Source organism: Telluria antibiotica, from assembly GCF_011682055.1.
Lineage (GTDB): Bacteria > Pseudomonadota > Gammaproteobacteria > Burkholderiales > Burkholderiaceae_D > Telluria > Telluria antibiotica.
The window spans coordinates 56,351-114,021 of the sequence record NZ_JAAQOM010000016.1; the positions used below are offsets into that span (position 1 = coordinate 56,351).

General features: G+C 66.1%; 49 protein-coding genes and 1 pseudogene (2 of these 50 running past the window's edge). 20 read left to right on the forward strand and 30 right to left on the reverse strand.

Features of this window, described 5'->3' with window-relative positions; all coding sequences use genetic code 11:
• Window positions 1–65 carry the 3' end of a M1 family aminopeptidase gene (locus HAV22_RS23675; RefSeq protein ID WP_166862429.1) on the forward strand. The gene continues 3,517 nt to the left of window position 1, outside the view, so only the last 65 of its 3,582 coding nucleotides appear in the window; its start codon lies beyond the left edge, outside the window; the stop codon is at window positions 63–65.
• A gap of 46 nt (window positions 66–111) precedes the next feature.
• Complete coding sequence (locus HAV22_RS23680; RefSeq protein WP_166862431.1) at window positions 112–318, forward strand: addiction module protein; 207 nt, start codon at window positions 112–114, stop codon at window positions 316–318.
• An 83-nt stretch (window positions 319–401) separates the two neighbouring features.
• Here the strand turns inward: HAV22_RS23680 and HAV22_RS23685 are convergent, their stop codons facing one another.
• The 5 genes from HAV22_RS23685 to HAV22_RS23705 all read right to left on the reverse strand — a co-directional run bounded on the left by HAV22_RS23685 (window position 402) and on the right by HAV22_RS23705 (window position 8,174).
• Window positions 402–2,087: a methyl-accepting chemotaxis protein gene (locus tag HAV22_RS23685; protein WP_166862433.1), complete on the reverse strand. Its 1,686-nt coding sequence runs from the start codon at window positions 2,085–2,087 to the stop codon at window positions 402–404.
• Window positions 2,088–2,294: 207 nt separating this feature from the next.
• Window positions 2,295–4,979, reverse strand: coding sequence for a DNA topoisomerase III (locus HAV22_RS23690; protein WP_166862435.1), 2,685 nt, complete (start codon window positions 4,977–4,979; stop codon window positions 2,295–2,297).
• Between the two features lie 297 nt (window positions 4,980–5,276).
• Complete coding sequence (locus HAV22_RS23695; RefSeq protein ID WP_166862437.1) at window positions 5,277–5,741, reverse strand: Smg family protein; 465 nt, start codon at window positions 5,739–5,741, stop codon at window positions 5,277–5,279.
• A gap of 122 nt (window positions 5,742–5,863) precedes the next feature.
• Window positions 5,864–7,054, reverse strand: a complete 1,191-nt coding sequence (gene dprA / locus HAV22_RS23700; protein WP_166862439.1) for a DNA-processing protein DprA — start codon at window positions 7,052–7,054, stop codon at window positions 5,864–5,866.
• A gap of 7 nt (window positions 7,055–7,061) precedes the next feature.
• A complete protein-coding gene (locus tag HAV22_RS23705; protein WP_166862441.1) occupies window positions 7,062–8,174 on the reverse strand; it encodes a LysM peptidoglycan-binding domain-containing protein in 1,113 nt (370 codons plus the stop codon).
• A gap of 250 nt (window positions 8,175–8,424) precedes the next feature.
• Here HAV22_RS23705 and def point away from each other — a divergent pair, with 250 nt between their 5' ends.
• Together def and fmt are read left to right on the forward strand one after the other, a co-directional pair.
• Complete coding sequence (gene def, locus HAV22_RS23710) at window positions 8,425–8,952, forward strand: peptide deformylase (protein ID WP_166862444.1); 528 nt, start codon at window positions 8,425–8,427, stop codon at window positions 8,950–8,952.
• Entirely contained in the window at window positions 8,952–9,899 is a 948-nt protein-coding gene (gene fmt / locus HAV22_RS23715; protein ID WP_166862615.1) for a methionyl-tRNA formyltransferase, read from the forward strand. The genes def and fmt overlap by 1 nt, the downstream gene beginning before the upstream one ends.
• A gap of 169 nt (window positions 9,900–10,068) precedes the next feature.
• On the opposite strand, the gene HAV22_RS23720 is transcribed toward fmt, so the two are convergent.
• Window positions 10,069–10,302 (reverse strand): BrnA antitoxin family protein, encoded by a 234-nt coding sequence (locus HAV22_RS23720; protein WP_166862446.1) that lies wholly within the window; start codon window positions 10,300–10,302, stop codon window positions 10,069–10,071.
• Window positions 10,303–10,660: 358 nt separating this feature from the next.
• Between HAV22_RS23720 and metH the strand changes: the two genes are divergently transcribed.
• Window positions 10,661–14,416 (forward strand): methionine synthase, encoded by a 3,756-nt coding sequence (gene metH, locus HAV22_RS23725; RefSeq protein WP_166862617.1) that lies wholly within the window; start codon window positions 10,661–10,663, stop codon window positions 14,414–14,416.
• A 179-nt stretch (window positions 14,417–14,595) separates the two neighbouring features.
• Here metH and HAV22_RS23730 read toward each other — a convergent pair whose 3' ends face one another.
• From HAV22_RS23730 to rsmB, 10 genes are all read right to left on the reverse strand, one after another.
• Window positions 14,596–15,870 (reverse strand): ABC transporter permease, encoded by a 1,275-nt coding sequence (locus tag HAV22_RS23730; protein ID WP_166862448.1) that lies wholly within the window; start codon window positions 15,868–15,870, stop codon window positions 14,596–14,598.
• Window positions 15,871–15,878: 8 nt separating this feature from the next.
• Entirely contained in the window at window positions 15,879–16,820 is a 942-nt protein-coding gene (locus HAV22_RS23735; RefSeq protein ID WP_166862450.1) for an ABC transporter ATP-binding protein, read from the reverse strand.
• Window positions 16,821–16,881: 61 nt separating this feature from the next.
• Window positions 16,882–18,162: an EAL and HDOD domain-containing protein gene (locus HAV22_RS23740; RefSeq protein WP_166862452.1), complete on the reverse strand. Its 1,281-nt coding sequence runs from the start codon at window positions 18,160–18,162 to the stop codon at window positions 16,882–16,884.
• A gap of 89 nt (window positions 18,163–18,251) precedes the next feature.
• Window positions 18,252–19,019, reverse strand: coding sequence for a class II glutamine amidotransferase (locus HAV22_RS23745; RefSeq protein ID WP_166862454.1), 768 nt, complete (start codon window positions 19,017–19,019; stop codon window positions 18,252–18,254).
• A gap of 120 nt (window positions 19,020–19,139) precedes the next feature.
• Complete coding sequence (locus HAV22_RS23750) at window positions 19,140–19,397, reverse strand: BTH_I0359 family protein (RefSeq protein ID WP_036235350.1); 258 nt, start codon at window positions 19,395–19,397, stop codon at window positions 19,140–19,142.
• Window positions 19,398–19,570: 173 nt separating this feature from the next.
• On the reverse strand, window positions 19,571–19,969 hold the full coding sequence (locus tag HAV22_RS23755) for a P-loop NTPase family protein (protein WP_166862456.1): 399 nt from the start codon (window positions 19,967–19,969) through the stop codon (window positions 19,571–19,573).
• Window positions 19,959–20,702 (reverse strand): response regulator, encoded by a 744-nt coding sequence (locus HAV22_RS23760; RefSeq protein ID WP_166862458.1) that lies wholly within the window; start codon window positions 20,700–20,702, stop codon window positions 19,959–19,961. The genes HAV22_RS23755 and HAV22_RS23760 overlap by 11 nt, the downstream gene beginning before the upstream one ends.
• Before the next feature lie 106 nt (window positions 20,703–20,808).
• Entirely contained in the window at window positions 20,809–23,097 is a 2,289-nt protein-coding gene (locus tag HAV22_RS23765) for a sensor histidine kinase (RefSeq protein WP_166862461.1), read from the reverse strand.
• 3 nt (window positions 23,098–23,100) lie between these two features.
• A complete protein-coding gene (locus HAV22_RS23770) occupies window positions 23,101–23,625 on the reverse strand; it encodes a DUF4390 domain-containing protein (RefSeq protein ID WP_166862463.1) in 525 nt (174 codons plus the stop codon).
• A 72-nt stretch (window positions 23,626–23,697) separates the two neighbouring features.
• Window positions 23,698–25,335: a 16S rRNA (cytosine(967)-C(5))-methyltransferase RsmB gene (rsmB, locus tag HAV22_RS23775; RefSeq protein ID WP_166862465.1), complete on the reverse strand. Its 1,638-nt coding sequence runs from the start codon at window positions 25,333–25,335 to the stop codon at window positions 23,698–23,700.
• Window positions 25,336–25,518: 183 nt separating this feature from the next.
• On the opposite strand from rsmB, the gene argS reads away from it, so the two are divergent.
• From argS to HAV22_RS23820, 9 genes are all read left to right on the forward strand, one after another.
• Window positions 25,519–27,231 (forward strand): arginine--tRNA ligase, encoded by a 1,713-nt coding sequence (argS, locus tag HAV22_RS23780; protein WP_166862467.1) that lies wholly within the window; start codon window positions 25,519–25,521, stop codon window positions 27,229–27,231.
• 26 nt (window positions 27,232–27,257) lie between these two features.
• The gene (locus HAV22_RS23785; protein WP_166862469.1) at window positions 27,258–27,968 is read left to right on the forward strand and encodes an SPOR domain-containing protein; all 711 of its coding nucleotides are present in this window, start codon (window positions 27,258–27,260) and stop codon (window positions 27,966–27,968) included.
• A 14-nt stretch (window positions 27,969–27,982) separates the two neighbouring features.
• The gene (locus HAV22_RS23790; protein ID WP_166862471.1) at window positions 27,983–28,660 is read left to right on the forward strand and encodes a thiol:disulfide interchange protein DsbA/DsbL; all 678 of its coding nucleotides are present in this window, start codon (window positions 27,983–27,985) and stop codon (window positions 28,658–28,660) included.
• Entirely contained in the window at window positions 28,657–29,451 is a 795-nt protein-coding gene (locus HAV22_RS23795) for an SDR family oxidoreductase (protein ID WP_166862473.1), read from the forward strand. Before HAV22_RS23790 ends, HAV22_RS23795 begins: the two co-directional genes overlap by 4 nt.
• Window positions 29,448–30,212 carry a biotin--[acetyl-CoA-carboxylase] ligase gene (locus tag HAV22_RS23800; RefSeq protein ID WP_371869721.1) on the forward strand — a complete coding sequence of 255 codons (765 nt, stop codon included), beginning with the start codon at window positions 29,448–29,450 and terminating at the stop codon, window positions 30,210–30,212. Before HAV22_RS23795 ends, HAV22_RS23800 begins: the two co-directional genes overlap by 4 nt.
• A gap of 15 nt (window positions 30,213–30,227) precedes the next feature.
• Window positions 30,228–30,992 (forward strand): type III pantothenate kinase, encoded by a 765-nt coding sequence (locus tag HAV22_RS23805; protein WP_166862475.1) that lies wholly within the window; start codon window positions 30,228–30,230, stop codon window positions 30,990–30,992.
• Window positions 30,993–31,002: 10 nt separating this feature from the next.
• Window positions 31,003–31,773, forward strand: coding sequence for an SPOR domain-containing protein (locus HAV22_RS23810; protein ID WP_166862477.1), 771 nt, complete (start codon window positions 31,003–31,005; stop codon window positions 31,771–31,773).
• Window positions 31,774–31,776: 3 nt separating this feature from the next.
• Window positions 31,777–32,145 carry a nuclear transport factor 2 family protein gene (locus tag HAV22_RS23815; RefSeq protein ID WP_166862479.1) on the forward strand — a complete coding sequence of 123 codons (369 nt, stop codon included), beginning with the start codon at window positions 31,777–31,779 and terminating at the stop codon, window positions 32,143–32,145.
• A 127-nt stretch (window positions 32,146–32,272) separates the two neighbouring features.
• Window positions 32,273–32,905, forward strand: a complete 633-nt coding sequence (locus HAV22_RS23820) for a hypothetical protein (RefSeq protein WP_166862481.1) — start codon at window positions 32,273–32,275, stop codon at window positions 32,903–32,905.
• 72 nt (window positions 32,906–32,977) lie between these two features.
• On the opposite strand, the gene lpxD is transcribed toward HAV22_RS23820, so the two are convergent.
• From lpxD to HAV22_RS23860, 8 genes are all read right to left on the reverse strand, one after another.
• A complete protein-coding gene (gene lpxD, locus HAV22_RS23825; RefSeq protein ID WP_166862483.1) occupies window positions 32,978–34,039 on the reverse strand; it encodes a UDP-3-O-(3-hydroxymyristoyl)glucosamine N-acyltransferase in 1,062 nt (353 codons plus the stop codon).
• A 191-nt stretch (window positions 34,040–34,230) separates the two neighbouring features.
• Window positions 34,231–37,293, reverse strand: a complete 3,063-nt coding sequence (locus HAV22_RS23830; RefSeq protein WP_166862485.1) for a TonB-dependent receptor — start codon at window positions 37,291–37,293, stop codon at window positions 34,231–34,233.
• A gap of 526 nt (window positions 37,294–37,819) precedes the next feature.
• Window positions 37,820–38,812, reverse strand: a complete 993-nt coding sequence (locus HAV22_RS23835) for a septal ring lytic transglycosylase RlpA family protein (protein ID WP_229421390.1) — start codon at window positions 38,810–38,812, stop codon at window positions 37,820–37,822.
• 52 nt (window positions 38,813–38,864) lie between these two features.
• The gene (rodA, locus tag HAV22_RS23840) at window positions 38,865–39,980 is read right to left on the reverse strand and encodes a rod shape-determining protein RodA (protein ID WP_166862489.1); all 1,116 of its coding nucleotides are present in this window, start codon (window positions 39,978–39,980) and stop codon (window positions 38,865–38,867) included.
• Between the two features lie 3 nt (window positions 39,981–39,983).
• Window positions 39,984–41,963, reverse strand: coding sequence for a penicillin-binding protein 2 (gene mrdA, locus HAV22_RS23845; protein ID WP_166862492.1), 1,980 nt, complete (start codon window positions 41,961–41,963; stop codon window positions 39,984–39,986).
• 30 nt (window positions 41,964–41,993) lie between these two features.
• Window positions 41,994–42,515, reverse strand: coding sequence for a rod shape-determining protein MreD (mreD, locus tag HAV22_RS23850; RefSeq protein WP_166862494.1), 522 nt, complete (start codon window positions 42,513–42,515; stop codon window positions 41,994–41,996).
• Window positions 42,515–43,741, reverse strand: coding sequence for a rod shape-determining protein MreC (mreC, locus tag HAV22_RS23855; RefSeq protein ID WP_166862496.1), 1,227 nt, complete (start codon window positions 43,739–43,741; stop codon window positions 42,515–42,517). Before mreC ends, mreD begins: the two co-directional genes overlap by 1 nt.
• A 158-nt stretch (window positions 43,742–43,899) precedes the next feature.
• A complete protein-coding gene (locus HAV22_RS23860; RefSeq protein WP_036235315.1) occupies window positions 43,900–44,943 on the reverse strand; it encodes a rod shape-determining protein in 1,044 nt (347 codons plus the stop codon).
• Between the two features lie 307 nt (window positions 44,944–45,250).
• Here HAV22_RS23860 and gatC point away from each other — a divergent pair, with 307 nt between their 5' ends.
• The 3 genes from gatC (at window position 45,251) to gatB (ending at window position 48,675) form a co-directional block, all read left to right on the forward strand.
• Complete coding sequence (gene gatC, locus HAV22_RS23865) at window positions 45,251–45,550, forward strand: Asp-tRNA(Asn)/Glu-tRNA(Gln) amidotransferase subunit GatC (protein WP_166862498.1); 300 nt, start codon at window positions 45,251–45,253, stop codon at window positions 45,548–45,550.
• Window positions 45,551–45,575: 25 nt separating this feature from the next.
• Window positions 45,576–47,051 (forward strand): Asp-tRNA(Asn)/Glu-tRNA(Gln) amidotransferase subunit GatA, encoded by a 1,476-nt coding sequence (gene gatA / locus HAV22_RS23870; protein ID WP_166862621.1) that lies wholly within the window; start codon window positions 45,576–45,578, stop codon window positions 47,049–47,051.
• A 130-nt stretch (window positions 47,052–47,181) separates the two neighbouring features.
• A complete protein-coding gene (gatB, locus tag HAV22_RS23875; protein WP_267874844.1) occupies window positions 47,182–48,675 on the forward strand; it encodes an Asp-tRNA(Asn)/Glu-tRNA(Gln) amidotransferase subunit GatB in 1,494 nt (497 codons plus the stop codon).
• A gap of 82 nt (window positions 48,676–48,757) precedes the next feature.
• Here gatB and HAV22_RS23880 read toward each other — a convergent pair whose 3' ends face one another.
• The 4 genes from HAV22_RS23880 to HAV22_RS23895 are packed head-to-tail and all read right to left on the reverse strand — an operon-like array spanning window position 48,758 to window position 52,656.
• Entirely contained in the window at window positions 48,758–49,978 is a 1,221-nt protein-coding gene (locus HAV22_RS23880; protein ID WP_166862502.1) for an ABC transporter permease, read from the reverse strand.
• Window positions 49,975–50,655, reverse strand: coding sequence for an ABC transporter ATP-binding protein (locus HAV22_RS23885; protein ID WP_371869722.1), 681 nt, complete (start codon window positions 50,653–50,655; stop codon window positions 49,975–49,977). Before HAV22_RS23885 ends, HAV22_RS23880 begins: the two co-directional genes overlap by 4 nt.
• Entirely contained in the window at window positions 50,652–51,866 is a 1,215-nt protein-coding gene (locus HAV22_RS23890; RefSeq protein ID WP_166862504.1) for an efflux RND transporter periplasmic adaptor subunit, read from the reverse strand. Before HAV22_RS23890 ends, HAV22_RS23885 begins: the two co-directional genes overlap by 4 nt.
• 4 nt (window positions 51,867–51,870) lie before the next feature.
• Window positions 51,871–52,656 carry a Yip1 family protein gene (locus tag HAV22_RS23895; protein WP_166862506.1) on the reverse strand — a complete coding sequence of 262 codons (786 nt, stop codon included), beginning with the start codon at window positions 52,654–52,656 and terminating at the stop codon, window positions 51,871–51,873.
• Between the two features lie 288 nt (window positions 52,657–52,944).
• Here HAV22_RS23895 and HAV22_RS23900 point away from each other — a divergent pair, with 288 nt between their 5' ends.
• Window positions 52,945–53,553 (forward strand): tetratricopeptide repeat protein, encoded by a 609-nt coding sequence (locus tag HAV22_RS23900; protein WP_166862508.1) that lies wholly within the window; start codon window positions 52,945–52,947, stop codon window positions 53,551–53,553.
• 16 nt (window positions 53,554–53,569) lie between these two features.
• On the forward strand, window positions 53,570–54,124 hold the full coding sequence (locus tag HAV22_RS23905; protein WP_166862510.1) for a hypothetical protein: 555 nt from the start codon (window positions 53,570–53,572) through the stop codon (window positions 54,122–54,124).
• Between the two features lie 329 nt (window positions 54,125–54,453).
• Here HAV22_RS23905 and HAV22_RS23910 read toward each other — a convergent pair.
• Both HAV22_RS23910 and HAV22_RS23915 read right to left on the reverse strand, forming a co-directional pair.
• Window positions 54,454–55,850 (reverse strand): annotated as a pseudogene (locus tag HAV22_RS23910) (IS1182 family transposase); the annotation flags it as partial.
• Between the two features lie 512 nt (window positions 55,851–56,362).
• Window positions 56,363–56,947, reverse strand: a complete 585-nt coding sequence (locus tag HAV22_RS23915; protein ID WP_166862512.1) for a TetR/AcrR family transcriptional regulator — start codon at window positions 56,945–56,947, stop codon at window positions 56,363–56,365.
• A 106-nt stretch (window positions 56,948–57,053) separates the two neighbouring features.
• On the opposite strand from HAV22_RS23915, the gene HAV22_RS23920 reads away from it, so the two are divergent.
• Window positions 57,054–57,671 carry the 5' portion of a glutathione S-transferase family protein gene (locus tag HAV22_RS23920; RefSeq protein ID WP_166862515.1) on the forward strand. Its footprint extends 33 nt past the window's final position, so 618 of the gene's 651 nt are visible here — the first part of the coding sequence; its start codon is at window positions 57,054–57,056; its stop codon lies off the right edge, out of view.

Here is a 57,671-nt window from a genome sequence, read left to right on the forward strand (position 1 = left end):
ACCCCGACAACAAACTGATCGACAAGAAGCCAACAGACAATATGCTCCCTGTCGACACGCACTGAACTTCACGTTATGATCTGGTCACAATACTCTGCTAGGAGAGACTCCATGTCCACTGTCGCCGAACTGGCCGCCCAGATCCAGCAACTGTCCCCCGAGGACAGGCACGAGCTGATGCGCCTGCTACTGGTCGACAGCGACGACCGTGACCAGGACGCCGACGAAGCGTGGCAGAAGGAGATCGTGCGCCGCGTGAAGGCGATCCGCAGCGGCGAAGCCGCCATCCGGGCCCTCCAGGACGAGTGGCGCGAATAACGCCGGCGCCGGGCGCCACACAAAAAAACCGCGACACCAGATGGGTCGCGGTTTTTTTATGGGAGCTTGCCGGGTGGAACGCTTCAGAACGTTTCCCATTCCTCCGCCACCACAGGCCGCTGCCGTGCCGCGGCGGCCTTGACCTTCCGCACGGGCTGCGCCGCCAGCGCCGGCCGCGCCGGTGCCGCAACGGCCGGATGCGTCGCAGCGGCCTGCACCGCCTGCCCCGTCTGGAACGTGCCGACGAGCGCGGCCAGCTGGCGCGCCTGGTCCTGCATGGCGTCGGCCGCGGCCGCCGCTTCCTCGACCAGCGCGGCGTTTTGCTGCGTGACCTGGTCCATCTGCGTGATGGACTGGTTGACCTGGTCGATGCCGGCGCGCTGCTCTTCGCTGGCGGCGGCGATCTCGCCGATCAGGTCCGTCACACGGCGCACGCTGCTCACGACGTCGTCCATCGTGCTGCCCGCCTGGTCGACGAGGCGCGAGCCCGCCTCGACCTTTTCCACGGAATCGCCGATGAGTTCCTTGATTTCCTTGGCGGCCGCGGCCGAGCGCTGCGCCAGGTTGCGCACCTCGCCCGCGACGACGGCAAAACCGCGGCCCTGTTCGCCCGCCCGCGCCGCTTCCACGGCGGCGTTCAGCGCAAGGATGTTGGTCTGGAAGGCAATGCCGTCGATCACGGTGATGATGTCGGCGATCTTGCGCGACGACTCGTTGATGGAACCCATCGTGCGGACGACCTGCGCGACCACGTCGCCTCCCCGCTCCGCCGTCTCGGACGCGCTGGTCGCCAGTTGACTGGCCTGGCGCGCATTGTCCGCGTTCTGCTTGACGGTCGACGTGAGTTCCTCCATCGACGATGCCGTTTCCTCCAGCGAACCGGCCTGCTGCTCGGTGCGCGACGACAGGTCCTGGTTGCCCGAGTTGATTTCCGCGGATGCGGTGGCGATGGTGTCCGTGCCGGCGCGCACGCGGGTCACGATGTCCAGCAAGGCGCCGTTCATGTCCTTCAGCGCGGCCATCAACTCGCCCGTCTCGTCCTTCGACCGCACTTCCACACGTGCCGTCAGGTCGCCCTGGGCCACCCGCCTGGCAACGCGCACCGCGTAACCGAGCGGCAAGGTGATGTTACGGGCCAGCACCAGTGCCAGGACGATCGCGAGCACGACGGCCCCGATGCCGCCGCCGATCAGCGTCAGCGCCATCGACGACACGAGCGCCGCCATCGTCTGGCCCCGCTCGCTCATCAAGCCCGCTTCCTCGGCCTTCATGTCGGCCACGAGCTTGCGCATCGCATCCATCGACGCCTTGCCTTTGCCGGCCTGCTCGGCCGTCACGATGGCCGCCATGTCCGCATCCGCCGTCGCGCGGCGCAGCTTGATGGCGGGGTCGGCCGCCACGTCCAGCCATTTCTGTTCTTCCTCGGCCAAGTGCTGCAGGCGCTCCTGCTGGCGCGGATTGTCCGACGTCAGCTTGCGCGCTGCGTCGATGTGCGTGCGGAACGCGTCCTTGCCCGTATTGTACGGTTCCAGCGACGCCTCCTTGCCGGTGAGCGCGAAGCCGCGCTGGCCCGTTTCCATGTTCACCAGGCTCAGCAGCGCGGCATCGACCTCGCCGAGTACCCGGTAGGTGTGGATGTTCATGTCGTTGGCGTTGCGTAGGCGCATAAAATTCCCGTACGACAGGCTGACCAGCAGCACGAGGAGGGCTACGACGGCGCCAAAGCCGAGGTACAGGCGGGTACCAATTTTCAGGTCGGATAGTCTCATGGGGTCAATATTGTGGAGGTTTGACTGTATTCGATCGTGGATATATCGCTCAGGACAATTGCTGAACAGAAATATACACGAAAAAAGACACAGTGTTTTGCCAGATCAATATTTTCGTCATTTCGATGCGACATCCCCGTTTTTTCCTCCGTTCAGGACGAAAAAAAGCCGCGGACCGCCGCGGCTTTGATGGAACTGCCGATCCGGTTATTCGCCGGCGGCCGCCTTTTTCGCCGTCGTGGCGCGCTTGGCCGGCGCCTTGCGGGCCGCGGCCGCCTTGGCGGGTGCCTTGGCCTTGGCCGCAGGTTTCGCGGCAGCCGTCTTGGTCGCCGCAGCCTTGCGCGCGGCCGGCTTGGCGGCCGGCGCTTCCGCACCGCCCTCGGCCTCGTCGGCCTGGTCCTTCGCCTTCGCGCCCGGCTTAGCCTTGCGCTCCTCGAACTCGAAGCTGATCTTGCCGTCCTTGCCGCGCACGAGGAAGGCCTTGAACGACCGGCGCGTACGCTGCGAGACGAAGCCCGGCAGCAGGTCGGTCTTGCCCTCGTTCAGCAGCTTGGCCATCTGGTCGGGCAGGATTTCCTGCTGCAGGATGATGCGGCTGCTGCGGAAGTCGCACGTCTTCGGCTTGGCGACCGTGTGCTCGCAGACGTAGGCCAGCCCCATCTCGTAGACGTTGCCGTTGCATTTCGGGCACGGGCCGAGCGGCGTCTGGCCCGTGAAGTCGACGCCCTCGCCGTCCTCGCCGTCGTCCTGGTCCTGGCCGAAGTCGAACTCCAGCTTGAAGTTCTTGATGTCCTCGTCGCGCACGATGCGCAGGATGGCGGCGAACGGCCGGCCCATCTTCGAGCGGAAGCCCTGCAGCGGGCCGATCGTGCGCTTCTCCAGCAATTCCTCGACTTCCTCGATCTCGAACTGGCGGCCGCCCGGCACCTTGCTCATCGAGAAGTCGCACTTGGTACAGGCGAAGCGCCGGTAGTTTTCCTTGACGACGCTGCCGCAGTTCGGACACGGCGTGCGCAGCGTCGCGTACTCGCCCGGGATCGTGTCGTTGTTGTATTCCTTGGCGCGCTTGACGATGATCTCGGTCATCTCGGCGATCTCGCGCATGAACTCCTCGCGCGAAATCTGGCCTTTTTCCATTTGCGACAGCTTGTGTTCCCACTCGCCCGTCAGTTCCGGCGCCGTCAATTCGTTCACGCCGAGGCCGCGCAGCAGGGTCATCAGCTGGAATGCCTTGGCGGTCGGGATCAGCTCGCGCCCTTCGCGCAGCAGGTATTTTTCCGTCAGCAAGCCTTCGATGATCGCGGCGCGCGTGGCCGGCGTGCCGAGGCCCTTGCCGGCCATGGCGTCGCGCAGCTCGTCGGAATCCACGAGCTTGCCCGCGCCTTCCATTGCCGACAGCAACGTGGCTTCGTTGTAGCGCGCGGGCGGCTTGGTGACGAGGCCGTTGGCCGTGACCTTCTCCGTCTGTACCTGCTCACCCTTCGTGACCGGCACGAGGCTGGCGCCATCCTTGTCGTCCCCGGTCGTGTCCTTGCCGTACACGGCGAGCCAGCCGGGGTTCGTCATGACCTTGCCCTCGGTCTTGAACTGGTGGCCTTCCACTTCCGTAAAACGCGTGGTGACGAGGAACTCGGCGGCCGGGAAGAACACGGCCATGAAGCGGCGCGTGACGAGGTCGTACAGTTTCTGTTCCGGCTCGGACAGGTTCTTCGGCACGACACCCGTCGGGATGATCGCGAAGTGGTCCGAGATCTTGCTGTTGTCGAAGATGCGCTTGTTCGGCTTGACCCAGCCCTTGTCCAGGATCTGCTTGGCGAACGGCAGGTAGTTCGAATTACCCTTCAACACTTCCAGCGTCGACTGGACCGTGCTCAGGTAGTCTTCCGGCAGCGCGCGCGAATCCGTACGGGGATAGGTCAGCACCTTGTGCTTTTCGTACAGCGCCTGCGCGAGGCCCAGCGTGTTCTTGGCCGAGAAGCCGAAGCGGCCGTTGGCTTCGCGCTGCAGCGACGTCAGGTCGAACAGCGCGGGCGCCATCGACGTCGTCGGTTTCGATTCCTCGGTAACCTTGCCCTGCTTACCCGTGCAGGCGGCGACGATGGCGTCCGCATCGGCCTTGGCCCACATGCGCTCGGCGCGTCGTTCCGGATCGGTGTCGTCCTTCTTGAACTTCGTGTCGAGCCAGCGGCCTTCGTACACGCCGGCCGCGCAGCGGAATTCCGCGCGCACTTCCCAGTAGTCGCGCGGCACGAATTTCTTGATCTTCTCTTCGCGCTCGACGACGATCGACAAGGTGGGCGTCTGCACGCGGCCGACGGTCGTCAGGTAGAAACCGCCTTCCTTCGAGTTGAACGCGGTCATCGCGCGGGTGCCGTTGATGCCGATCAGCCAGTCCGCTTCCGAGCGGCAACGGGCGGCATCGGCCAGCGGCAACATTTCCTTGTCGCTGCGCAGGTGGGCGAAGCCGTCGCGGATCGCGTTCGGCGTCATCGACTGCAGCCACAGGCGCTTGACGGTCTGCTTCGCCTTCGCATTCTGGGCGATCAGGCGGAAGATCAGCTCACCTTCGCGGCCCGCGTCGCATGCGTTGATCAGGGTGTCGACATCCTTGCGCTTGATCAGCTTGTTCAGCACCTTGAGGCGCGACTCCGTCTTCGCGATCGGATTCAGCGCGAAGTACGGCGGGATCATCGGCAGGTGGGTGAAACTCCATTTGCCGCGCTTGACGTCGTATTCCTCGGGCACCGCGATCTCGAGCAGGTGGCCGACGGCGGACGACAGGACGTACTCGTCGGATTCGAAATACTCATCGTGCTTCGTAAAGCCGCCGAGCGCCTTGGCGATGTCGTTCGCCACGGAGGGTTTTTCGGCAATGATGAGGGCTTTGGTCATATGGTTTCTCGTACTTGTTCTTGGCTAGGCTCGCGCATCATACATGAGCCCCAGGCTTGGGCGGCGTGATATATCCGCCGCTTGTGAGCTTATCGTGAGCTTATTGTTAGCTTATTGGTAACGGATTGGCAGTAGCGGCCAATGATAAGCGGGTTGTCGCGCAATCCGCAAGTAGACTCTCTCTGCGTGATCGTTGATGCAACTATGCATTTCCGGACAGAAACACCGTTTGAATATTACTCTAAAACAATAAAAAACGGGGCCGCAGCCCCGTTCGTGATGTATTTTTGCACCGTTTCAGTGCAAAAGGCGCGGCGCGGCATCTTCTTCGTCCGACCCGAAGAGGTCGTCGAACATCAGCGCGTCCGGCTCCTTGCCCTGGCTCCACAGGAGCATCAGGACGATGATCTTGAGCTTGCCCAACGTGACGGGCGCTTCGTCCAGCGCGAGCGCGCGTTCGATGACGATCTCGCGCTGGGACGCGGTCAACAGGCCGGCCAGCTCGAGGAACTGGATGAAGCCGACGGCCGCGGTGCCGAGCGTGTCGACTTCCTGGGCGATGTAGAAGCGCGTGCCGCTCGATTCGAGGGCGGGATTGGTGGTGCCGGCCATTTCCGTCAAGCCATTTAGCCAGTCCAACGCCTCGGAAATTTCGACATCGTCGAAACCGACGGCAGACAGCTTGCGTGCCAAGGCAGCCGGCTCGGGGCAGGCATCGGGACGGTAATACGTCTCGTAGAGGTAGACTAGGATGTCGAACATGGTGACGCTACTGTAGCAGCTAAGCTCCTTGCGGCACAAGAGCGTCACGAACTCCACTGACTCTCGGAAACATCATCGTTGTTTATCGGCCTTATCGGGTTCGCCAGCATATTTGCCCCTAATTATCGCTTGAATATTCTCTGCACGAGCCCGCCCGGCAGCCGTTCGACGCGCCCCGCCAGCTCCAGCACGAGCAGCTGCGCACTGAGTTCTCCTGGGGGACAGCCGAGCCGGGCCAGCAATGCGTCCATGTCGACGGGGTCGTGACCGAGGACATCGAGCAGCGCGGCCTCCGCCGGCGTGCCGACACCCGCCGTGGGACTGTTATCGTTATTCATATCCGTTAAGGAAATAACTGATGCGGGTAAGAACGCCGCCGGGACGCCCAGCAGCGGGGACGACGCGAGCGCTTCCAGCACGTCGTGCGCCGTGTCGACGAGCTTCGCGCCTTCGCGGATCAGGACGTGGCAGCCCTTGGCCAGCGCCGCGTGGATCGAGCCGGGGATCGCGAACACGTCGCGGCCCTGCTCGGCCGCCTGGCGCGCCGTGATCAGTGAGCCGGACTGCGCGGCCGCCTCGACGACGAGCACGCCGGCCGCGAGGCCGCTGATGATCCGGTTGCGCCGGGGGAAATTGCCCGGGACGGGTGGCGTGCCGATGGGATATTCGCTGACGATGCAGCCCTCCGCGGCGATGCGTTCGCCCAGGGCGCGGTTGCGGGCGGGATAGACGACGTCCGGCCCCGTGCCGACGACGGCGACGGTGCCGCCGGCGCGGCGCAGCGCGCCCTCGTGCGCCGCCGCGTCGATGCCTAGCGCGAGCCCGGACACGATGCAGAGCCCGGCCGCGGACAGGCTTTGCGCGAACGCTTGCGCATTCATCCTGCCCTGCACGCTGGCATTGCGGCTGCCGACGATGGCGAGGCCAGGTCTGGCCAGCAGCGTCGCACGGCCTCTAATATAGAGGAGCAGCGGCGGATCGGGGATGTGGGACAGCAGTTCGGGATAGCCGGGCTCGCCCAGCGCGACGACGCCGTTGCCGGGTTGGTCGAGCCAGGCCAGGGTGGCGTCCAGCAGGCGGCGCGTCGTGTCGGCGGGCGGCTGCAGCAGCGCGCGCGCCTGGGCCGGACTCACGTGGGCGGCCAGTGCGGCGAAGTCGGCGGCGAACACGGCGTCCGGGCTGCCGAAGACGCCGAGCAGCGCCGCCGCCGTGCGCGGGCCGATGCCGGCGCAGCGCTCCAGCCGCAGCCAGGCGGCCAGCCGCGCCGGGAACGATGGGAGTGCAGGTACCGCGGTGAGGGCCGTGTCCTGCACGGTGGAGTTACTCCGGTGATCGTGCGACGTCGCCGATCTGCACCGGCCCCGTCGTCCGCATGACCAGGCCGTACGCGACGTGGTCGAAAACCCGGAAGATGAACAGGTCGCCGTATTGCTCGTCCGGGAGCTTGAGTTTGGCCTTGCCGAACCCGAGGAAGCCTTTGCTTTCCGGGTCCGTCACGGTCTGCCCCAGATGATAAAGCTGCAGCACGGACCCGACATCGAGTCCGTCAAGCGTGCCCCGGTTGACAGTCACGACCTGGTTCTGCGAAGCGAAATTCGATTCCGTCGGCAGCGCCATCACGCGCGCCGCCACCGGCCGCGCGGGCGCATGGGGTACGTAGTTGCGCACGGGTGCCGGCGGCACGGGCAGCAGCCGGTCGCCGACGCCCATTTCCTTGTCGGAACGCGTGACGACGAACGTGTGGACGTCCGTGCCCGGCGCTGCCGCCTTCACGAGGCGGGCCGTGCCGACGTACGTGGCTTCGTGCGCGACGACCTGGTTCGTATCCGGATCACGCAGCTCCTTGCCCGGACGGAAGACCTGGAAGCTCGCCACATCGCCGAGCGCGCCGCGCACGTAGATGCGGTCGCCCTCGCCCAGGTACAGCCGGTCTTCGGCCGCCGCCACGATGCGCGGCGCGGCCGCCAGCGCCTGCGGCTCGACGACGAGCGGCTGGGTCAGGAACGGTTCGATCACGCCCGACGGGATGGCGGGCACGGCATTGTTGGTGTCCATGCCCTCCGTGCGCACCTGGGGCGACAGGCGCACGAGGGGCGGCTGGCCCGCATCGGCGCCCGTGCCCGGCTTGTTCAAGGTGAGGCGGCCATGGGCGCGGTCGAAATACACGATCTGCCCCGGATAGATCCAGTGCGGATTGCGGATCTCGTCGCGATTCATGCCCCACACCTGGGGCCAGCACCACGGATGTTCCAAGAAGGTGCCGGAAATGTCCCACAAGGTATCGCCCTTGACGACGACGTGCTGGTCCGGGGCGTTCGGCCGGAACGCGCAGTCGATGGCGGCCTGGACAGGCATGGCGAGGATGGCGAACACGCCGGCGGCGGCGGCGCGGATGACGAGCGACCGAGCGGCGCCTGTGCTAAAATTTTTCATTGGAGAGTCCTAAAGTGCCTATCGGCACGGGTGCTACGCCGCCTCGGCCGGCAACACAGCAGGAAACAGACGGCTCTTCGACCGCGTAGCGGATCTTGAAGTGTCGCAAGAGTTGCCTTACTGAATCAAATTCTGCCGAGAAATCCCTGAACTAGCAAGACAAACCGCACCCGGCAGCGGGGGCGGCGTGTTGCGTTTATGTCCGCGCAACCCAATATACCGATTATTGACCGACTTTGAACACATCGCCATGGCCTTACTGAACATCCTCCGCTACCCCGATCCGCGCCTGCACAAGGTCGCCAAGCCGGTCACCGAATTCGGCGACCGCCTCCACAAGCTGGTGGCGGACATGGCCGAGACCATGTACGACGCACCGGGCGTGGGCCTGGCCGCCACGCAGGTCGACGTGCACGAGCGCGTCGTCGTCATCGACGTGACCGAGACCAAGGACGACCTGCTCGTCTTCGTCAACCCGGAAATCGTCTGGTCCAGCCCGGACAAGCAAGTCTACGACGAAGGCTGCCTGTCGGTGCCGGGCATCTACGACGGCGTCGAGCGTCCCTCCCGCGTCAAGGTGCGCGCCGTCGACCAGTTCAACAAGCCGTTCGAGCTCGAGGCGGACGGCCTGCTGGCCGTGTGCATCCAGCACGAGATGGACCACTTGATGGGCAAGGTCTTCGTGGAATACCTGTCGCCGCTGAAGCGCAACCGCATCAAGACGAAGCTGCAGAAGGAAGAGCGCGACATGCAGCGTTCCTCCGCCCGCCGCGCATGATGAAGGTGGTTTTTGCCGGCACGCCGGAATTCGCGGCCGTCGCGCTGCGCGCCCTGCTCGACGCTGGATTCAGCGTACCGCTCGTGCTGACCCAGCCCGACCGCCCGGCCGGCCGCGGCATGCAGCTGCAGGCGTCAAGCGTGAAACAGGTCGCCGTCGCGCACGGGATCGACGTGCTGCAACCGTTGTCGCTCCGGATGGACGCGAAGGATCCGCAGCGCGCGAGCGAAGCCCGGGCCGCGCACGAACGCCTGCTCGCGACCGACTACGACGTCATGGTCGTCGCCGCGTACGGCCTGATCCTGCCCCGCTCCACCCTCGACATCAAGCCCTGCATCAATATCCACGGCTCCATCCTGCCCCGCTGGCGGGGCGCCGCGCCGATCCACCGCGCGATCGAGGCGGGCGATGCGGAGACGGGCGTGACGATCATGGAAATGGAAGAAGGCCTGGACACGGGCCCGATGCTGCTCGTCGAGCGCATCGCCATCGACGACACGGACACGACGGGCAGCCTGCACGACAAGCTGGCGGCCCTCGGCGGCCGCATGATCGTCGACGCGCTGCAGCAAATGGCGCAGGGCCGCCTGGAAGCCGTACCCCAGCCGGAGGAAGGCGTGACGTATGCCGCCAAGATCGGCAAGGAAGAGGCGAAGCTGGACTGGACCTTGCCGGCCGCCGAACTGGCGCGCAAGGTCCGCGCATTCAACCCGTTCCCGGGCGCGCATGGCCAGGCGGGGTCGACGACGGTCAAGATCTGGCAGGCGCAGCCCGTCGCTGGCAGTGGCCAACCGGGCCAGGTGCTGCAGGCCGATGGGCAGGGCATCGTCGTCGCGTGCGGCGCCGGCGCGCTCCGCCTGACGGAATTGCAAAAGCCGGGCGGCAAGCGCCTGGCGGCGGCCGAGTTCCTGAAAGGGTTTTCGTTCGACGGTCTCGCGTTCGCGTAACCGACGGCGTCAACATAATAAAGAAGGGCATCAGCCGGCGTGCGCCGGGTGATGCCCTTCTGTTTTCCGTATCAATTAATCGAGACCTTTGTCTCTGATGGCATCCCGTACGGGTCTCAGGCCATCGGGCCCACGGGGCGCTGTGCCCCGGCCATCGTCATGCAAGAGATCAGTGCTGCTCGCCTTGAGCACGCACGCGATTCGCTTCCATATATTCGCGCAGGACCTGGTTGATGCGGGTCTGGTAGCCCGGACCGGCCGATTTGAACCATTCCAGCATGTCGACGTCGAGACGGATCGTGACGATCTGCTTCACGCCGGCGGCGGCGTGCGACTTGGCCGCAGCGGTGTCTTCGGTGCGGGCGGCTGGCTGGTCCCACTCGGCTACGTATTCTTTGTTCATTGCAATCTTCCCATTTTGGCGGCGGAGCGACGGTCCGCGCATTCCGTTGATTGGACAAGGATTTATCCTGAAACCGCGCCAACGGCGGTTCCATGAAGTTAATTGTCGTCCCTGTATGTATCCGGGAAATTGCTAATATGCGGCAATTTGTATCACAGTGTAACAATGTCGCGTTTGATACAGTACGTTACAAACGTCTTTACATCGACGTCCGGTTTTGAGCGAACCGTGACCCTTCGGCCGCACCGGGAACAAACTCGGCCAGTAACGGTATAATCACAGACCCGCCTCATATTTCCGCTTCATTTATTTTCCAGCAGACCTCAGGAAGCCAACGATGATCACCGCCGCCCACCCCATGTCCCCCGTCGAAGCCCAGCTGCGCGAAGCCCTCGCCCGCCGGATCCTGATCCTGGACGGCGCGATGGGCACGATCATCCAACAATATAAACTGGACGAACAGGCGTATCGCGGCGGCCCCGCCGGGCGCTTCATCGATTTCACGGCCCCCGCCGACAGCGGCGCCCGTGAGCTGTTCGTCAAGGGCAACAACGAGTTGCTGAACCTGACGCAGCCGCAGATCATCCAGGAAATCCACGAGCGCTACCTGGCCGCCGGCGCCGACATCATCGAAACTAACACGTTCGGCGCCACCAGCGTCGCGCAGGACGACTACCACATGGCGCACCTCGTGCGCGAGATGAACGTGCAGGCCGCGAAGCTCGCGCGCGCCGCCTGCGTCAAGTATTCGACGCCGGACAAGCCGCGCTACGCCGCCGGCGCCCTCGGCCCGACGCCGAAGACGGCATCCATTTCGCCGGACGTCAACGACCCGGCCGCGCGCAACGTGACGTTCGACCAACTGGTCACCGCCTATTACGAACAGGTCGACGCGCTCGTCGAGGGCGGTATCGACCTGATTCTCGTCGAGACGATCTTCGACACCCTGAACTGCAAGGCCGCGCTGTTCGCCATCGACCAGTATTTCACCGAGCATCCGGAGACGACGCGCCTGCCGCTGATGATCTCCGGTACGGTCACCGACGCATCGGGCCGCATCCTGTCCGGCCAGACCGTGCCGGCATTCTGGAATTCCGTGCGCCATGCGAAGCCGCTGACGATCGGCCTGAACTGCGCGCTGGGCGCCGCCCTGATGCGTCCGTACGCCGAGGAACTGTCGCAGATCGCCGACACGTTCGTCTGCATCTACCCGAACGCCGGCTTGCCCAACCCGATGAGCGACACGGGTTTCGACGAACTGCCGTCCGACACGTCCGCCCTGCTGCGCGAATTCGCCGACGCCGGCTTCGTCAACATTGCCGGCGGCTGCTGCGGCACGACGCCGGAACACATCCAGGCCATCGGCGACCTGCTGAAGGATTGCCCTCCCCGCACCGTGCCGGAGATCCCCGTCGCGCTGCGCCTGTCCGGGCTGGAGCCGTTCGTCGTCGACGACACGTCGCTGTTCGTCAACGTCGGCGAGCGCACCAACGTCACGGGCTCGAAAGCGTTCGCGCGCATGATCCTGAACGAGCAGTTCGACGAGGCGCTGTCCGTCGCGCGCCAGCAGGTCGAGAACGGCGCGCAAGTCATCGACATCAACATGGACGAGGCGATGCTCGATTCCCAGGCCGCGATGACGCGCTTCCTGAACCTGATCGCGTCCGAACCCGACATCTCGCGCGTGCCGATCATGATCGACTCGTCGAAGTGGTCCGTGATCGAAGCGGGCCTGAAGTGCGTGCAGGGCAAGGCGATCGTCAACTCGATCTCGATGAAGGAAGGCGAAGAGGAGTTCCTGCGCCAGGCCACGCTGTGCCGCCGCTACGGCGCGGCCGTGATCGTGATGGCGTTCGACGAGAAGGGCCAGGCCGACACGTTCGAGCGCAAGATCGAGATCTGCAAGCGCGCGTACGACACCCTGGTGCAGAAGGTCGGCTTCCCGCCGGAAGACATCATCTTCGACCCGAACATCTTCGCGATCGCCACGGGCATCGAGGAGCACGACAACTACGCCGTCGACTTCATCAACGCGACGCGCTGGATCCGCGAGCACCTGCCGTACGCGAAGGTGTCGGGCGGCGTGTCGAACGTGTCGTTCTCGTTCCGCGGCAACGACCCCGCGCGTGAAGCGATCCACACCGTGTTCCTGTACCACGCCATCAAGGCCGGCATGACGATGGGTATCGTCAATGCGGGCATGGTCGGCGTGTACGACGACCTCGATGCCGAGCTGCGCGAGCGCGTGGAAGACGTCGTGCTGAACCGCCGCGCCGACGCCACCGAGCGCATGATCGAATTCGCCGGCACGTTGAAGGCCGGCGGCGCCAAGCAGGAACAGAACCTCGAGTGGCGTAACGCGCCGGTCGGCAAGCGCTTGTCGCATGCGCTCGTGCACGGCATCACGCAGTGGATCGTCGAGGACACGGAAGAAGCGCGCGCTGGGATCGCAGCCGAAGGCGGCCGTCCGATCCAGGTGATCGAGGGCCCGCTGATGGACGGCATGAACGTCGTCGGCGACCTGTTCGGCCAGGGCAAGATGTTCCTGCCGCAGGTGGTGAAATCGGCGCGCGTGATGAAGCAGGCCGTGGCCCACCTGATCCCGTTCATCGAGGAAGAAAAGGCGGCCGAGGAAGCGCGCACGGGCATCGTCGCGAAACCGAAGGGCAAGATGGTGATCGCCACCGTGAAGGGCGACGTGCACGACATCGGCAAGAACATCGTCTCCGTGGTCCTGCAGTGTAATAACTTCGAGATCGTCAACATGGGCGTGATGGTGCCCGCGTCCGAGATCCTCGCGAAGGCGAAGGAAGAGAACGCGGACATCATCGGCCTCTCGGGCCTGATCACGCCGTCGCTCGAAGAGATGGCCCACGTCGCGCGCGAGATGCAGCGCGATCCGTGGTTCCGCGAGCGCCGCATTCCCCTGTTGATCGGCGGCGCAACGACGAGCCGCGCGCACACGGCCGTCAAGATCGCGCCGCATTACGAAGGCCCGGTCGTGTACGTGCCGGACGCGTCGCGTTCCGTGTCGGTGGGCCAGTCGCTAGTAACGGCGGAGACCCGCGACGGCTACGTCGCCGAGATCGCCGAGGACTACGTGCGCATCCGCGAACAGCACGCGAACAAGAAGGCGTTGCCGATGGTGAGCCTGGAGCAGGCCCGCGCCAACAAGGCGCAGCTGGCGTTCGCGCCGACGAAGCCGAAATTCGTCGGCCGCCGCGTCTTCAAGAACGTCGACCTGGCGACGCTCGCCCGCTACATCGACTGGAGTCCGTTCTTCCAGACGTGGGACCTGGCCGGTCCGTATCCCGCGATCCTGACGGACGAGGTGGTCGGAGAAGCGGCGACGAAGGTGTTCGAGGAAGGCCAGGCGATGCTGAAGAAGATCATCGACGGCCGCTGGCTGACGGCAAACGGCGCCATCGCCCTGCTCCCCGCGAACAGCGTGAACGACGACGACATCGAGATCTACACGGACGACACGCGCAGTGAAGTCGCCTTCACGTATTACGGCCTGCGCCAGCAAGGCGTGAAGCCCATCGTCGACGGCGTGCAGCGTCCGAATCAGTGCCTGGCCGACTTCATCGCGCCGAAATCGTCCGGCATCGCCGACTACATCGGCCTGTTCGCCGTCACGGCCGGCATCGGCGCCGAGAAGATCGAGAAGCGCTTCGAGGCCGCCGGCGACGACTATTCGTCGATCATGGTGAAGGCCCTGGCCGACCGCCTGGCCGAAGCGTTCGCCGAGTACATGCACGAGCGCGTGCGCACGGACCTGTGGGGCTATGTCGCGGGGGAGTCCCTGTCGAACGAGGCGCTGATCAAGGAAGAATACGTCGGCATCCGCCCGGCGCCGGGCTATCCGGCCTGCCCCGAGCACACGGTCAAGGCCGACCTGTTCAAGGTTTTGCAGGCCGACGAGATCGGGATGCAGCTGACGGAATCGTTCGCGATGTACCCGGGCGCCGCGGTGTCGGGCTTTTACTTCTCGCACCCGGAATCGAAGTATTTCGTGGTCGGCAAGATCGGCCAGGACCAGCTCGACGACATGGCCAAGCGGCGCGGCCTGCCGAAGGACGAGGTGGAACGGTACCTGGCGCCAAACCTCTGATCGAGCGACTGGTGAGCACGGAGTGCGCACCTACGGCTACGCGGCTGATCAACTGTCTGGTGGGCACGGGGTGCCCACCCTACGGTTATATGCGGTCCCATGTGACACCGCGTGGGCACGGGTGCACACCCTATGATTGTCACGATGCCGTAGGGTGGGCGGCCTCCGCCCACCATGCATCACGCCTGCTCGCGCTTGAACCGCCACAGGGCGGCGACGATGAACAGCAGCGCAAACCCCAACAGCACCGCGACGGCCGGCGCGGCCGCCGCCGCATCCAGGCCGCGCCACGTCACGGCATCCAGGCCCGCGATGGCCCAGCGCGTCGGCACGACCATCGTCAGCTGCTGCACCCACGCCGGGAACATGAACGACGGCACCCAGGCGCCGCCCAGCATCACCATGATCAACGTGGCGAACATCGCGATGCCGCGCGCCGCTTCCGGCGTCTTGCCGAACGCGGCGACGAGCAGGCCGAACGCGGCCGTCAGTGCGCCGAACCCGAGCGCCACGCCGAGGAAGCCCGGCAGGCTCGAGATCTGCACGTGGAACGCCAGCGCCGCCACGACGAAGATCGCGCACAAGAGGCCGAACGCGATGATGGCCGCCGAGACGCCGCGCGCCAGCACCACTTGCGTCAGCGTGACGGGCGCCGCGAGCAGGCGGTCCCACACGCCGCTGCGGCGCGCCAGCAGCATGCCGATGCCCATGTTCACGCCCATGAACAGGATGAACTGCACACCCATGCCCGAGAACGAGTGCGCGTACGGGTTGTAGCCCTGGGCCACCGGGCCGCTCGTCAGGCCCTCGTCATGCGTCGTGAACGGCATCGCCAGCCCGCGCGGTGCGGCGCCGTCCGTGCCTTCCGTGCGCGGCTGCGACTCGTACTTGCGCACGGCGACGAGCATGTCGCGCAGCGCCGGGTCCTGCACGTTGTTCGCGTCGAGTTGCTGCAGGCCGCGCTCCGTGAGCTTCTTGCCCATCGGGCCGCCGAACATCTCCGCGCTCACGACCTGCATCACCTGCTGCGTCAGCATGCCCTTCACCATCGCCAGCACGGCGGGCTGCGACGGGTCGTACAGCAGCGGGATCGCGGGCTTCTCTTCGTTCGAGAACATGGCGGTGCCGGCCGCTTCGGCGAAGCCGGCCGGCAGCACGATGGCGATGGCCTGGCTGCCCTTGCGCACGGCGTCGCGCGCCTGCGCGAGGTCCATCGGCGTCACGTGCAGGTTCGGGTCGGCCTTGAGGCCCGCCGCGATGCGGTTGCCGGCGCCGCTCGTGTCCTGCTGGACGAGGGCCACGTCGATCCCGCCGCCTTTCGCGCTGCCGCCGCCGAACACGGAACCGAAGAACGCGGCGATCACGATGGGCAGCACGAGGTGCATCAGCAGCGCGCGCTTGTCGGAGAAATACAGGATGAGGTCCTTGCGGACGAGGGCGAAAAAGGCGGTCATGGCGGGTCTCAGTCGCGCAGCGAGCGTCCGGTGAGGTCGAGGAAGATGTCTTCGAGGCTGGCGCGCGCGGTGGCGAAGTGCACGGCGCGCTGGCCCTGCCCTTGCAGCCAGCCGAGCAGCGGCACGGCGTCGGCGTTGTCGGTGAGGCCGATGTCGAGCGCGTTGCCCTCGCTCGCGAGGGCCGTCACGCCGGCCTGCGTGCGCAGCGCGTCGAGCAGCTGGCTACCCGCCGGTTCCGCCAGCTCCACGCGCAGCAGCGCCTTCGACGCGAGCTTGCGATGCAGCGCGGCCGGGCTGTCGTCCGCGAGCACCTTGCCGTGGTCGATGATGACGATGTGGTCGGCGAGGCGCTCCACCTCTTCCATGTAGTGGCTCGTGTAGATCAGCGCACGGCCTTGCGCCTGCAGCGCTTCCAGGGTGTCGAAGATCGCGTTGCGGCTTTGCGGGTCGACACCGACCGTCGGCTCGTCGAGGATCAACAGGTCCGGGTCGTGCAGCAGCGCGGCCGCGATGTTCAGGCGGCGCTTCATCCCGCCGGAGAACGTGGCCGGCTTGTCGCGCGCGCGGTCGGACAGGCCCACGAGGCCCAGCACACTGTCGATACGGTCGTCGAGCGCCTTGCCCTTGAGGCCATACAGGGCACCGAACAGCTTCAGGTTCTCGCGCGCCGCCAGGTCTTCGTACAGCGCGAGATCCTGCGGGACGAGGCCGATGCGGCGCTTGACCCCGGCGGCGCCCGTCGTGACGGGCTGGCCGTCCAGCAGCACCTGCCCCGCATCGGGCCTCAGTAGCCCGCACAGCATGGAGACGGTGGTCGACTTGCCGGCGCCGTTCGGCCCGAGCAGGCCGACCGTCTGGCCTGTCCTCACCTGGAACGACACCCCGTCCACGGCACGGCGGGCGCCGTACGATTTCACGAGACCTTCAACGCGCAACAACACGTTCGACATGGGACTCCCATTGATCGCATTGGGTTGGAAAACCGCGTGCGGGCGCACGCGGCGGAAGACTTCAGATGGCGTAGCGGACTACGCTGTCGCTCCACTGGAACGCCGACATCTCGAGCTCGATCATGTCGTCGCCGGAGATCTGCAATTCCTTCAGCGTGGGCAGCACGAGTTCCGTGTCCTCGTCGGCCTGCTCGATGCTCTCGGACAGCTTGAGCAGCTCGCCGAAAAAGCCGGTGCGGCCGACGAGAGCTTCGCGCACGTCGTCGCTCACGGGGATCTGGTCGACGATGTCGGTCATCGGGATGCCGAACAGGACGTCCATCAGCGACATGATGCCGACCGTGAAGCCGATGTCCGCCACCGCGCGCTGGCCGGGGCGCAGGCGCTGTGCGAGCAGCTCCATCAGGCGGCCGCGGGTCGTCGCGAGCATCAGTAGCGGGGTCTGGTTGTGGCCGCGCGTGGCCGGCTCCGCGTACAGCATGATCTGCAGCCAGCGCTGCAACTGGCGCCGGCCCAGCACGAGCAGTGCCTGGCTGACGGAATCGATGCGCTGCGCGGCACCGACGGCGGGCGTGTTCACGAGGCGCAGGAGGTTCAGCGCCAAGGTCACGTCGCGCTTGACGGTCTTTTCGATGACGGCATTGTCGGCGTCCGACATCACGAGGTTCATCAGCTCGACGACGGCGAGCTGCGACGGCGACAGCTTGCGGCCGCCCAGCACGGCCGGACGCGCGAAATAAAAGCCCTGGAAGTAATCGAAACCGAGGTCCATCGCGGCCTGGTACGCGTCGCGCGTCTCGACCTTTTCCGCGACCACGGTTTTTTCCATCGCATGCAGGCGCCGCACGAGGTTCGGCAGCTGCTGCTGCGGCACGCTGCGCAGGTCCAGCTTGACGAGGCCGGCGAGCGGCAACAGGCGCTGCAGGCGCAGGCTGTCGCCTTCGATGCCGTCCAGCGCGAAGCGGAAGCCGTGGCCCGCCAGTTCGCGCATGCGCGCGAGCAGCGCGTCGTCCGGCACGACGGACGCGACGATTTCCAGCACCGTGCGCTCGCGCGGCAGGAAGGCGAAGATGTCGCTGCCGAGGACTTCGGCGTCGACGTTCAGGAAGCAGGCCGCGTCGCCGATCGCGCGCGCAAGCCCCAGCTGGGCCGCGTGGGCGATGACGGCGGCTGTCGCCGACAAACCGGTCTCGTCGGCCTCGCCCTGGCGCGCACTGCGGAATAGGAGTTCGTAACCGTACAGCGCCTGGTTGCGGTCGAGCACAGGCTGGCGCCCCAGATAGAAGTCACGCACGCGCAAGGGGTAGTTCGCGTGGTCCAGGCTCGCGGCGGTATCGGTCATCACGGACTCTTGTAGCAATGGAACGTAACTACTTTAACGCATTCCGCCGCGTGGTGACTATATGAAAATGATTTCTTGTAAAAAACTTGTCACGACTGCGGCAGGCCGTCGACGAACACCTTCAGTTCGCCGGGCGCGAAATCGGTCCACGTTTCGTTGGTCGTCAGCGGGGTTGTGACGATGATGGCGACGCGGTCGTTCGGCGTCGTCACCTGGGAAAAGTCGACAGACAGGTCTTCGTCGGCCAGACAGGCGGCCGCGAACGGGTATTTGCGCACGACGTAGCACAGCTTTGTCGAGCAGTGCGCGAACAGCGCCGTGCCATCGGACAGCATCATGTTGAACGTGCCGTGGCGGGCGATGACGGCGACGAGGTCGGCGATCGCGGCGCGCAGCACGGGCAGCGCCGGCGATATGTCGCCGAAGCGGTCGCGCAATTGCTGCAGCAGGAAGCAGAAGGCCCGTTCGCTGTCGGTATTGCCCACCGGACGGTACGGGCCGTCGAGGACGGGGTCGAAGCCCTTGAGGTCGCCGTTGTGGGCGAACACCCAATAGCGGCCCCACATCTCGCGCACGAACGGATGGCAGTTCTCCAGCGCCACCTGCCCTTGCGTCGCCTTGCGGATGTGGGCGATGACGTTCAGCGACTTGATCGGGTAATGCTTGATCAGCTCCGCGATCGGCGACGCGATGGCGGCCTGGTGGTCGACGAAATGGCGCACGCCGGCGCCCTCGAAGAAGGCGATGCCCCAGCCGTCGTGGTGCGTGTCCGTGCGTCCGCCACGATGGGCGAAGCCGGTAAAACTAAAAACAATGTCGGTGGGGACATTGCAATTCATGGCAAGAAGCTGACACATGGGTCAAGCTTACCATGCGATCGGAGTGACGGGGATGAAGAGGCGCCTGCGTCGCCGGCCGGGAAAGGGGCTGCGTCACGCAGGGGCGATGGCCGGCGCAGGATGCCCGGCCGGAGGACTTCAGTGCAGGACGACCGGCTGGCTCATGAGGGTGTCGTACGAACCCAGGAAATCGTCGATTTCCTCCATGGTCGGTTCGCTCGCGATCAGGTTGTTGACATCACGCCGGAACGCTTGCGCCAGTTTGCCGCCGATGAAAGCTTCGCGCCGGCCGGACTTGTCGACGATCTCGTAGCCGCCGAAGCGCAGTGCCTCGAGGTTGTGATCGACGCCAAATTCGACAACGCTGTACTGCTCGCTGTTATAGATCATGTTCATGATGACTCCTTCACTCGATCAGATGGGTGCAAGGTTGTCGCCCGGCGGCGGACGACGAATTTCGCACGACCTTTTCCACTTTTCTTCCATTACGATGAAGAGGTGGGGCCACTGGAACCGAATTCAAGAACCTCTACAACTTGTTACGATTTCATCGACGAGCTGCGGAAGATTCAGGCGTTCAGGTCGGAAGTCAGCCGTAACAGCTGATCGTATGGCTCGGAGTGCAACCACGATCGCAACTGATCAAGATGCTCGCTGTCGGCGACACCGATGAAGATGCGGCTTGGGCGTCGACGGAGCAGGCGATTCAATGTTACACGCAAAACGAGATTGCCGGTGCAGCACAGGCAACCGGGCGCGATCCGCGCAACGGCTTGGCCGGTGGGCAGGTCATCCAGGGGGGAGGTGCCGGACGCGAGGCCTTCGAGGATGATGGCCTGCTCGCCGTCTTCGTGCAGATCGGAAAGGCTGGCGGCGATCGCCGCTTCGCGCGCGCGGGCGCTGGCGCCCGTGACGAGGGTGAGGACAGTACGGGTATCGTCCGCCGTACCGTCCGGGTTACTGCGCACTCTTCTTGCCCAGCTTGCCCGGTTCGACGCCGAGCTGCTTGAGCTTGCGGTACAGGTGGGTACGCTCCAGGCCCGTCTTTTCGGCCACGCGCGTCATCGAGCCGCCTTCGCGGCCCAGGTGGTGTTCGAAGTACATACGCTCGAACGCATCGCGCGCCTCGCGCAGCGGCAGGTCGAACGACAGCGTATAGCCGTGCGCATGCGCCTCGCCATTGCTGACGGGACGGGCGATGCCGATGGCGCTGCCTTGCGGCGGCTGGGGTGCGTACATGGGCTGCGCCTGCGCGCTCGGCTCCGGCATGGGTGCCGAGACGGACGCGGCGGACACCATCGGACGCGGCGCGATGGCCGGGGTACGCGCCACATCCTGGCCGCGCTGCAGGCCCTGCTGCACGGCTTTCAGCAGCTTTTGCAGGGCGATCGGTTTTTCGAGGAAGTTCAGCGCGCCGATGCGGGTCGCCTCGACGGCGGTGTCGATGGTGGCGTGGCCGGACATCATGATGACCGGCATCGTCAGCAGGCCGTCGCGCTGCCATTCCTTGAGCAGCGTGACGCCGTCCGTATCGGGCATCCAGATGTCGAGCAGCACCAGATCGGGCGTGCCCTGCTGGCGTGCCTGCCGGGCCTGCAGGGCATTTTCCGCAAGCTGGACCGCGTGCCCCTCGTCGCCAAGGATTTCCGAGAGCAGCTCGCGGATGCCCATTTCATCGTCAACTACGAGTATGTTCGCCATCTTTGTTATGCCTTTTATTATGACTCTCTCTACGGAGAATGCCGGAAACCGCACGTCGCCTGGTGCATGTAACCGGCTCCCCTACAGCCAAGATTCTATGCGCGATTCACGCTTCGGCCAAGTTCGCCTCTGGCGCTAACTTTAACAGCAAAATCGATACCGAAGCGCCAGTTCCATCGGTGCGGTTGGCAACGTCGATCCGGCCGCCGTGTTCGTCGATGATCTTCTTGACCATCGGCAGGCCCAGTCCGGTGCCGCGCGCCTTCGACGTGACGTACGGCTCGAACGCCCGCGACAGGATCTTCGGCGCGAATCCGGGCCCGTTGTCGACGATGGCCAGGCGCACCGCCGTGCCCGTGCAGCCGTCCGCGCCGACGTAGTGGATGGTCTCCGTCACGACGTCGACACGGGGCGCTTCGTCCTGCGCCGTGCGGTCGGCCAGCGCGTCCTGCGCGTTCTGCAGCAGGTTGTGGATCACCTGGCGCAGTTGCGTGGCGTCACCCATCACCTTCGGCAGGCCCGGCTGCAGGACCGGATGGATCACGTCCGAGCCGTCCTCGGCCAGGTAAAGATGGAGGATCTCGTCGATCAGGTCGTTCAAGTCCAGCGGCGCCAGCACGGCGGGCGGCGTGCGCGCATAGTCGCGGAAGTCGTCGACCATGCGCTTCATCGCCGCCACCTGGCTGACGATGGTATCGGTGGCCTTGTTCACGAGCGCGGCGGCGTCCGGGTCGACGCGGTCGACCAGCTTCATCTGCAGGCGCTCGGCCGACAGCTGGATCGGCGTCAGCGGGTTCTTGATCTCGTGCGCGAGGCGGCGCGCGACCTCGCCCCACGCGACGGAACGCTGGGCCGAGATCACGTCGGAGATGTCGTCGAACACGACGATGAAGCCGCTGCCCGCCCCCACCGGCAGGCGCGAGCCGCGCGCCAGCAGCGTGAGGTCGTGGCCATCGTCGGTGCCGGCGCGGCGCGGGATCTCGATCTGCTGCTGCCAGTGCGCCCGCCCGCGCCCGCGGCCTGCGGCCGACTGCGCGCTCTGCGCGGAGAACGCGCGCGTGACGGTGCCCGCGAACACTTCCAGGCCCTCGATCTCGTCGAGCGGCCGGCCGGCCAGCGACGCGACGTCGACCTGCAGGATGCGGTGCACGGCATCGTTCGAGTTGACGACGACGCCGTCCGCATCCATCACGATCACGCCGGCCGACATGTTGGCGAGCACGGATTCCAGGTGAGCCTTCGCGCTTTCCAGCGCGGCGCGGTTGCGTTCGACGGCGGAGCGCGCCTCGAACAGCTGGCCCGTCATCGCATTGAACGATTGCGTCAGCGTGCCCAGTTCGTCGTTCGTTTCGACGATCGGGCGCGGCGACAGGTCGCCCTCGGCCACGGCGCGCGTGCCCTCGGCCAGCACGAGCAGCGGCTGCGCCAGGTTGCCCGCGATGAGGAACGATGCGCCCGTCGCGGAAAAGATCGCCAGCAGCAACGTGAGGATCAGCGTGCCGATGTACATCTTGCGCAGGCCCGTGCGCGCGGCGAATCGTTCCTGGTATTCGCGGTACGCCGTCGACAGCACGGCGGCGTTGGACGCAAGGTTGACGGGCACGGCCTGCGTGAGCTGCAGGTAGCGCGGCGCCATGCCCGGCGGTTCCGGCACGGCCACGACGACGCGCAGGCGCAGGCCGGTGGCGGCGTCGAGCGCGCTCGGCTGGTCGCCGTGCGCCTCGCGGAAGTCGTCCTCGATGCCGCCCTCCGGCCGCGCATACCCGCCCGGCATCGCGGCCTGCTTGAGCATCTGGGGCGTCGGCAGGTCGGCGGCCAGGTCCGTGCGGGGGTCTTCGGCCGTGCCGGCGACGAGCTTGCCGCCCGCATCGACCAGCAGCGCGCTCTGCATGCCGTCGCCGTCGTCGAGCGCGCGCTTGAGGATGGACGAGACGTCCTGTCCGCCCTGCCCCGCCAGCGTCGCGGCGACGGTGCCGGCGTTGGCGCTCAGGTCCGCCAGCGCTTCGTCGAGGGCGGCGCGCGACAGGTTCAGGCCGGAATCGAGCGCCGCCTCGATCTTGACGTCGAACCACGATTCGATCGAGTGCGAGACGAACTGCACGGACACCATGAACACGACGAGCCCGGGCAGGATGCCCACGCTCGTGAACAGGACCATCAGGCGCACCATCAGGCGCGAGCCGAACTTGCCGGCCTTGTAGCGCGAATACAGGCGCCAGAACGCGACCAGCACGAGCACGAACAGCGCGCCCGCCACGCCGAGGATCATGCCGAACAGCCAGGTGAAGTCGTGGGCGAAGAAGCCCGTGTTGCTGGAGGCGGACGCGAGCAGGAACAGCAGGATCGACGCGATCGCGCTGCCGATCACGAGGGCGTAGCGCAGGGCCCGGATCACGGCTTACTCCGCACGGTAGGTGAAGGTCTTCTTGTGCGAGGCCAGGCGCCAGTCCGAATTATTGAAGGCGTCGACCTGGAGCGGCTTCGACAGGAAGTCGCGGTCCATGAACATGCGCAGCGTGACGTTGTAGGTCTCGCCCGGCTTGAGCGCGCCCTTCGACGCGATCAGCCAGCGGGCCGGCCGGCGGATCGCGAGCAGCGCGTCGTCGAGCGTGTCGAAGTTCTGCTGGATGCTGCCGAGGACGGAGACGTGGTACACGCGGAACAGCACGTCGTAGCTCAACTTGACCGTGCGACGCGACGAAACGGCATGGTCGTCGGTCCACCACCAGCGCGGCCGGGTCAGCTCGATCTCGGTGGTGAACGACAGGGCGACGCCGTGCTGGATGGCCTGCTCCAGGCCCGGCGTCAAATCAAAAGCGTAGGCGGCCGACAAGCGATAGCCGTCGTCGGAAGCCTCGATGCTGGCGCGCGTGATTTCGATTCCTTCGGCCGCCTGCGCTGTCGCGCATGTCAATGCCAGCATGAGCTGGCAGGCGAGGAGGAGGAAAAAACGTACAGTCACTAGGGGCCAGAGCCTTAAAAAGCGTTGTCGGGATTACTCACGCTCGGCCTTCTGGAACAGGGCGTAGAACAGACCGTCATGATCCTGCCCGGCGCCACTTCGAGGAAGCAGTTGGCCCGGCGCGTCGAGACGGACCGCACCGTGGCGCGCCGCGAAGGCGGCGGCCTGCGCTTCCGATTCCTGCGGCCAGAGCGAACATGTCACGAACAGCAATTTACCATCGGGTCGGAGCATCTGCCAAAGATTGTCGAGTATTTTGCTGGAAAGTGTTGCAAGTTGGTGGGTGTCACTCTTGCGGCGTAACCAGCGGATATCCGGGTGGCGGCGCACGATGCCGGACGCCGTGCACGGCACGTCGGCGAGGATGCGGTCGTATTGACGGCCATCCCACCAATCCGTCGCTTCGGCCGCGCCCGCCTTGACGGTCGCGGCGAGGCCGAGGCGCTGCAGGTTCTGGTCGACGCGCACGAGGCGGCGGGCATCCGCATCGAGCGCCGTCAGGTCGACGTCCGCCGTCTCCAGGATGTGCCCGCTCTTGCCGCCCGGGGCCGCGCACGCGTCCAGCACGCGCATGCCGTCGCGCAGGTCGAGCAGCGGCGCGGCCAGCTGGGCGCCCGCGTCCTGCACGGACACGACGCCGTCGGCAAAGCCCGGGATCTGCGTCACGCCCACGGCCTGCGCGAGGCGCACGGCGCCGGGGCCCACCTGCTCCGCGTGCATGCCGGCGGCGGCCAGCGTCTTCAGATAGGTGTCGACGTCGGTCTTGCGGCGGTTCACGCGCAACGTGAGCGGCGGCTGCCGGTTGCCGGCCGCGAGGATGGCCTGCCAGTCGCCCGGATACGCCGCGCGCACGGCATCGATCCACCACTGCGGGTAATTCCACTGGGCCACCGGGTCGCGCAGCGCCGTGACCAGCAGCCCTTCGCGCTCGCGCAGGAAGCGGCGCAGCACGGCGTTCACCATCGCCTTCGCGTGGGCGAAATCCGGATGGGCGGCCGCGGCGCCGACGGCCTGGTCGACGACGGTGAAGGCTTCATACGGCGGCTCCTTGCCTTCGGGCGGGTCGAGCAGCGCCAGCGCGCATTCCAGCAGCCCGGCCAGCATGGCGGGCTCGGGTGCCTTGCTCGTCATCTGGCCCAGCAGGATGCCGCTGCGGCCCAGTTGACGCATCGCGCGGTAGGCGATGTCCTGCATGGCGCCCCGTGCCTGCGGCGGCGCGTCCCACGCGTGGGCCACCTCGGCCAGTGCCTGGGGCAACGCCATGCCGGCGCGCACGCGCGCGAGGCTGCTCGCCGCGCCCAGCAGGGCGAACGCGAGGGAGTCTTCGCGCAGCGCGGGACGGTAGTCGGGCTGGGCCGGCGCCTTGACTTCGTAGCTGTGGCGCAATCGCGAACCGTCGTCCGGCCGGGATTGCGCATAGCCGGCGTCGCGCGGGGCCGGCTCGACGCGTTGCGGGCCGCGCGGGGCCGGCTCGCGCGGTACGCCGGGCTTCGCCTCGCGTCCCGCAGCGTTGCCGGGGCCGGCCTTCGGACTGCCCGTCCCCACCCCTTTCCCTGCCTGAGGGCCACCCGGCCGGGCCGGGCCCGCACCCTTCCCGCCGGGGCGGCCGCGCCGGGTATCGGCCGCCGGGGCCTTCGGTTTGAGGGTGAGCGTCGGGCGCTTTTCGGTCATGGCAATCGATCAATGCATAAAGACGCACATTGTAACGGGTACGGGTTGCGCAGGCTTAAGCGAGGCTTGTACCTGCGTCCCCGGACGGTATTGCGCGGTTCGGCAAACCAGTATAATGATCGCTGTTTGCCCGCGGGATCGTCCGCGCTGCGCCTCCGTCTATTATATTTTCGACCACAGTTCATGCTCGCCCAACAAAAACAAGAGATCGTTGCCCTGTTCCAGGCCGCGCTGGCCCCCATCGTTGCGGGTAGCGACCTTTCGCCTAACGTCGTGCTGGAACGTCCGCGCGACCCCAGCCACGGCGACATCGCCTGCAACATCGCCATGCAGCTGGCCAAGCCCCTGAAAACGAACCCGCGCGAACTGGCCACCCGCCTCGTCGCCGCGCTGCTGGCCGATCCGAAGGCACAGGGCCTGGTCGAATCCGCCGACGTGGCCGGCCCCGGCTTCATCAACCTGCGCGTGGCCGCGAGCGCCAAGCAGTCCGTCGTCAAGACCGTACTGCAGCAGGGCGCAGCGTTCGGCAGCGGCGAATCGGGCAACGGCCACCACGTGATCATCGAATTCGTGTCCGCGAACCCGACCGGCCCCCTGCACGTGGGCCACGGCCGCCAGGCGGCGCTGGGCGACGCGCTGTCGTCGCTGTTCGAATCGCAGGGCCACCAGGTCACGCGCGAGTTCTATTACAACGACGCGGGCGTGCAGATCCTTACCCTGGCCAACTCGGTGCAGGCGCGCGCACGCGGCTTCCGCCCGGGCGACGTCGAATGGCCGGAGTCGGCCTACAACGGCGACTACATCCAGGACATCGCCGACGATTTCCTCGCCAGGAAGACGGTCTCGGCCAGCGACGGCCAGCCCGCCACCGCGAGCGGCGACACCAACGACATCGAATCGATCCGCCGTTTCGCCGTCACGTACCTGCGCAACGAGCAGGACCAGGACCTGCAGGCGTTCGGCGTGAAGTTCGACAATTACTATCTCGAGTCGTCGCTGTACACGGACGGCAAGGTCGAGGCGGCCGTGCAAGCGCTCGTCGACGCCGGCGTCACGTACGAGCAGGACGGCGCGCTGTGGCTCAAGACGACGGACTACGGCGACGACAAGGACCGCGTGATGCGCAAGTCCGACGGCACCTACACGTACTTCGTGCCGGACGTCGCGTACCACATCCAGAAATTCAAGCGCGGCTTCGACCAGGCCATCAACGTGCAAGGCAGCGACCACCACGGCACCATCGCCCGCGTGCGCGCGGGCCTGCAGGCCGTGAACATCGGCATCCCGCAGGGCTACCCCGACTACGTGCTGCACAAGATGGTCACCGTCATGAAGAACGGCGAGGAGGTCAAGATCTCCAAGCGCGCCGGTTCGTACGTGACGGTGCGCGACCTGATCGAATGGTCGGGCAACGGCGACGTGACCCGCGGCCGCGACGCCGTGCGCTTCTTCCTCATCTCGCGCAAGGCCGATACGGAATTCGTGTTCGACGTCGACGTCGCCCTCGCCACCAACGACGAGAACCCCGTCTATTACGTGCAGTATGCCCACGCGCGCATCTGCTCGGCCCTCGCGAACTGGGGCGGCGACGTCGCGCAACTGACGAACGTCGACCTCTCCCCGCTGACGAATTCGCACGAATCGGGCCTGCTGGCGAAGCTGTCCGCATACCCCGAGATGCTGCAGCGCGCGCTCGTCGAGCTGGGCCCGCACCAGGTCGCGTTCTACCTGCGCGACCTGGCCGCCGACCTGCACAGCTATTACTTCGCCCACAAATGGCTGCTCGACGACGACGAGCCGACGAAGCTCGCGCGCCTCGCGCTGGCGGCCTCCATCCGCCAGGTGCTGCGCAACGGCCTGGCCCTGATCGGCGTTTCGGCGCCGGAGAAGATGTAAGCGTTCCACATACACACTCGCACTACATGACCGCTTTCCGTAATCGCTCTCCCCGTTCTTTCACGCGCCGGCGCGGCAGTACGCTCACCGGCCTTATCATCGGCCTGATCCTCGGCCTCGGCATCGCGGTCGCGGTCGCGCTGACGATCACGAAGGGCGCGTCGCCGTTCACCGACAAGACCGTCAAGGCGGGCCGTCCGGCCGACCCGGCGCCGGGCCAGGCCCAGGACCCGAACAAGCCGATGTACGCGAACCGCGACGCGGCGCGCCAGGCGAACAAGGAGATCGCGGAAAAAGCGGCAACGCGGACCGACGGCGCACCGGCCGCGGCCGACACCAAGCGGGTCGATGCCAAGCCGGCCGATGCCGACCCGCTGGGCCAGGCCATCGCCACGATGAAGGACGCGGCGCCGGCCAAGCCGGACCACAAACCCGACACCCGCGTCGCGTCCGCATCGCCCACCCCGGCGCCCGCGCCGGCCGCCGGCGCCGCGACGGGCGACTACGTGTACTACCTGCAGGCCGGCGCGTTCCGCGACGTGTCCGACGCGGAAGCGGCGCGCGCCAAGCTCGCGCTGCTGGGCTTCGAGGCGGCGATCAGCGACCGCACGAGCGACAGCGGCGTGCTGCACCGCGTGCGCATCGGCCCGTACAACCAGGTCGAGGCCATGAACAAGGCGCGCGCCAAGCTGCTCGACAGCGGCGTCGACGTCGCCATCGTCCGCAACCAGCGCTGATCCGAAAGACTGCCATGCACCTGCCGCGCCGCCTGTTCTGCACCGTCCTCCTCGGCCTTGCGGCCGGCCTGACCTCCGTATCGGCATCCGCCGCCGACCCGCAGCAGGGCGCGCAATACCTCGTGCTGCCGGCCGCGCAGCCGACCGACACGGGCAAGAAGATCGAAGTCATCGAGTTCTTCGCGTACTACTGCCCGCACTGCTACGCCTTCGAACCCGCGCTCGAAGCATGGGTGAAGAAGCAGGGCGACGACGTCGTGTTCAAGCGTGTCCACATCCAGGGCGGCGCCGGCGTACTGCCGCAGCAGCGCCTGTTCTACACGCTGGACGCAATGGGGCTGTTGAACCAGTACCACCAGAAGGTGTTCGACGCCATGCACCAGCAGCACCTGCGCCTGTCCAGCGACGAGCAGGTGTTCGACTGGGTCGCACAGAACGGCATCGACCGCGCGAAGTTCATCGACACGTACCGCTCGTTCGGCATCCAGGCCAGGCTGCGGCGCGCGGCCACGATGATGGACGCATACGGCGTCGACCGCTGGCCCCTCGTCGTCATCGACGGCCGCTACGTCACCTCGCCGTCGCACGCGGGCGCGGGCGCGCCAGAGGGCACGACGGAAGCCCAGCAACAGCAGCAGGCCTTGCAGGTGATGGACTTCCTCGTCGCGAAAGCGAAAGCGGACAAGCGATGACCGCCGCGCAGGGCCGCCGGCTGCGCGTGTTCGTCACCGGCGCATCCAGCGGCATCGGCGCCGCCCTCGCCCGCGACTACGCGGCGCGCGGCGCCGTCGTTGGCCTGCTGGGCCGCCGCGCGGACGCCCTGCACGCGCTCGCGGCCACGCTGCCCGGCACCAGAGACCACCACATCTACGCCGTCGACGTGACGGACCACGCCGCGCTGGCCGCCGCTGCCGCCGACTTTATCGCGCGCGCCGGCGGCGCCGACGTCGTGATCGCCAGCGCCGGCGTCTCGGCCGGCACGCTGACGGAGCGGCCCGGCGACCTCGCCGAATTCGCCGACATCTTCGCCGTCAACGTGACGGCCACCGTGGCCACGTTCGCGCCGTTCATCGAGACGATGAAGCATGGAGAGGGCCCGCGCCGGCTCGTCGCGATCGGCAGCGTGGCCGGCATCCGCGGGATGAAAGGCGCGGGCGCCTATTGCGCATCGAAGGCCGCCGTGCACGCCTACGCGGAATCGCTGCGCCTCGAACTGCAACCCCACGGTATCCGGGTCGTGACGCTCGCGCCCGGCTATATCGACACGCCGATGACCCGCCAGAACCGCTTTCCCATGCCCTTCCTGATGCCCGCGCCCCGCTTCGCCGCGGCCGCCGTCCGCGCCATCGACGCCGGCACCAGCTACTGCGTGATCCCCCGGCCGATGGGGATCGTGGCGAAACTCCTGCGCCTGTTGCCCAACGTGCTGTTCGACGCGCTGTTCGCGCGCGCGCCGACGAAGGCGGGAAAGGCGATGCCGTGAACGCCGAGCGCATCATGGCGTTCGCGCGCGCGGGCGTCGCCGTCGAAGTGGTCGACGTGACGGGATCGACGAACGCCGACCTGCTGGCGCGCGCGCCACGGCTTGACGCGCCCGTGCTGCTCATCGCCGAACACCAGACGGCCGGACGCGGCCGCGCGGGACGCAGCTGGCTATCGGAACCGGGCCATTCGCTGACGTTCTCGCTCGCCTGGCGCTTCGCCGACGGCCTGCGCGGCATGGCCGGCCTGCCGCTCGCGGTCGGCGTCGCGCTGGCCGAGACGCTCGGCCGGCTCGGCCAGAGCGTGCAGCTGAAATGGCCCAACGACGTATTGAAGGACGGCGACAAGCTGGCCGGCATCCTCGTCGAAACGCAGGTGCTGCCGGACGGCGCCGCGTGGGCCGTCGTCGGCATCGGCGTGAACCTCGTGATGCCGGACGCACTCGAAGACAGGATCGGCCGCGGCGCCGCGGCGATGCCGTGGCTCGCGCGCATGGACCGCGACGAATTGATGGCCGCGCTGCTCGACGGCCTGGCCGACGCGCTGGCGCTGTTCGCGCGCGCCGGCTTCGCCCCGTTCGCCGCCCGCTGGAACGTGCTGCACGCGTGGGCCGGCCGGCCCGTCGTCCTGCTCGACCGGGGCGAGGTCCGGCACGAAGGCCTGGCCGCCGGCGTGGACGACACGGGCCGCCTGCTGCTCGACACGGCGGCGGGCCGCATCACCATCGTTGCCGGCGACGTGTCGCTGCGCACCACCGATTGAAGCGAGGAGACCATCATGCTGCTGCTCGTCGACGCAGGTAACACGAGAATCAAATGGGCCATCGCGGCGCAGGACGCGGCGCCCGGCGACTGGACCGCGCACGGCGCCGTGCCGCACGCGGAGCTCGACCGCCTGCAGGCCGCCTGGGCCGGCCACGGGCTCACGTACGCCGTCGTGTCGAACGTGGCGGGCCACGCGATGCAGGCGCAGCTGGCTGCCTTGCTCGCCCCGCTGCTGCCGGTGCCGCCGCACTGGTTCACGTCGCGGGCAGCATTGAACGGCCTGCGCAACGGCTACCGCCATCCCGCGCAACTGGGCAGCGACCGCTTCGCCGCCGCCCTCGGCGCACGCAGCCTCGCGCCGGGCAAGGCGCTTGTCGTCGCCACGTGCGGCACGGCGACGACGGTGGACGCCGTCAGCGCGGCCGGCGACTTTATCGGCGGGATGATCCTGCCGGGCCTGGGCCTGATGCTGGGCGCGCTGGCGCGCGGCACGGCCCAGTTGCCGCAGGTGGCGCCGGGTGCCGATGCCTACGCCGCGCCGCCCACGTTCGCCGACCACACGAGCGACGCCATCCTGTCCGGCTGCCTCGCGGCGCAGGCGGGCGCCATCGAACGGGCCTGCGCCGCACTGCCGGCCGACCTGTGCATCGTGTCGGGCGGCGCGGCGGCCAGCGTGGCCCCGCTGCTGTCCGTTCCGCACTGGATGCTGGATAATATCGTCCTGGTTGGCCTGCACGCCGTCGCGCCGCTGCTGGCCGCCGAAACCGCATCCCCTTGAGGACTCGCCCGTGCTACGACTCGCCTTCTGGTCCCTGCTGTTCCTGAACGTCGTCCTGTTCGCGTTTGCCCAGGGCCTGCTCGGCACGGGCAAGAGCAATGAACACGAACCGGCGCGCCTGAAACGGCAGTTCAATACCGCCAAGATGACCTTGCTCACGCGCGACCAGGCCGAGGCCGCCGCGAAGGCTGCTGCGCCGCCGGCTGGGGGAGATGCGGCCGGTGCTCCGCCGGCCGGCACTCCGGCGGCCGGCGCTCCGGCGGCGAGCGCGCCCGCTGCGCCCGCTGTGGCGCAACCTGCTGCAACGCCTGCGCCCGCGTTCGCCTGCACGGAAATCGGCCCGTTGACTACGTCCGACGCGCGCCGTTTCGAAGCACGCCTCGCCGCGCTCGACCTCGGCGACCGCCAGTCGCGCGAGGCGGTCCAGGCCCAGGACGTGACGAGCTGGCTCGTGCACATTCCGTCGCAGGGCAGCAAGGAAGCGGCCGACCGCAAGGCCGCCGAGCTGCGCAACCTGGGCGTGACGAATTTCTTCATCATGCAGGGCGATTCCCCGCTCAAGTACGCGATCTCGCTGGGCGTGTTCAAGACCGAGAGCGGCGCCGAAGCCCTGCTCGCGCAACTGGGCAAGCAAGGCGTGCATACGGCCCGCATCGCCCCGCGCGGACCGCAGGCCACGCACTACGTCTACCGCGTCCGCGGGCTCGATGCCGCCACACGCAAGCGCATCGAAGGCTATGCGGAGCGCTACGACGGCGCCGACGTCAAGACCTGCGGCTGACGCATGGAACCCGCCCTGTCCACGCCGCCCGAATTGATGGACGTGCTCGCCGAACTGCGCGCGCTCGAACCGCTGTGCCACACGGGCCACGCCGCCGAGCAGATCGCCGCACCGTCGTTCTGGGAAGTGGGCGCATCCGGTCGGCGCTACAGCAGAGACGACGTGCTCGCCGTGCTGCGCGAACGCGCCGCCGATCCCGCGCCCGAGGACCTGGATGCCGACGACTTCCACGTCGCCCCCGCCGGTGCCGACCACTACCTGCTGACGTACACGCTGCGCCAGGCCGACCGCGTGACGCGCAGGCTGACCGTGTGGCGGCGCAGCGGCGCGCAGTGGCAAGCGATCTACCACCTAGGCACGGTCGTCACCTGAGCCGGGTCCAATCCTTCTTGGACCCATGTGTTAATGTTTGCGGTCTTGCTGCACACATCCCGGTCCGGTCAGTCGCTCGCGCTCGCGCTCGCGGCATGATCCGCATGGAAACAATACTGAATCCGAGATGAGCACCATAAAACACGTTCTTACGTCGTTTGCCGCCCTCGGCCCGATGCTGTCGTTGGCGGGATGCGTGCAGGCCGCACCGCAAGCCGGCCTCCGTCTTCGGCCCGACGCACCGCAGTGCCGCATGCCGAAAGCAAAGCTCCCGACGCTCGGCGTCGATGTGGACGCTGACCGTCCCGCCGAGATCAAGGCCGATTTCAATGGTGACGGCTGGTGCGATTACGCATTAGGCGTACCGTATCCGATCAATTCGCAAATGAATGTGTATGACCTGAGCCAGATGATGGCATTGGGACAGCCGGCCGGCTGGAAGCCCGTGTTCAACGGGAAGAAGGCCTACGAATTCATGGACAAGGGCTATGCGCAGGACGCTTGGCCCACGCTGCGTGTCGATCTGACCGATGTCCGGCTCGTCTTCCCTGCGCAGCAGGGTGCACCGTTCGTCCTGGGACTTTTCGCTGGAGACGATGCAGGCAAGCGCGACGTAGGCAATGGCTGCTATCAGTACAACACCGCGTACCGTTGGGACGATGCGCTGGGGACGTTCAAAAAGAACGACGCCGCCACGCGCGATGCGGTGCTGAAGTATTTTTATTCGGAGATGGAAAAGCCGTGCGGCGCGCAAAAATAATGGCCCCGCAATCTTGCCCGCACATCTCACCATGACGATACGTCCCGCGCCGTAGCCTGCCGGCGCAAGACGCTACCCTGTCCGCGCCGCATCCCCGCCTCCGAGCGCCTTGACCGCCCGCTCGAGCGCCTTGATCTTGCCCCGCAAAGTGGACAAGTTGCGCACCAGCGCCGCGCTGCGTTCCCATTCCGCGTTCGGCGCAATCGGATAAAAGCCCGTGTAGCGCCCCGGCTCGGCGATCGAGTTCGACACCAGCGTGCCGGCCGTCACGTGCACGTCGTCGGCGATGTCGATGTGGCCGTTGACCATCGCGGCACCGCCGAACGTGCAGTGGCGGCCGATGTTGGCGCTGCCTGCCACGCCCACGCAGCCGGCCATCGCCGTGTGCGCGCCGATGCGGCAGTTGTGGCCGATCTGGATCAGGTTGTCGAGTTTTACACCATCCTCGATCACGGTGTCGTCGAGCGCGCCGCGGTCAATCGCCGTGTTCGCGCCGATGTCGACGTCGGCGCCGATCACCACACGCCCCGTCTGCGGGATCTTGATGTAGACGCCGTCGTCCAAGGCGAAGCCGAAGCCGTCGCCGCCGATCACGGCACCGGAATGCACGATGCCGCGCGCACCGATGGTGCAGCGCGCGTGGAACGTCACGTTGGCGAAGAAGTGCGTGTCCTCGCCCACCGACGCGTCGCGGCCGACGTAGCAGCCGGCATCGATGACGGCGCCGGGGCCGATGACGGCGCCCGCCTCCACCGTCACGTGCGGTCCCACGTGGGCCGTCGCGTGCACGCGCGCGCGCGCGTGCACGACCGCGGACGGGTGCACGCCCGGCGCGGGCGCATGTCCGGACCCGCACAGGTATTGCGCCGTGCGCGCGAAATACGCGTACGGATTCGGGGTGACGATGCGAGCGCCGTCGTACGCGGCGGCCACCTCGGGCTCGTCCTGCGGCGCGAGGATCAGCGCCGCCGCCCGGCTGTGCGCGGCGCGCGCCCGCAGCCGGCTGTTGCTGAGGAAGCTGATGTCCGTGGCCTCCGCGCGGTCGAGCGGCGCGATGCGGGTGACCTCGATATGCGGGTCACCTTCCAGCCGGCCGCCGAAGCGGGCCACGAGGTCCGTGAGTCGTGTCGCCATGCCGTCGTCTCCTGTCGCATCGTTATGTGTGCAAACGGTTCGACCGGGACGCCGGGCCGGCGGTTCCGCGCCAGGGCGGAAAAACGGCGGCGGCATGAGGCACCGCAATAAAAAAAGCCCCGCTCGCAACCGGCGCGCAGCATGCCGGTCGAAAGCGGGGACAAGAGACGTAAAGGGGAATGCTTATGCCATCAGAACTTGCCGCGGATACCCAGCTGGAACGTGCGTCCCGGGTCATACGACGAGAACGCCGCGTTCGGAAACTGGAAGTAGCCTTCGCGCTTGGCCTTGTTCAGGTTGACGATGTCGAACGTGACGGTCGGCCAGCCGTCGCGGTCGAACACCTTTTCCAGGTCCACGCTGGACGAGAAGTCGGCCTGCTTGTACGAGCGGCCGTACAGCGACGCCAGCCGGATGCCGTTCTGGTTGCCCGTGCTGGACTGGCTACCCTGCTGGTACTGGTGCGAGATGCGCGCCATGTAGCCGTGGTTCTCGTAATAGAAACCGAAGTTGTTGCTCTTCTTCGGCACGTTCAGCGCCACGAAGCCGTTGGTGCCCTCGCCGGTCGCGCTCTGGTTGATGAAGGTTGCGGTCTCGTTGAAGCCGAAGCCCTTGATCGGCAGGAGCTTGTCGAGCGGCTGGACCCAGCCGATCTCCAGGCCGCGCACGCGCAGGATGCCGCCCGCGTTGCGTTCCTGACTCATCACGACCGTGGCCGCGTCCGGACCGCCGCGAGAATTAATCGCCACCTGCTGGGTCGGGATCAGGTTGTTGTACGTGATGCCGTAGGCAGCCAGCGCGGAGAACGGCAAGGTGCGGTTGTCGATGACGGTGAAGCCCTTCACCTGCTTCTGGAACACGGTCAGGCTCACATAGCCTTCACGCCCCGTGTACCAGTCCAGGCCCAGGTCGATGTTGTTCGACAGGTAGGGCTTCAGCTCCGGGCTGCCGATCGTGCCGATGTCGGCCGACGGCGAGCTGAAATTGATGCCCGGGCGCAGCGAGTTCGGATTCGCGCGGGTCATCGTCTTCGACAGCGCGAGGCGCGCCACGAGGTCGTTGCGCAGCGACAGGGCCGCGGTGGCCGACGGCAGCGTGTTGTTGTACGTGGTGTTCTGGTACACCCACTCGGTCTGATTCGGGTACTTTGAACCGTTCTGCGTCAGCGTGGCGTTGCGCGGATCGCTGAACGAGTTGAGCGAACCCACTTCCTGCCTCGTGCGGACGTAGCGCACGCCGGCGTTGTAGCGCAGCGGGAAGCCGCCGACGCTCGTCTGGCCATTGAGCTCCGTGTAGAAGCCGGTGCTGCGCTCGCGCACATAGCCGGAGCTGGCGCCCGTCGACGAGCTCGTGGAGTCCGGTGCCGTCGAGTTGTAGGCGTCGTAGTTCGAGTCCTTGCGGAAGCGGTCCCAGTCGATCACGATGCGGCCATAGGGGCCCGGCACGAGGTAGCTCGCCAGCTTGTTCACGGGGATCAGCGAACCCTGGTAGACGAGCGGCGTCGTCTGGCCGGCCGTGTAACCCGTGCCGTAGCCCGGATACAGCGCGCTGGCGCTGGCGCCCGGCGTCGACGCGCCGTCGCACGGCGGGGCGCCGTTCGGGCCCTGCAGGAAGACGTTCGGATTGTTGCCGCACACGGCGGCCTGCCAGGCGGCCGAATTGTCCTGGCCGCGGATGCGGCGGTCGATGTCGTCGTAGGCGATACCGGCGCGCACGTTCAGCTTGGCGTCACCCCAGGTCAGGTCGGAGTGGAACCCCTTCGTGCTCGTTTCGCGCAGCTCGTTCTGGATGTTGACGCGGCCGCCGGCCCAGACGAAGTTCGCCGGGTTGTTCACGTCCTGGTTGAACGTGATGCTCGGCATGGCGCCGCCGTTCCCGTTGAACGTGGCGACCAGGCCGCTGCCGTCGGCCGTGATCGGCATGATGGTCGGTGCTTCGTGCGAGAACGTCGACTTCGTGGCGTTGGCCTGCGCTTCCAGCTTCAGCGTCGGGCTGATCTTCCACTCCATGCCCGGGTTCAAGCCTTTCAGCGTCGTCTTGTCGCGGCGTGGTCCGTACTCGATGAAGTAGCGCGAGTTCGCGAACGTGCCCGACGTGACCGTGCAGCCGGCCGCGCAATCGCTCTTGTCGACCTGCATGTTCAGCGGGATCTCGAAGTTGTTGCGCACGGCCCAGGTATAGGCGACGCGCGACATGTCGTCGTCCTTCTTGCTGTACATCGCATCGACGTAGAAATGCAGGTTGTCGAGCGGGCGCCATTCGGCGCTGACGATGGCCGCGCCCTTGTCGCGCGTGCCGAAGTAATCCATGTAGCGGCCCAGGCGCGGCAGGATCGCGTTGTCGATCTGCGTGATCGTGCGGCCGGGGTTGTTCGCCAGCAGGAATGCCTGGTCGATCGGCGTGCCCGCCACGAGGCCCGCGCCCGCGCCGGCCGGCACGGTGGCCGGGATGGTCCAGTTGCCGCCACCGGTCGTGTTACGACTACCGGACGTGTTCTGTGCGGCCGACAGGTTGGCATTGGTCAGGCCCACGGTCTCGTAGCCGGTCGTGCGCGCCTTCTGGCGGTTGACGGCGAAGCCGGCCAGGATACCGAACGTGTTGCCCCAGGTCCTGCTGGCGAGGATGGAACCGCGCCCGCCCACGCCGTCCGCGATCTGCTGTTTCTGTGCGGTGGCGCCGTACGAGACGTGCGTACCCGGATTGTCGAACGGCCGCGCGCTGCGCAGGTTGACGACACCGGCCGCGCCGCCTTCGATCATGTCCGCGGTCGGGCTCTTGCTGACCGTCAGCTTGGTGAACAGATCGGTCGGCAGCATGTCGAGGTCGATCTCGCGATTCGTGTTCGCGCCGTCGATCGGTCCGGACGAGGCCACGGCGATCTGCGCATTGTTCAGCAGGACCTTCGTGAAGCTGGAACCGAGACCGCGGATCTGCACGTTCACGCCCTCGCCCGTCACGTCGCGCGAAATCTGCACGCCGGGAATGCGGCTCAGCGATTCGGCGATGTTCTTGTCGGGGAATTTACCGATGTCTTCCGCACTGATGGTGTCCTGGAAACCGACGGCCTCTTTCTTGTCCTTAGCGGACGACAGCAGACTGGCGCGGTAGCCGGTCACCGTCACGACGGCCGGTTCAGGTTGGGCGGCCGGGGCTTCCTGGGCATAGGCTTGCTGGATGAGGCCGGCGATTACGCCCAGGCCAAGCACGACTTGACGGCGCTTGTGCTGGCGCCGCGCTACGGACTTCTCGAACATTGCTGTCTCCTGTATTTTTTCTGAGCCTGCACATGCCGGAGGCATGTACTTATAGGTAGGCAAACTCAGTGTAGGAGCACGATGTTAACCGTGTCAATTGATCAAACATAAATGTTATGCGCAACCATCTGTGTAAACTAGCGGTTTGTTTGGCAGTTTCCTTAAATATGGCTACTTTAATCACTATGTTTTCTCGTTTCACAAAATGAAGAATGGTAGCGCATAGCAAACGGAAAACCGTTGTAGATGTCTGACATCCTATGACAGAAAAAGGTGGAAGCAACTTACTGCGCCATTTTTGCTCAATTTATCGGCATGCGACGACTTAACGGCAATCATGGCGCGCACGAAATCTACGTTGCCTAGTCAGACATCTGATGACTTAACGGACAACGCGGTGATGGGCGAGGACCTGCCCCCCAGACGGTCGATCGTAGATATCGGCGAGCGCCCCCGCCGTGGACAACGCGGGGCGCAGGTGGAACAGCAAGAGCGGCACATCCGACAAGGGCGCTGCCCCCGCCTCTCAACGCCGCACGATGATGGGTTTCAGGCCGAGCCCGGACGGCAGCGCGCGCGCCGCTTCCTGCGCCATCGCGCGGGTGTCGAAGGGGCCGCCGTACACGCGGTTGACGCCACCCGAGCGCACGACCTGGATGGCCAGGTCGACGCCGGACTGCTTGAGCTTTTCGCTCACCTCCTCGGCCTTGCCCTCGCGCGCGTACGCGCCCAGCTGCAGGTAGAAGCCGGGTTTCGGCGCCGCGTTGTCAGCGCCGGCGGCCGTGTCGGCCGTCTGCGCATGGGCGACGGCGGCGCTGTTCATGTCGACGCGGTCTTCCAGCATGAGTGCCGCGATGGCCGGGGACGCGGGCAGCGCCTGCGCCTCGGATGCGGCCGCACGGCGCGCGGAAGCGGCGTGGATCTCGTCGCCCGGGAACAGGCGTTCGATCTCGACTTGATGGCTGCCCTTGCCCAGCAGGCCCAGCTTCAGGGCCGCCGTGTACGACACGTCGACGATGCGGTCGGAGTGGAACGGCCCGCGGTCGTTGATGCGCACGACGACCGATTTGCCCGTCTCCAGGCTCGTGATGCGCGCGTACGAGGGAATCGGCAGCGTGGGGTGCGCGGCCGTCATCTTGTACATGTCGTAGGGCTCGCCCGACGACGTGCGCTGGCCGTGGAACTTCACGCCGTACCAACTGGCCACGCCGCGCTGGGTGAACGGTTGATCGTTGACGAGGGGCGTATAGGTCTGGCCGAACACGGCATACGGCTTGTTCGCGAACTTGGCGTACGGTTCGTACTTGACGACGGCGTCCGGTGTGTCGAGCAAGCCCGGCGGTGGATTCGCGCCGGGGCCGTCGTCCTGGTAGTAGCCGCCGCGGCCAGAGCCGGCCGCGGGGAGATTCGGCAGCGCCGGGTCGACGCGGGTCACCTTGTGCTTCCAGGGCAGCGGGATGAGGCTTTTGTGTTCGCCGTTCTGGTCCGTGGTACTGCAGCCCGCCATCATTGCCAACATCGCAATGACCGCTGGGAGTAACCTCGGAACGGCCATTGCGTTCTCTTGCATATCAGGTCTGCACCAGTTTGCGGTGTCTTTGTATGCTCATCAATATACCACTGCAGAGGCCCAGCGTAATCAGCGCCGTACCGCCATAGCTCATGAACGGAAGCGGAACGCCGACGACGGGCAGGATGCCGCTGACCATGCCCATATTGATGAAAGCATAGGTAAAAAACATCATCGCAATGGCCCCCGCAAGCAGGCGGGTGAACAGATTCGGGGCATTGGCCGCGATCATCATTGCGCGTCCGATCAGCAACAGGTACAGGAACAACAGGACCAGATTGCCGACCAAACCGAATTCCTCGGAATATACCGAAAAAATGAAGTCCGTGGTGCGTTCCGGGATGAACTCGAGGTAAGCCTGCGTGCCCTTCATATACCCCTTGCCGGACACGCCGCCCGACCCGATCGCAATCGTCGACTGGATGATGTGGAAGCCCTTGCCGAGCGGGTCGGACGTCGGGTCGATCAGGGTCATCACGCGTTCACGCTGGTAGTCGTGCATCATCGACCATGCGACGGGCAGTGCGGCGCAGCCGGCCACGAACAGCGCGCCCAGCGCCTTCCATGACAGGCCCGCGAGGAAGATCACGTAGAAGCCCGACCCGCCCACGAGCAGCGCCGTGCCCAGGTCCGGCTGCTTGGCGATGAGGCCGAACGGAATCGCAAGCAGCACCGCCGCCACGACGAACGATTGCCATTTGAGCAGGCCGGCCCTGGTCTGGAAATACCAGGCCAGCATCAGCGGCGCGGCGATCTTCATGATCTCGGACGGCTGGATGTCCACGCCCACGTGCAGCCAGCGCCGCGCGCCCTTCTTGATCGTGCCGACGGCCGCCACGGCCAGCAGCAGTGCGACGCCGAACGTATACACGGGCACGGCCAGGCGCAGCAGCGTCTGCGGCGGCACGATGGCCGCGACCCACATGAACACGAAGGCCGCGAGGATGTTGCGGATCTGGCCTTCCAGGCGGCCCGGGAAGTCGTGGCCGGCCGACGACAGCGTGACGAGGCCCACGCACAGCAGCAGGAACAGGATCAGCGCGAGCGCCGGATCGAATACGGTGAAGTACGGTTTGAGGCGCCGGCTGAGCGAGCGGCGTTCGGGGAAATGCGCCATGGTTCAGTCCTTGTTGCCGGGCGTTTCGCCACCCGGCCTGAAGTCGGCGCCGGCCGTGGGCGCCACTTGGTCTTCGTCCGCAGGCACCGGATCGGCGGGCTTCGGCGCCGGCTTGTCGGCGTCGCCGGGGCGCTTGCCGAGCAGGTAGTAATCGAGGGCCTTGCGCGCGATCGGCGCCGCCACGGCCGCGCCGAAGCCGGCGTTTTCCACGACCAGCGCGATCGCGATGCGCGGATGGTCGGCCGGGGCGAACGCGATGAACAGCGCGTTGTCGCGCAGGCGTTCCGGCGTCGCGGCCGCATTGTACTTCTGCCCTTTCAGGCCCACGACCTGCGCCGTACCCGTCTTGCCCGCCACCGTGTACTGCACGTTGCGGAACGGGATGAACGCCGTGCCGCTCTGGTCGGACGTCACGCCGACCATCGCGCGCTTGATCACGTCGATGTTCTGCTGCTTGAGCGCGATGCGGCCCGATTCCTTCGCCACCGTCGGCGTGCGCCCATGGTTGCTCGGGTCCTCGAGCATCTTGACGAGATGCGGCTTCATGATCACGCCGTCGTTCGCGAGCGTGGCCACGGCGTGCGCCATCTGCAGCGGCGTGTAGCTGTTGAAGCCATTGCCGATGGAGATCGAGATCGTGTCGCCGCCCACCCACTTCTGCGCCGCGCGGTTGCGCTTGAAGCGCTCGCGCTTCCATTGCTGCGACGGCAGCACGCCCGTCTTCTCGTGCTCCAGGTCGATGCCCGTCTTCTCGCCGAAGCCGAACGGCTGCATGAAGTCGTGGATGCGGTCGATGCCCATCTCGTTGCCGAGCTGGTAGTAGTACGTGTCGCACGACATCGCGATCGAGCGGTACATGTCGATGAAACCGTGGCCGCCCTTCTTGTCGTCGTTGAAGCGGTGGCCGCCCAGCATGAAGAAGCCCGGGTCGCTGATGCCGTATTCGGGACGGCGCAGGCCATATTCGAGCGCGGCCAGCGCCATGTACGGCTTGAACGTCGAACCGGGCGGGTACGTGCCGGACAGCGGACGGTTCATCAGCGGCTTGTCGAGCGACGTGTTCAGCTCCGTCCAGCTCTGCGCGTCGATGCCGTCGACGAACAGGTTCGGATCGAAGCCGGGACGCGACACGTAGGCGAGCACGTCGCCCGTCGACGGTTCGATGGCGACAAGCGCGCCGCGGTAGTCGCCGAACGCCTGCTCGACGACCTTCTGCAATTCGATGTCGATCGACAGGATCAGGTTGTTGCCCGGCGTCGGCGCCGTGCGCGACAAGGTGCGGATGGCACGGCCGCCGGCCGAACGCTCCACTTCCTCGTAGCCCGTCTGGCCGTGCAGCTGGCGCTCGTAGCTTTTCTCCAGGCCTTCCTTGCCGATGTGGTCCGTGCCGGTGTAGTTCGCGGCATCGTCGCCGGCCTCGATGACCTTGGCCTCGGCCTGGTTGATGCGGCCGATATAGCCCAGCACGTGCGACGCCACTTCGCCCAGCGGATACTGGCGGAACAGGCGCGCCTGCACGTCGACGCCGGGGAAGCGGAAGCGCTGCGCGGTAAAGCGCGCCACCTCTTCGTCCGTCAGGCGCGTGCGGATCGGGACGCTGGAAAAATTCTTCGACTCTTCCATCAGGCGCTTGAAGCGCTTCCGGTCCTTCGGCTCAATCGTGACGAGCTTCGACAACTCGTCGATCACGGAATCGAGGTTCGCCTCCAGCTTCGACGGCGTGATCTCGAGCGTGTAGGCCGAGTAGTTGCTGGCCAGGACGACCCCGTTGCGGTCCACGATCAGGCCGCGGTTCGGCACGATGGGCACGAGCGCGATGCGGTTGTCCTCGGCCTGCGCCATGTACTGGCTGTGCTTGACGACCTGCAGCCAGACGAAGCGCGCGACGAGCACGCCGAAGCAGATGAACACGAACACCACGATCGCCGTGAGGCGCATGCGGAACAGGTGGATCTCGCGATCGCTGTCTTTAATCTCGGTCATTCGGGTTACGTGACGGGTGGTGTCTTCGGATCAGATCGGACGCGTGTGGTCCTTGTCGACGGCGCGCCGCTGCGGCGCCAGCAGCAGCCACGTGATCACGGGCCACAGCGCGACGGCGATCACGCTTTCGATGAACACGAGCGCGCCGGGAAAGCGGCCCGTGACGAAGAAGCGCACCATCACCTGGATCGCCTGCGTGAGCAGCAGCAGCGGGAACACGTGCATCGCCTGCGTGACGAGCGGGAACCACAGCACGCGGCGGTGGATCATGATCGCCAGGTACGACAGCAGCGTATAGGCCAGGGCGTTCTCGCCGAGCAGCGTGGCGTCGTGCACGTCCATCAGGAGGCCCATGCAGAACGCGATGCCGATGCCGACCTTGCGCGGCTGGTGGATGCCCCAGAACACGAGCACGAGCGCGACGAAGTCCGGCGCCCCGACCCAGCGGCCCCACGGCAGCAGGTTGAGCATGAACGCGCAGACGAGGCTGAACGCGATGAACAGCGGGCTGACCGGCAGCAGGATGTAGTGCGGGCGGTTCGACGCGGGCATCAGTTGCCCTCCTTCGGCCGGACCGGCGGGCTGGTGCCGGGGTTCGCCGCGGCCGGCGGGCGCGTGGTGGTGGTGGCCGGCGTCCGCGCCGCTGGCGATCCGGCGGCCGGCGATCCGGCGGCCGGCGATCCGGCGGCCGGCGTTGCGGAAGCCGGCGTTACGCCAGCGCCAGGCACGCCGGCCTGCGCGCCCGCGGGCGCGGCGCCGTTCGGATGCGACGTCGCCGCAGCCGGACGCGCACCGTTCGCGCCCGCCGTGGCCGGCGCAACGGCCGGTGCCAGCGGTTGCGGCGGCAACGGCAGCGGCGGCAAGGGCTCCATGCGCGGCAGGTTCTTCTTCGACGGTGCATTGGTGGCGGCCTTGGCCGGCACCTCGGGCGGACGCGGCGGCAGCGGCTGGTCCGACATCACGACCAGGAGCTGGCGGTGGCGGTCGATGCCGGCCAGCGGCTGGCATACGACGCGGCCGAAGGCGCCCTGCGCCACGTTCTCGACCTGGATCACTTTCGCGACCGCGAGGCCGGCCGGATAAATGCCGTCCAGGCCCGACGTCACGAGCACGTCGCCCACCTGGATGTCGGCGTTTGGCGCGACGAAGCGCAGGTCCAGCAGGCCGGACTGGCCGCGGCCATACGCGACGCTGCGCAAGCCGTTGCGCAGCACCTGCACGGGAATCGCCTGCTCCTTGTCGGTGAGGAGCGTGACTTCGGACGTGAACGGAAACACGCGCGTGATCTGGCCGACGACGCCGGCGTTGTCGATCACGGGCAGGCCGAGCTTGACGCCGTTGCGGGAGCCGCGGTCGAGCACGACGCGGCGCGTGGACGGGTCGCGCGCATCATACAGGATCTCGCTCATCATGGAGCGCACCGGCAGGTGCTCGCGCGCGTCCATCAGGCGGCGCAGCTGGGCGTTCTCGGCCATCTGGAGCTGCGCCTGCTGCATGGCCTGGGCCATGGCGACCTGCTGGCTCTTGAGGTCGCGCACTTCCTTCTGCAGCGTGGAGATCGAGGAAAAATACGTACCCATGTTCGCCAGCGCGTCGCGCGGCATCAGGGCCGCCATCTGGAACGGGTACAGGACCGTTGCCGCCACCTGGCGCACGGCGGTGAGCGCGTGCAGGCGGGCGTCGACCACGAGGAGCGCGATCGAGAGCAGAGCGAACACTGTCACCTTGACCCTTGCGGGGGCGCCTTGCTTGAAAAGCGGCGGAGGACTGTATTCCATGACTTCCAATAATGCGGGGCCAGCGGCGCCCGCGTCAATCCAGACGCCCGGCGCGGGGGTGCGCGCACCGGGGATCGTCAGCGCCGAACGCGGACGGCGCGTGCCACGCCGGGATCGCCGGCACGGTCACACGCCCTGTCCACGCTGCCACGGCCGGGTTACTCGTACGAGAAGATCGAGCCCAGCTTGTCCATGCGCTCGAGCGCCATGCCGGAGCCGCGCACGACGCAGGTCAGCGGATCTTCGGCGACCAGCACCGGCAGGCCCGTCTCTTCCATCAGCAGGCGATCCAGGTCGCGCAGCAGCGCGCCGCCACCGGTCAGCATCATGCCCTTCTCGGCGATGTCCGCGCCGAGTTCCGGCGGGGTCTGCTCGAGGGCGTTCTTGACGGCCGAGACGATGTTGTTCAGCGGGTCGGTCAGCGCTTCCAGGATCTCGTTCGACGAGATGGTGAAGGAGCGCGGGATGCCTTCCGACAGGTTGCGGCCCTTGACTTCCATCTCCTTGACTTCGGAGCCCGGGAATGCCGAACCGATGGCCTTCTTGATCGCTTCCGCAGTCTGCTCGCCGATCAGCATGCCGTAGTTGCGGCGGATGTAGTTGACGATGGCTTCGTCGAACTTGTCGCCGCCCACGCGCACGGAACCTTTATAGACCATGCCGCCCAGCGAGATGATGCCGACTTCCGTCGTGCCGCCGCCGATGTCGACGACCATCGAGCCGGTCGCCTCGGCCACCGGCAGGCCCGCGCCGATCGCGGCCGCCATCGGCTCCTCGATCAGGTAGACCTGCGACGCGCCCGCGCCCAGCGCCGATTCGCGGATCGCACGGCGCTCGACCTGCGTCGAACCGCACGGCACGCAGATGATGATGCGCGGAGACGGACGGAAGAACTTCGAATCGTGCACCATGCGGATGAACTGCTTCAGCATCTGCTCGGTGACGGTGAAGTCGGCGATCACGCCATCCTTCATCGGACGGATCGCTTCGATGTTGCCGGGGACCTTGCCAAGCATCTGCTTGGCTTCCTTGCCGACCGCCTGGATCGTCTTCTTGCCGTTGGGACCGCCTTCCTGGCGGATCGCGACGACCGAGGGTTCGTCCAGCACGATGCCCAGGCCACGCACGTAGATCAGCGTGTTGGCGGTGCCCAGGTCGATGGCCAGGTCGTTCGAGAAATAGCTACGTAAAAAACCAAACATGTGTGTCCTGATGTGCGCAACCGTGTGCGCGAAACATTAATCGGGGAATCCTCGCCGCAAAGCCGAATCCGCATCGCGGGCTTTTTCATGCGTAGGTGAGGGCCGGTTTCGCCCGGAGAACGCATTAGCCCGCCATTCTACCTTATAATTTGCCGATTAAATGCTGAAAAACGGGCGGTTTCGCCCTCATATCAGCCTGCGAGATCGACGGCATTAGAAAGCTTTTATCAGCTTTAGCGCGCCGTAGTCCAAATTTCATTATCTACACACTCATCTTTGAACGCGGTATCGAACCGCGCTTTTTGCCATGTCCCTGACACTTTCAGACGTAAAACGGATCGCCAACCTGGCCCAGCTCGATATGGATGAGGCCCACGCAGAGATCGCCCTGAACGAGCTGAACGGGATCTTCGCGCTGGCCGAGCAGATGCAGGCCGTGGACACCAGCGGTGTTGCGCCATTGTCGCAACCGCTGGCAGCCGTGCTTGCCCTGCCGCTGCGCCTGCGCGAGGACGTGGTGACCGAGGAAGACCACCGCGCCGAGTACCAGGCCCCCGCCCCGAAGACCGAGGACGGCCTGTACCTCGTGCCGAAAGTCATCGAATAACCCGCAGCGAACGTCGACCATCATGATGCACCAAAAAACCATCAAGGAGCTGTCCGCGCTCCTGCACACGAAACAAGTCTCGGCGACGGAGCTCGCGCAGCACTACCTCGACCGTATCTCCTCCAGCGGCCACAACGCGTTTCTGGACGTCAATCCTGAGCTGACCTTGGCCCAGGCGAAAGCCGCCGACGCGCGCATCGCGGCAGGCAACGCCGGCCCGCTGACGGGCGTACCGATCGCCCACAAGGACATTTTCGTCACGCAAGGCTGGCGCTCGACTGCCGCGTCGAAGATGCTGGGCAACTACGTGAGCCCGTTCGATGCCACCGTCGTGACGAAATTTGCCGACGCCGGCATGGTGACCTTGGGCAAGCTGAACTGCGACGAATTCGCGATGGGCTCGTCCAACGAGAACTCCGCGTTCGGCTTTGTTACGAACCCGTGGGATGCGCTGGCCGTGCCGGGCGGCTCGTCCGGCGGCTCGGCGGCCGCCATCGCCGCGCGCCTGGCGCCCGCGGCGACGGGCACCGACACGGGCGGCTCGATCCGCCAGCCGGCCGCGTTCTGCGGCATCACGGGCATCAAGCCGACGTACGGCCGCGTGTCGCGCTTCGGCATGATCGCGTTCGCCTCCTCGCTCGACCAGGGCGGCCCGATGGCCCGCACGGCCGAGGATTGCGCGCTGCTGCTGAACGAGATGGTCGGCTTCGACGAGCGCGACGCGACGAGCCTCACGGCCGAGCAAGGCAACGCGCGCGAAGACTTCACGCGCGACCTGAACGCGCCGCTGGCCGGCCTGCGCATCGGCGTGCCGAAGGAGTATTTCGGCGAAGGCCTGGCCGCCGACGTCGAACAGGCCGTGCGCGCCGCGCTGGACCAGTTCGTGAAGCTGGGCGCCACCCTGGTCGAGATCTCGCTGCCGAAGACGTCGCTGTCGATCCCCGTGTACTACATCATCGCGCCGGCGGAAGCCTCGTCGAACCTGTCGCGCTTCGACGGCGTGCGCTACGGCTACCGCGCGCCGGAGTACACGGACCTGCAGGACATGTACAAGAAAACGCGTGCGCAAGGCTTCGGCAAGGAAGTCCAGCGCCGCATCATGGTGGGCACGTACGTGCTGTGCCACGGCTACTACGACGCGTATTACGTGCAGGCGCAGAAGATCCGCCGCCTGATCGCCGACGACTTCCAGGCCGCGTTCCGCGACCAGTGCGACGTGATCATGGGCCCGGTGGCTCCGAGCGTCGCGTGGGACCTGGGCTCGAAGGCGAACGACCCGGTGGCGAACTACCTGGCCGACATCTTCACGCTGTCGACGAGCCTCGCCGGCCTGCCCGGCATGTCGATCCCGGTCGGCTTCGGCGCCGGCGAGAAGAACGGCAAGCGTCCGGTCGGCCTGCAAATCATCGGCAATTATTTCGCCGAGGCGAAGCTGCTGAACATCGCGCACCAGTACCAGCAGGCGACCGATTGGCATAACCGCGCACCGGAAGGTATCTGATACGCATGGTGGGCACGGGGTGCCCACCCTACGGCGTCGATGCACACGACGCATGTGCGGTCCCCGACGCCCTGCATTTCGTAGGGTGGGCATTTGAGGCCAGTGGCCTCAAATGAAACGAGCCCACCAAATGCCGGCACAGAGACATACAAGAGAGAACACTATGCAATGGGAAGTCGTCATCGGTCTTGAGAACCACGTCCAGCTCACGACCAACTCCAAAATCTTCAGCGGCAGCTCGATCAAGTTCGGCGCCGAGCCGAACACGCAGGCGAGCCCCGTCGACCTGGCGCTGCCGGGCGTGCTGCCCGTGATGAACAAGGGCGCCGTCGAACGCGCCATCCGCTTCGGCCTCGCGGTGGGCGCCAAGATCGCGCCGCAGTCCGTCTTCGCGCGCAAGAATTATTTTTATCCCGACCTGCCGAAGGGCTACCAGATCAGCCAGTTCGAAGACCCCGTCGTGCAGGGCGGCAGCCTCACGTTCGCGTACGAGAAAGACGGCAAGCTGGAGACGAAGACCGTCAACCTGACCCGCGCCCACCTCGAGGAAGACGCCGGCAAGTCGCTGCACGAGGACTACCACGGCATGAGCGGCATCGACTTGAACCGCGCCGGTACACCGCTGCTGGAGATCGTCTCCGAGCCGGAAATCCGCAGCGCCGCGGAAGCCGTCGCGTATGCGAAGGCGCTGCACGGCCTCGTGATGTGGCTCGGTGTCTGCGACGGCAATATGCAGGAAGGCTCGTTCCGCTGCGACGTCAACGTGTCCGTGCGCCCCGTCGGCCAGCAGGAATTCGGCACCCGCTGCGAGATCAAGAACCTGAACTCGTTCCGCTTCATCGAAGAGGCCGTGAACTACGAGGTGCGCCGCCAGATCGAGCTGATCGAGGACGGCGGCAAGGTCGTGCAGGCCACGCGCCTGTGGGACCCGGACCGCAAGGAAACGCGCCAGATGCGCAGCAAGGAAGACGCGCAGGACTACCGCTACTTCCCCGACCCCGACCTGCCGCCGCTCGTCATCTCGCAGGAGTGGATCGACCGCGTGAAAGCCGGCATGCCGGAACTGCCGGCCGCCATGCGCGAGCGCTTCATCCGCGACTACGGCCTGCCCGAGTACGATTCCCTGATCCTGACGTCGTCGCAGGCGATGGCAACGTATTACGAAGCCGTCGTCGCGAAGGCGGGCAAGGCGAACGCGAAGGCCGCCGCGAACTGGATGATGGGCGACGTGTCGTCCGCGCTGAACCGCGCCGACATCGACATCGAGCGCTCGCCCGTCGAGGCGTCGCAACTGGCTCTGCTCTTGCGCCGCATCGCCGACGGCACGATCTCGAACAACGCCGGCAAGAAGGTGTTCAGCCTGATGTGGGATGCGCAGTCGCAGGACGAGAACCTGGCCGACACGATCATCGAACGCGAAGGCCTGAAGCAGATCTCGGACACGGGCGCGCTGGAAGCGATCGTCGACGAGGTCCTGGCGGCCAATGCGAAATCGGTCGAGCAGTACAAGGCCGGCAAGGAAGCGGCGATCAATGCGCTGATCGGCCAGTGCATGAAGGCGTCGAAGGGCAAGGCGAATCCGGCGCAGGTCACCGAGCTGCTGAAGAAGAAGCTGTCGGCCTGATCTGACCTGCCCGACGTTCGCGTCATGCGCGCGTCCGCGTGGGCACGGGGTGCCCACGCGCCACGTATGCGGTTCGCTACCGCTATTCGTACCTGAGCGCCTCGATCGGATCGAGCCGCGCCGCCTGGCTGGCCGGCACGACGCCGAACACGATGCCCACGGAACCGGAAAACAGCACGGCCAGCGTCACCGCCCACCACGGCACGACGGCCGGCGGGAAGTCGGGGATGATGCCCGCGATGAGCGCGCCCAACGCATAGCCGATCGCGAGCCCCACCAGGCCGCCCAGCAGCGACAAGGTCACGGCCTCGATCAGGAACTGCAGCAGGATGTCGCGGCTGCGCGCCCCGATCGCCTTGCAGATGCCGATCTCGCGCGTGCGCTCCTTCACCGACACGAGCATGATGTTCATGATGCCGATCCCGCCCACCAGCAGCGCGATGCCGACGACGCCGCCCATCACGAGCGTGACGGTGCCGCTCAGCTTGTCGAACGACCTCGCGATCTGATCGGCCGATTCGATCTCGAAATCGTCCGGCTGGTCGGCCTTCAGGCGATGGGCCTGGCGCATGACCATGCGGATGTGGCTGCGGGTCGCATCCAGCCGGCCCAGGTCGCCCACGGCCACCGTGATCATCAATTGCGGCCGCGTGTTGTTGCCGATGATGCTCTGCCCCGTCTTGTACGGGATGATCATGTAGTTGTCCCGCGACATCCCGAAGATCTCGCCCTGCTTCTCCATCACGCCGACGATCTTGAACCACTCGTTCGCGTACAGGACGAATTGCCCGACCGGGTCGGCCGGCAGGTGCAGGTCGTCGATCAGCTTCTCGCCGATGACGGCCACGCGGCGCGCGCCGGCGTCGTCGGAATCGCTGATGAACCGCCCCAGGCGCACGTAGCGCCCGTTCACTTCCTGGTAGCTGGCCATCGTGGCGTACACCTGCGCCGTGGCGGACATGCCCGTGAAGCGCACCTCGGAAGACGCGGGCACGAACAGGGGACTGAGGTGGCGGATGCCCTCCACGCGCACGCGCAACTGCTCCACGTCGTCGAAACGCAGGTAGTTCATCTTCCCGCGCATCATGTCCTTGAATTCGTTGTGCGGGCGGATCGTCAGGCCGTTGCCGCCCAGGCCTTCGAACTGGTCGCTGACGCTCTTCGACAAGCCCTGGATCAGCGACACCACGGTGATCACCGACGCCACGCCGATGATGATGCCGAGCGACGTGAGGAAGCTGCGCAAGCGGTGCGCGCGGATCGATGCCAGCGCCGAGCGCACGCTTTCGAGGAACACGTTCATGTGCCACTCCCCGTGTCGGACACGATGCGCCCGTCGCGCAGGCGCACGACACGCTCGCACTGGTCGGCGATCTCCGGTTCGTGCGTCACGATGACGACCGTCTGCCCGCCCGCGTGCAGCTCGCGGATCAAGTCCAGGATCTCCTCGCTTGTGGTGGAATCGAGGTTGCCTGTCGGTTCGTCCGCGAGCAGGATCGACGGCTTGCCCACGAGCGCGCGCGCGATCGCGACGCGCTGGCGCTGGCCGCCCGACAGCTCGTTCGGCCGGTGATGCAGCCGCCCGCCGAGGCCCACGCGCTGCAACGCCTGCTCGGCCAGCGCGAGGCGCTCGCGCAGCGGCACGCCGCGGTAGATCAGAGGCTGCGCCACGTTGTCGAGCGCAGTGGCGCGGGGCAGCAGGTGGAAACTCTGGAAGATGAAGCCGATCTCCTCGTTGCGCACGCGCGCCAGCTCGTCGCCCGACATCGTCGCCACGTCGCGCCCGTTGAGCCGGTAGGCGCCGCTGCTGGGCCGGTCGAGGCAGCCGACGATGTTCATCATGGTCGACTTGCCGGACCCGGAGGCGCCGATGAACGCCACGAATTCATTCGCCCGGATGTGCAGGTCGATGCCCTGCAGCGCATGCACCGTCTGGTCGCCCATCTTGTACTGCCTCGTCACGCCTTCCAGCCGGATCACGGATGCGCTCCTTCGGCCACTTTCACGTCCGTCTGCTGCCTGACCTGCACGACGGCATCGCCATCGTGCAGCTCGCGCAGCAGGCGCGCAGGCCCCACGGCGATCGTCTGGCCCACGGCGACACCCTTCGTCACTTCCTGGTTGGCGTCGTCGGAGAGGCCCAGCTCCACCGTCGTCTTCCTGACTTTCCCGTCCTGCACGACGAACACGTAGTTGACGTTCTTCGTGCGGTCCTTCGCACCGGGGACGTCTTCGTTCAGCACGGCCTGGATCGGCACGGCGGCCGTGGCCGCGCCGCTGCCGGCGACGATCTCCACGCGGCACGTCATGCCGGACCGCAGCGCGAGCTTCGAATCGTCGAGCCGCAGTTTGACGACGTACGCGCGTCCCTGGCTCTGGCCCGGCATCGCGTTCTTCGGCGCCATCGCGACGCTTTCCACGCGGCCCGTCACCGGCTGGTCGGGGAACGCCGCGGGAAACACCTTGGCCTGCTGGCCGACGGCCACGCGCGCGATGTCCGCTTCGTCCACGTTCACCTCGGCCATGATCGAGCCGACGTCGGCAATCGTCATCAGCGACGACCCCGCGATGCCGGTGGCGCTCGCGACGGCCGTTTCGCCGATCTTGATGGGCACCGCGGTCACGGTGCCGTCGATGGGTGCCCGCACCTCCGTCTTGGCCAGGTGCTCGCGCGATTGCGACAGCAGCGCGCTCGCCTGCTCCAGCGATTCGCGGCTGGCGCGCAGCTCGACCTTCGCCAGGTCCACCTGGTGCACGGCGTCGTCGTATTTCGAGATGTCGATGTACTTCGCCTTGTACAACTGGCCCGTGCGGTCCAGGTTGCGCTCTTGGTTCGCCAGGTTGATCTGCGCGCGCTCGATCGCGATGGCGGCGTTGCGGCGGTTCGCTTCCTGCTGCGCCACCTCGGCCTGGTACACGGTCGGATCGAGCCGCAGCAGGATCTGGCCGCGCGCCACCCGGTCGCCCTCCTTCACGAGCACGCCGGCCACCTTGCCGATGACCTCCGCCGACAGCTGCACTTCCTGGCGGAAGACGAGATTGCCTGTCGCGAGGATGGCCGGGTGGATCGCGAGCTTCTGCACGGTCGCCAGCTCGGCCTCGCGGCGCGTCTGCTTGCCCGCGAACTTGACCGCCACGGGCACGATGAGGAACGCAGCGACGACGGCCGCACCGATCAGTTTCTTGTTCATGCGCTCAACCGAAGATAACGATTTTCGCGGCCCAGATGCCGTAGACGAGGGCATACGGCAGCACGGCGACCAGGGCGCAGACGCCGGCCGAACGCCCCGTCCAGGCCTTCAGGCCGATGAAGGCCAGCGCGATGGACCACACGGACGTCAGGTCGAGATTGGTGGCAAGGCTGAACCACGGGCTCGACATCGGCAGGTGAAACAGCAGGTAGTTGAGCGACACCATGTTCATGTCATCCGGCGCCAGGCGGCCGCCCGACGTCATGATCTGCAGCGCGGACAGCGGCACCGTCAGCAGGCGCGGGATGCTGGTCCAGACGGCGAAGCCGAACCACTTGCCGTAGCCGATGCCGGTACCCAGCGCCTTGCCCGCCAACAGGTAGTACACGGCCACGAGCGCGCACAGGACGGGCAGGCCCAGCACGGCGCCGGCACCGGACATCCACATCATCGTCTTCGGCGTCATGAACTGCTCCATCGCGGCCCGCGCTTCCGGTTTCACGACGCCCTGCGACGCCAGCATGTGCTCGCGGAACCAGGCGAAATCGAGCGTCGCGACGTACCAGTAACTGAGGGCCAGCGTCAGCAGGATGAGGACCAGCAGTGGAATGAACGGCCGCGGCTTGTCCTTCAGCCGGGCGAAAGTGGGCGAAGGCGCGAGGATGACGTTGCCGATGTCGAAGAGTGGCTGCGTGGCCATATTGTGGACTCCCTGGTCGTTGTTATCGCCGGGCAGCACCTGCTGCACGGTTGCCGGTAGTCTAGGGGATTCGGCGCGCTGAAAACTCACCAATTGTCATTACAAAATCTGCCGCGCGGCGCGCTCACTCTGGGACGGCGCACGGCGTTTACACGGCGCTTGCACGGCGCACGCATCTTTATACGCGGCGTTTACACGGCGGCCGGCGCGCCCGGTCGTGGTCCCATCAAATGAGCCCTGGGTGGCTCTTATGTGGTGCCAGTGGACCGCATATAGTCTGCCAATATGCATGCGAGACGCAGAGAATTTTTCATGACTTGTCGAATCCTGCCCGCTCGTTCGTCGACAAGGACATCCCGTCTCTACCATCCGACGACCATGAAAAAGCAGATCGCCGCAACGATGCTCGTGTTCGGACTGCACGGTCCCTCGACGGCCGGCGTCGCCGAGGGCATCGAGGCGTACAACGGACACGATTACGCGCTGGCGCTGAGGGAAATCGCGCCGTTCGCCAAGGCCGGCAATGCGGACGCACAGCATGTGCTCGGCCTGATGTACTACATGGGCCGCGGCGTCCCACGCGATTACGCACAAGCCTTCGCATGGCATTACAAGGCGGCCGTACAGGGCCTGCCCGCCGCACAGTACGTGATTGGCGCGATGTATTACACGGGCAACGCGGTTCCCCGCGACCCGGGGCGGGCAGTCTCGTGGTTCCGCAAGGCGGCGGAACAAGGCCATCCGGACGCGCAGTACGCCCTCGGCCTCATGTACCGCTACCACGTGGCCGGCCTGCCCGAGGACGCGGTGCTCGCCTACATACTGTGGAATCTTGCCGCTGCAAACGGCCACCGCGATGCCGTCGCACAACGGTCTGCCCTCGCGCGCAGCATGACGGAAGAGCAGATCGCGGAGGCGCAACGTTTGTCGCGCGAATGGCGTCCGGGCAAGCCCTTGCCGGCCCGGTCGCATGCTGCCACGAACTGATCTTACTGGAGGAAATATGCGAACACTGATCGGCTGGGTGCTCTGGTTGATAGCGAGCGGCAGCATCGCCGCCACGGCTGCGCCTCCGCCGGACGGCCAGCACGATTTCGACTGGGAAATCGGCACCTGGACCACCAGCCTGAAGCGCCTGCGCGAACCGCTCAGCGGCAAGACCGAGTGGGTCGAGTACGAGGGGACGTCGGTCGTCAAGCCGGTCATGGACGGACGCGCCAACCTCGTCGAGCTCGACGTGCGCGGCAGCGCCGGCCGCATCGCGGGTGTGTCGCTGCGCCTGTACCGGCCCGCGAGCGGCCAGTGGGCCCTGCATTTCGCGAACCTGGCCAACGGCCTGATGACCGACCCGATGTACGGCACCTTCCAGGACGGCCGGGGCAGCTTCTACGGCCAGGACACCGTGGACGGACGCGTGGTCCTCGTGCGGTTCCTGATCACGCCGATGGGTGTGGACCGGTGGCGTTTCGAGCAGGCCTATTCGGCCGACGGTGGGCAGCGCTGGGAGACCAACTGGATTGCCATCGATACGCGCGTGAAGCCGGCTGCCCAGCCGTAGCGGGCACGCGTCCACGTGTTGACGCATCGGGAGCGCGAATAAAGTCCGCCGCGACAGCCAAACGCTACCAGCGTCCTGCGCCTGGTTCTGCCAGCAACAAACTCGTACACTGAGCCGGACCGGCCGCTCGCTATCGGCCGAGGCCGTGTAAAAACGCAAGATCGACTGCTCGAATCTCAAGGGTTAATACTGGAGCGGCCTGAGGCGTCGTGTCGCCCCCCAATCGATCTCCGCTGACGTCGGCCAACTCAGAATGGTGACGCCCCAAAGTCGCCCAAATCGCTTGAGAAAACGGGCGTAGGCCCGGATCGCGGCCACCATGCCGATCTGCCCAGAATTGCCATCAATCGTCGGAAATTATAGGCGAGCACGTGCAGGCTCATTTCCGTTTTCACGCACTCCAGTCCTTTCGTCAGAAAGTGCGTCGCGCCCATCCATGATTTGATCGTGCCGTATGGGTGCTCAACGGACGAGCGGCGGATGCGCATGGCGTCTGGGTTCTGGTCCAGGCGTGTCTGCATGTCGTCGAGCACGTCTTGATGCTCCCATCGCGTCACTCGGCGCTGCTGGCTCGGCGTGCACTTGGCCTTGAGCGGGCAATCCTTGCAGTTCGAGCTCCAGTAGCGATGGTTTTTGAGGCCATTCTCGATGCTCGTAAAACGCCAGATCAGTGCTTGTCCCGCAGGACAGCGAAACTCGTCCTTATCAGGATCGTAGATGAAGTCGGCCTTGTCGAACCTGCCGTCAGCCTTGGCATTCGATGTCTTCACCTTCGGTACCAGGGCACTAATACCGGCCTCGTGGCAGGCGAGAATCTCTTCACCCTTGAAATAACCGCGGTCGGCTATCGCTGTGAGCTTTGGCGTCCCGATTGCCGTACGCGCTTTCTTTGCCATGCCGTACAATTGATCGCGGTCGCTGCCGTTATTCGTTACATCGTGCTCGACGATCAAGTGATGCTTTGTGTCGACGGCAGTCTGCACGTTGTAGCCAACGATGCCCGAGCCCCGCGTCATCATCGAGCGGGCATCCGGACCGGTGAGCGAAATCTGTGTTTCGCCTGTTTCTTGCAGCTTCGCTTCGATCTCTGTGAGCGCCGCCATCTGGTCCTTCAGCGCTGCAATCTTGTCGTTGAGGCGAACCGCTTTCGCCTGTTTGGCAGCGGGTTCCTGGCGATCGGCTGTATCGAGTTCTGCCAGATACCGGGTGATGTTGGCCTCGATTTCTTGCATCCGACGCTTGAGCTTGGCATCGGTGAAATTGCGGTCGCTGCTGTTGACGGCCTTGAACTTGCTGCCATCGATGGCCACCACCGCATCGGATAACAAATCCAGCTGCTGGCACAAGACGACGAACTGGCGGCAGACGTTGCGAATGGCCTTGCCGTTGTCCTTTCGGAAGTTCGCGATCGTCTTGAAGTCGGGTGCCAGTCGCTGCGTCAACCACATCAATTCGATGTTACGTTGGGCTTCGCGCTCAAGCCGTCGGCTCGACTGAATGCGGTTGAGATAACCGTAGATGTAGAGTTTGAGCAGCAAGGCCGGGTGGTAAGCGGGCCGTCCCGTTTTCGCTGGCTGTACACCCTTGAAGCCAAGCCCGGCAAGGTTCAGTTCTTCGACAATACATCGACGACGCGTACCGGATTGTCCTCGGAAACGTAGTCCTCCAGTCGCTCAGGCAGCAGCGTGCCTTGTCCTCGCTGTTCGCCTTCGATAAAGCGCTTCATGTGGCATCTGTATTGATGAGATACTGGATCAACGTTTACGGACCCGGTTCCGTTTACCCGAAATCTACGTTTTTACACGGCCTGAGCCAGAAGCGGCCACCTGCCAAACGCCTATACCATCAACTTCGATATCAACACTGCAAACCTAAATGGCAATTTCTGGAGCAACTTGGCGAAAGCACCCGTTCAAGATCGGCGAAACATACATAGCGTCTCAGTCTTTCCTCGGTTGTCCTTTCGTAGGGTTTCCAGACCTCGAATTTGTCAAAGGCCACGCCTATCAGCTGCTGCACATTGGCCACAGCCACTATGACGAATACACGATTTTCACATTCAGGGAAATTGCTGGCGCACAGCGCATTGACTGGTGGTGGTCAGATGATGAACCTGAGGCATTGTGTTGGAACAGATTCCAATTCCCTGAATCATCAGCAAGCTAGTGGAAGCTCGACGAGGCTACCTCGCGTTATGTCTGCTTCGGGCTGCGCATTCAACTGGTCGACGCAATACACTCATGCACCGCCTTCCAACAGCGCCAGCGCCTGCTCGCGCGCCGCGTCCCGCAGCGATGCGCGCAGCACCGGGTCGTCCGTCGTGCGCGCCAGCACCATGCCGCCCACGCACAGCGCGACGATCGCCTGCGCGCGCCGCTCGCCGTCGGCTTCGTGCGCGAGCGCGCCCGCGTGCACCTGCACGAGGTTGCGGATCAGCTGCGTGTACGCCTTCTGCGGGGACAGGCCCGCGCGCGCCACGTCGCCCGGCAGCGCGTACAGCGGGCAATGCGCCTCGATGTTGTCGAACACCTCGTCGCTCAGGTAGATGTCGACGAGCATGCGCGCCAGCTTGCCCGGCTCGGGCGGCGGGACGTCCTTGAAATCGGGCTTGAACGGATTGCATGTGGTGAAGCTGGTGATGGCCGCCGCATACAGCTCGTCCTTGCTGTCGAAGTGGTGGTAAAAAGCGCCGCGGGTCAGACCCGCCTCGGACATCACGCGGTCGATCGACACCTGTTCGAAGCCGTGGAGGTTGAACAGCCTGCGCGCCGCATGGACGATGCGTTCGCGGGTCTGTGCCTTGTGTTCGCTACTGTAGGGCATGCGGGTCTCCTTTCGAGATCGGCATTATGCGCGCATCTACATTATGTTCTTGAACATATTTTGTGCCTGCGTATGCTGGTCGACATTCATCCCAAGGAGACCACCGATGCCTACCCTGACCACCTTCCGTGCCGTTCCCTCGTTTGCCGTCGGTTACGTGCGCGACCTGCGCGTGCGCTGGGCCCTCGAAGAAGCCGGCGAACCGTATGACGTGCGCCTGATCGGCTTCGAGGAGAAAGAATCGCCCGCCTACCGCCACGAACAGCCGTTCGCGCAGGTGCCCGTGCTGCAGGACGGCGACATGACGCTGTTCGAGACCGGCGCGATCCTGCTGCACCTGGGCGAACGCTTCCCCGTCCTGCTGCCGCGCGATCCGGACGGCCGCGCGCAGGTCACGATGTGGGCGTTCGCCGCGCTCAATTCCGTCGAGCCCTACATCGCCAACCTCGCCAACCTCGTCGTGTTCTCCATGGAGCAGCCGTGGGCTGCCGCGCAGCGTCCGGTGCTGGAAGAGATCGCGCTGAAGCGCCTGGGCCAGGTGGACGACTGGCTTGCGGGCCGCGACTACCTGGCCGGCGATTTCAGCGCGGCCGACATCCTCATGACGACAGTCGTGCGCCTGCTCGACGGCATGGGCTATGTCGAGCGCTTCGCGCGCCTGACGGCCTGGCGCGACCGCTGCACGGCGCGCCCCGCGTATCGCAAGGCGCTGGCCGCCCAGGTG

What these genes read in the sequence shown, in the direction of transcription:
- mrdA (WP_166862492.1), bottom strand. Translation starts at nt 41,963, where the DNA reads ATGACCGAGATTAAAGACAGCGATCGCGAGATCCACCTGTTCCGCATG.
- HAV22_RS23740 (WP_166862452.1), bottom strand. Translation starts at nt 18,162, where the DNA reads ATGACCGATACCGCCGCGAGCCTGGACCACGCGAACTACCCCTTGCGC.
- HAV22_RS23880 (WP_166862502.1), bottom strand. Translation starts at nt 49,978, where the DNA reads ATGAACGTGTTCCTCGAAAGCGTGCGCTCGGCGCTGGCATCGATCCGC.
- HAV22_RS23680 (WP_166862431.1), top strand. Translation starts at nt 112, where the DNA reads ATGTCCACTGTCGCCGAACTGGCCGCCCAGATCCAGCAACTGTCCCCC.
- HAV22_RS23790 (WP_166862471.1), top strand. Translation starts at nt 27,983, where the DNA reads ATGCACCTGCCGCGCCGCCTGTTCTGCACCGTCCTCCTCGGCCTTGCG.
- HAV22_RS23770 (WP_166862463.1), bottom strand. Translation starts at nt 23,625, where the DNA reads ATGCTGGCATTGACATGCGCGACAGCGCAGGCGGCCGAAGGAATCGAA.
- HAV22_RS23805 (WP_166862475.1), top strand. Translation starts at nt 30,228, where the DNA reads ATGCTGCTGCTCGTCGACGCAGGTAACACGAGAATCAAATGGGCCATC.
- HAV22_RS23860 (WP_036235315.1), bottom strand. Translation starts at nt 44,943, where the DNA reads ATGTTTGGTTTTTTACGTAGCTATTTCTCGAACGACCTGGCCATCGAC.
- HAV22_RS23835 (WP_229421390.1), bottom strand. Translation starts at nt 38,812, where the DNA reads ATGTTGGCAATGATGGCGGGCTGCAGTACCACGGACCAGAACGGCGAA.
- HAV22_RS23735 (WP_166862450.1), bottom strand. Translation starts at nt 16,820, where the DNA reads ATGTCGAACGTGTTGTTGCGCGTTGAAGGTCTCGTGAAATCGTACGGC.
- rodA (WP_166862489.1), bottom strand. Translation starts at nt 39,980, where the DNA reads ATGGCGCATTTCCCCGAACGCCGCTCGCTCAGCCGGCGCCTCAAACCG.
- HAV22_RS23705 (WP_166862441.1), bottom strand. Translation starts at nt 8,174, where the DNA reads ATGAAAAATTTTAGCACAGGCGCCGCTCGGTCGCTCGTCATCCGCGCC.
- lpxD (WP_166862483.1), bottom strand. Translation starts at nt 34,039, where the DNA reads ATGGCGACACGACTCACGGACCTCGTGGCCCGCTTCGGCGGCCGGCTG.
- HAV22_RS23690 (WP_166862435.1), bottom strand. Translation starts at nt 4,979, where the DNA reads ATGACCAAAGCCCTCATCATTGCCGAAAAACCCTCCGTGGCGAACGAC.
- gatB (WP_267874844.1), top strand. Translation starts at nt 47,182, where the DNA reads ATGCCGGCACAGAGACATACAAGAGAGAACACTATGCAATGGGAAGTC.
- argS (WP_166862467.1), top strand. Translation starts at nt 25,519, where the DNA reads ATGCTCGCCCAACAAAAACAAGAGATCGTTGCCCTGTTCCAGGCCGCG.
- HAV22_RS23820 (WP_166862481.1), top strand. Translation starts at nt 32,273, where the DNA reads ATGAGCACCATAAAACACGTTCTTACGTCGTTTGCCGCCCTCGGCCCG.
- HAV22_RS23750 (WP_036235350.1), bottom strand. Translation starts at nt 19,397, where the DNA reads ATGAACATGATCTATAACAGCGAGCAGTACAGCGTTGTCGAATTTGGC.
- HAV22_RS23685 (WP_166862433.1), bottom strand. Translation starts at nt 2,087, where the DNA reads ATGAGACTATCCGACCTGAAAATTGGTACCCGCCTGTACCTCGGCTTT.
- HAV22_RS23720 (WP_166862446.1), bottom strand. Translation starts at nt 10,302, where the DNA reads ATGAACAAAGAATACGTAGCCGAGTGGGACCAGCCAGCCGCCCGCACC.
- HAV22_RS23730 (WP_166862448.1), bottom strand. Translation starts at nt 15,870, where the DNA reads ATGACCGCCTTTTTCGCCCTCGTCCGCAAGGACCTCATCCTGTATTTC.
- HAV22_RS23695 (WP_166862437.1), bottom strand. Translation starts at nt 5,741, where the DNA reads ATGTTCGACATCCTAGTCTACCTCTACGAGACGTATTACCGTCCCGAT.
- def (WP_166862444.1), top strand. Translation starts at nt 8,425, where the DNA reads ATGGCCTTACTGAACATCCTCCGCTACCCCGATCCGCGCCTGCACAAG.
- HAV22_RS23915 (WP_166862512.1), bottom strand. Translation starts at nt 56,947, where the DNA reads ATGCCCTACAGTAGCGAACACAAGGCACAGACCCGCGAACGCATCGTC.
- HAV22_RS23900 (WP_166862508.1), top strand. Translation starts at nt 52,945, where the DNA reads ATGAAAAAGCAGATCGCCGCAACGATGCTCGTGTTCGGACTGCACGGT.
- HAV22_RS23795 (WP_166862473.1), top strand. Translation starts at nt 28,657, where the DNA reads ATGACCGCCGCGCAGGGCCGCCGGCTGCGCGTGTTCGTCACCGGCGCA.
- HAV22_RS23760 (WP_166862458.1), bottom strand. Translation starts at nt 20,702, where the DNA reads ATGGCGAACATACTCGTAGTTGACGATGAAATGGGCATCCGCGAGCTG.
- gatC (WP_166862498.1), top strand. Translation starts at nt 45,251, where the DNA reads ATGTCCCTGACACTTTCAGACGTAAAACGGATCGCCAACCTGGCCCAG.
- rsmB (WP_166862465.1), bottom strand. Translation starts at nt 25,335, where the DNA reads ATGACCGAAAAGCGCCCGACGCTCACCCTCAAACCGAAGGCCCCGGCG.
- metH (WP_166862617.1), top strand. Translation starts at nt 10,661, where the DNA reads ATGTCCCCCGTCGAAGCCCAGCTGCGCGAAGCCCTCGCCCGCCGGATC.
- fmt (WP_166862615.1), top strand. Translation starts at nt 8,952, where the DNA reads ATGAAGGTGGTTTTTGCCGGCACGCCGGAATTCGCGGCCGTCGCGCTG.
- HAV22_RS23785 (WP_166862469.1), top strand. Translation starts at nt 27,258, where the DNA reads ATGACCGCTTTCCGTAATCGCTCTCCCCGTTCTTTCACGCGCCGGCGC.
- HAV22_RS23745 (WP_166862454.1), bottom strand. Translation starts at nt 19,019, where the DNA reads ATGTGTCAGCTTCTTGCCATGAATTGCAATGTCCCCACCGACATTGTT.
- mreC (WP_166862496.1), bottom strand. Translation starts at nt 43,741, where the DNA reads ATGGAATACAGTCCTCCGCCGCTTTTCAAGCAAGGCGCCCCCGCAAGG.
- HAV22_RS23815 (WP_166862479.1), top strand. Translation starts at nt 31,777, where the DNA reads ATGGAACCCGCCCTGTCCACGCCGCCCGAATTGATGGACGTGCTCGCC.
- HAV22_RS23830 (WP_166862485.1), bottom strand. Translation starts at nt 37,293, where the DNA reads ATGTTCGAGAAGTCCGTAGCGCGGCGCCAGCACAAGCGCCGTCAAGTC.
- gatA (WP_166862621.1), top strand. Translation starts at nt 45,576, where the DNA reads ATGCACCAAAAAACCATCAAGGAGCTGTCCGCGCTCCTGCACACGAAA.
- HAV22_RS23890 (WP_166862504.1), bottom strand. Translation starts at nt 51,866, where the DNA reads ATGAACAAGAAACTGATCGGTGCGGCCGTCGTCGCTGCGTTCCTCATC.
- mreD (WP_166862494.1), bottom strand. Translation starts at nt 42,515, where the DNA reads ATGCCCGCGTCGAACCGCCCGCACTACATCCTGCTGCCGGTCAGCCCG.
- HAV22_RS23905 (WP_166862510.1), top strand. Translation starts at nt 53,570, where the DNA reads ATGCGAACACTGATCGGCTGGGTGCTCTGGTTGATAGCGAGCGGCAGC.